Source organism: uncultured Sulfitobacter sp. (assembly GCF_964021855.1).
Lineage (GTDB): Bacteria > Pseudomonadota > Alphaproteobacteria > Rhodobacterales > Rhodobacteraceae > Sulfitobacter.
Window position 1 is genome coordinate 1 of the sequence record NZ_CAXHZD010000011.1, and the last position, 47,308, is coordinate 47,308.

The 47,308-nt window shown below is 57.8% G+C and carries 46 protein-coding genes; 31 read left to right on the forward strand and 15 right to left on the reverse strand.

From position 1 onward, the window contains the following. Nucleotides 1-25 precede the first annotated feature (25 nt). A complete protein-coding gene (locus AADJ11_RS19345; protein ID WP_341236049.1) occupies nucleotides 26-2,104 on the reverse strand; it encodes a hypothetical protein in 2,079 nt (692 codons plus the stop codon). Between the two features lie 178 nt (nucleotides 2,105-2,282). On the opposite strand from AADJ11_RS19345, the gene AADJ11_RS19350 reads away from it, so the two are divergent. Further along, on the forward strand, nucleotides 2,283-3,707 hold the full coding sequence (locus AADJ11_RS19350; RefSeq protein WP_341236050.1) for an O-antigen ligase family protein: 1,425 nt from the start codon (nucleotides 2,283-2,285) through the stop codon (nucleotides 3,705-3,707). Between the two features lie 105 nt (nucleotides 3,708-3,812). After that, complete coding sequence (locus AADJ11_RS19355; protein ID WP_341236051.1) at nucleotides 3,813-5,555, forward strand: type I secretion system permease/ATPase; 1,743 nt, start codon at nucleotides 3,813-3,815, stop codon at nucleotides 5,553-5,555. 42 nt (nucleotides 5,556-5,597) lie between these two features. Here the strand turns inward: AADJ11_RS19355 and AADJ11_RS19360 are convergent, their stop codons facing one another. The 3 genes from AADJ11_RS19360 to AADJ11_RS19370 form a co-directional block, all read right to left on the reverse strand. Beyond that, the gene (locus AADJ11_RS19360) at nucleotides 5,598-6,443 is read right to left on the reverse strand and encodes a fumarylacetoacetate hydrolase family protein (protein WP_341236052.1); all 846 of its coding nucleotides are present in this window, start codon (nucleotides 6,441-6,443) and stop codon (nucleotides 5,598-5,600) included. A gap of 161 nt (nucleotides 6,444-6,604) precedes the next feature. Continuing rightward, nucleotides 6,605-7,459, reverse strand: coding sequence for a universal stress protein (locus AADJ11_RS19365; protein ID WP_341236053.1), 855 nt, complete (start codon nucleotides 7,457-7,459; stop codon nucleotides 6,605-6,607). A 27-nt stretch (nucleotides 7,460-7,486) separates the two neighbouring features. Further along, nucleotides 7,487-7,831, reverse strand: coding sequence for a phasin family protein (locus AADJ11_RS19370; RefSeq protein WP_341236054.1), 345 nt, complete (start codon nucleotides 7,829-7,831; stop codon nucleotides 7,487-7,489). A gap of 292 nt (nucleotides 7,832-8,123) precedes the next feature. Here AADJ11_RS19370 and arcD point away from each other — a divergent pair, with 292 nt between their 5' ends. From arcD to AADJ11_RS19435, 13 genes are read left to right on the forward strand one after another with little or no spacing between them, the layout of a single operon-like run. Next, nucleotides 8,124-9,593, forward strand: a complete 1,470-nt coding sequence (gene arcD, locus AADJ11_RS19375; RefSeq protein ID WP_341236055.1) for an arginine-ornithine antiporter — start codon at nucleotides 8,124-8,126, stop codon at nucleotides 9,591-9,593. Nucleotides 9,594-9,619: 26 nt separating this feature from the next. Further along, the gene (locus AADJ11_RS19380) at nucleotides 9,620-10,852 is read left to right on the forward strand and encodes an arginine deiminase (RefSeq protein WP_341236056.1); all 1,233 of its coding nucleotides are present in this window, start codon (nucleotides 9,620-9,622) and stop codon (nucleotides 10,850-10,852) included. Between the two features lie 15 nt (nucleotides 10,853-10,867). Further along, nucleotides 10,868-11,869 carry an ornithine carbamoyltransferase gene (argF, locus tag AADJ11_RS19385; protein WP_341236057.1) on the forward strand — a complete coding sequence of 334 codons (1,002 nt, stop codon included), beginning with the start codon at nucleotides 10,868-10,870 and terminating at the stop codon, nucleotides 11,867-11,869. 1 nt (nucleotide 11,870) lies between these two features. Next, entirely contained in the window at nucleotides 11,871-12,794 is a 924-nt protein-coding gene (locus tag AADJ11_RS19390) for a carbamate kinase (RefSeq protein ID WP_341236058.1), read from the forward strand. After that, nucleotides 12,791-14,185 carry a F0F1 ATP synthase subunit beta gene (gene atpD / locus AADJ11_RS19395; RefSeq protein ID WP_341236059.1) on the forward strand — a complete coding sequence of 465 codons (1,395 nt, stop codon included), beginning with the start codon at nucleotides 12,791-12,793 and terminating at the stop codon, nucleotides 14,183-14,185. Before AADJ11_RS19390 ends, atpD begins: the two co-directional genes overlap by 4 nt. Next, nucleotides 14,182-14,592, forward strand: a complete 411-nt coding sequence (locus tag AADJ11_RS19400; protein ID WP_341236060.1) for an ATPase — start codon at nucleotides 14,182-14,184, stop codon at nucleotides 14,590-14,592. Before atpD ends, AADJ11_RS19400 begins: the two co-directional genes overlap by 4 nt. After that, nucleotides 14,589-14,876 carry an AtpZ/AtpI family protein gene (locus tag AADJ11_RS19405; RefSeq protein WP_341236061.1) on the forward strand — a complete coding sequence of 96 codons (288 nt, stop codon included), beginning with the start codon at nucleotides 14,589-14,591 and terminating at the stop codon, nucleotides 14,874-14,876. Before AADJ11_RS19400 ends, AADJ11_RS19405 begins: the two co-directional genes overlap by 4 nt. Next, entirely contained in the window at nucleotides 14,873-15,172 is a 300-nt protein-coding gene (locus tag AADJ11_RS19410; RefSeq protein WP_341236062.1) for an ATP synthase subunit AtpR, read from the forward strand. Before AADJ11_RS19405 ends, AADJ11_RS19410 begins: the two co-directional genes overlap by 4 nt. Then, nucleotides 15,169-15,858: a F0F1 ATP synthase subunit A gene (locus AADJ11_RS19415; RefSeq protein ID WP_341236063.1), complete on the forward strand. Its 690-nt coding sequence runs from the start codon at nucleotides 15,169-15,171 to the stop codon at nucleotides 15,856-15,858. Before AADJ11_RS19410 ends, AADJ11_RS19415 begins: the two co-directional genes overlap by 4 nt. Beyond that, entirely contained in the window at nucleotides 15,855-16,142 is a 288-nt protein-coding gene (locus AADJ11_RS19420) for a F0F1 ATP synthase subunit C (protein ID WP_341236064.1), read from the forward strand. The genes AADJ11_RS19415 and AADJ11_RS19420 overlap by 4 nt, the downstream gene beginning before the upstream one ends. Before the next feature lie 3 nt (nucleotides 16,143-16,145). Then, complete coding sequence (locus AADJ11_RS19425; protein ID WP_341236065.1) at nucleotides 16,146-16,916, forward strand: F0F1 ATP synthase subunit B; 771 nt, start codon at nucleotides 16,146-16,148, stop codon at nucleotides 16,914-16,916. Beyond that, on the forward strand, nucleotides 16,906-18,444 hold the full coding sequence (locus AADJ11_RS19430; protein ID WP_341236066.1) for a F0F1 ATP synthase subunit alpha: 1,539 nt from the start codon (nucleotides 16,906-16,908) through the stop codon (nucleotides 18,442-18,444). Before AADJ11_RS19425 ends, AADJ11_RS19430 begins: the two co-directional genes overlap by 11 nt. Beyond that, on the forward strand, nucleotides 18,428-19,333 hold the full coding sequence (locus tag AADJ11_RS19435) for a FoF1 ATP synthase subunit gamma (protein ID WP_341236067.1): 906 nt from the start codon (nucleotides 18,428-18,430) through the stop codon (nucleotides 19,331-19,333). The genes AADJ11_RS19430 and AADJ11_RS19435 overlap by 17 nt, the downstream gene beginning before the upstream one ends. Nucleotides 19,334-19,374: 41 nt before the next feature. Here the strand turns inward: AADJ11_RS19435 and AADJ11_RS19440 are convergent, their stop codons facing one another. Continuing rightward, entirely contained in the window at nucleotides 19,375-19,809 is a 435-nt protein-coding gene (locus tag AADJ11_RS19440; protein ID WP_341236068.1) for a hypothetical protein, read from the reverse strand. A 294-nt stretch (nucleotides 19,810-20,103) separates the two neighbouring features. Here AADJ11_RS19440 and AADJ11_RS19445 point away from each other — a divergent pair, with 294 nt between their 5' ends. Together AADJ11_RS19445 and AADJ11_RS19450 are read left to right on the forward strand one after the other, a co-directional pair. Continuing rightward, complete coding sequence (locus AADJ11_RS19445) at nucleotides 20,104-20,544, forward strand: hypothetical protein (RefSeq protein ID WP_341236069.1); 441 nt, start codon at nucleotides 20,104-20,106, stop codon at nucleotides 20,542-20,544. Between the two features lie 112 nt (nucleotides 20,545-20,656). Further along, complete coding sequence (locus tag AADJ11_RS19450) at nucleotides 20,657-21,130, forward strand: DNA starvation/stationary phase protection protein (RefSeq protein WP_093917422.1); 474 nt, start codon at nucleotides 20,657-20,659, stop codon at nucleotides 21,128-21,130. Nucleotides 21,131-21,160: 30 nt separating this feature from the next. Here the strand turns inward: AADJ11_RS19450 and AADJ11_RS19455 are convergent, their stop codons facing one another. After that, a complete protein-coding gene (locus AADJ11_RS19455; protein WP_341236070.1) occupies nucleotides 21,161-21,406 on the reverse strand; it encodes a DUF1289 domain-containing protein in 246 nt (81 codons plus the stop codon). Between the two features lie 152 nt (nucleotides 21,407-21,558). Further along, nucleotides 21,559-21,750: a hypothetical protein gene (locus AADJ11_RS19460; protein ID WP_341236071.1), complete on the reverse strand. Its 192-nt coding sequence runs from the start codon at nucleotides 21,748-21,750 to the stop codon at nucleotides 21,559-21,561. Nucleotides 21,751-22,082: 332 nt separating this feature from the next. Here AADJ11_RS19460 and AADJ11_RS19465 point away from each other — a divergent pair, with 332 nt between their 5' ends. Next, the gene (locus tag AADJ11_RS19465; protein WP_341236072.1) at nucleotides 22,083-22,952 is read left to right on the forward strand and encodes an MBL fold metallo-hydrolase; all 870 of its coding nucleotides are present in this window, start codon (nucleotides 22,083-22,085) and stop codon (nucleotides 22,950-22,952) included. Nucleotides 22,953-23,074: 122 nt separating this feature from the next. Here AADJ11_RS19465 and AADJ11_RS19470 read toward each other — a convergent pair whose 3' ends face one another. Continuing rightward, nucleotides 23,075-24,199, reverse strand: coding sequence for a Hint domain-containing protein (locus tag AADJ11_RS19470; protein WP_341236073.1), 1,125 nt, complete (start codon nucleotides 24,197-24,199; stop codon nucleotides 23,075-23,077). A 121-nt stretch (nucleotides 24,200-24,320) separates the two neighbouring features. Then, entirely contained in the window at nucleotides 24,321-25,571 is a 1,251-nt protein-coding gene (locus tag AADJ11_RS19475) for an ATP-binding protein (protein ID WP_341236074.1), read from the reverse strand. Between the two features lie 340 nt (nucleotides 25,572-25,911). Here AADJ11_RS19475 and AADJ11_RS19480 point away from each other — a divergent pair, with 340 nt between their 5' ends. Then, nucleotides 25,912-26,340 (forward strand): BLUF domain-containing protein, encoded by a 429-nt coding sequence (locus tag AADJ11_RS19480; RefSeq protein WP_341236075.1) that lies wholly within the window; start codon nucleotides 25,912-25,914, stop codon nucleotides 26,338-26,340. A 6-nt stretch (nucleotides 26,341-26,346) separates the two neighbouring features. Here AADJ11_RS19480 and AADJ11_RS19485 read toward each other — a convergent pair whose 3' ends face one another. After that, nucleotides 26,347-26,889, reverse strand: a complete 543-nt coding sequence (locus AADJ11_RS19485; protein ID WP_341236076.1) for a DnaA N-terminal domain-containing protein — start codon at nucleotides 26,887-26,889, stop codon at nucleotides 26,347-26,349. A 546-nt stretch (nucleotides 26,890-27,435) separates the two neighbouring features. On the opposite strand from AADJ11_RS19485, the gene AADJ11_RS19490 reads away from it, so the two are divergent. The 4 genes from AADJ11_RS19490 (at nucleotide 27,436) to AADJ11_RS19505 (ending at nucleotide 32,110) form a co-directional block, all read left to right on the forward strand. Further along, nucleotides 27,436-28,746 (forward strand): AAA family ATPase, encoded by a 1,311-nt coding sequence (locus AADJ11_RS19490; RefSeq protein WP_341236077.1) that lies wholly within the window; start codon nucleotides 27,436-27,438, stop codon nucleotides 28,744-28,746. Further along, nucleotides 28,743-29,807, forward strand: coding sequence for a ParB N-terminal domain-containing protein (locus tag AADJ11_RS19495; RefSeq protein WP_341236078.1), 1,065 nt, complete (start codon nucleotides 28,743-28,745; stop codon nucleotides 29,805-29,807). The genes AADJ11_RS19490 and AADJ11_RS19495 overlap by 4 nt, the downstream gene beginning before the upstream one ends. Before the next feature lie 278 nt (nucleotides 29,808-30,085). After that, nucleotides 30,086-30,877: an HAD-IIB family hydrolase gene (locus tag AADJ11_RS19500; RefSeq protein WP_341236079.1), complete on the forward strand. Its 792-nt coding sequence runs from the start codon at nucleotides 30,086-30,088 to the stop codon at nucleotides 30,875-30,877. 12 nt (nucleotides 30,878-30,889) lie between these two features. Further along, nucleotides 30,890-32,110, forward strand: a complete 1,221-nt coding sequence (locus AADJ11_RS19505) for a glycosyl transferase (RefSeq protein ID WP_341236080.1) — start codon at nucleotides 30,890-30,892, stop codon at nucleotides 32,108-32,110. Here the strand turns inward: AADJ11_RS19505 and AADJ11_RS19510 are convergent. From AADJ11_RS19510 to AADJ11_RS19520, 3 genes are all read right to left on the reverse strand, one after another. Then, on the reverse strand, nucleotides 32,103-33,854 hold the full coding sequence (locus AADJ11_RS19510) for an alpha-amylase family glycosyl hydrolase (protein ID WP_341236081.1): 1,752 nt from the start codon (nucleotides 33,852-33,854) through the stop codon (nucleotides 32,103-32,105). The genes AADJ11_RS19505 and AADJ11_RS19510 overlap by 8 nt on opposite strands. Before the next feature lie 146 nt (nucleotides 33,855-34,000). Next, complete coding sequence (locus AADJ11_RS19515; RefSeq protein ID WP_341236082.1) at nucleotides 34,001-34,804, reverse strand: CpsD/CapB family tyrosine-protein kinase; 804 nt, start codon at nucleotides 34,802-34,804, stop codon at nucleotides 34,001-34,003. Nucleotides 34,805-34,813: 9 nt separating this feature from the next. Beyond that, the gene (locus AADJ11_RS19520; RefSeq protein ID WP_341236083.1) at nucleotides 34,814-36,205 is read right to left on the reverse strand and encodes a lipopolysaccharide biosynthesis protein; all 1,392 of its coding nucleotides are present in this window, start codon (nucleotides 36,203-36,205) and stop codon (nucleotides 34,814-34,816) included. 329 nt (nucleotides 36,206-36,534) lie between these two features. Between AADJ11_RS19520 and AADJ11_RS19525 the strand changes: the two genes are divergently transcribed. Beyond that, entirely contained in the window at nucleotides 36,535-37,236 is a 702-nt protein-coding gene (locus AADJ11_RS19525; RefSeq protein WP_341236084.1) for a sugar transferase, read from the forward strand. Beyond that, complete coding sequence (locus AADJ11_RS19530) at nucleotides 37,226-38,164, forward strand: glycosyltransferase family 2 protein (RefSeq protein ID WP_341236085.1); 939 nt, start codon at nucleotides 37,226-37,228, stop codon at nucleotides 38,162-38,164. Before AADJ11_RS19525 ends, AADJ11_RS19530 begins: the two co-directional genes overlap by 11 nt. On the opposite strand, the gene AADJ11_RS19535 is transcribed toward AADJ11_RS19530, so the two are convergent. Continuing rightward, on the reverse strand, nucleotides 38,155-39,120 hold the full coding sequence (locus tag AADJ11_RS19535; RefSeq protein WP_341236086.1) for a NodZ family protein: 966 nt from the start codon (nucleotides 39,118-39,120) through the stop codon (nucleotides 38,155-38,157). The two genes, AADJ11_RS19530 and AADJ11_RS19535, sit on opposite strands and share 10 nt — an antisense overlap. Nucleotides 39,121-39,247: 127 nt before the next feature. On the opposite strand from AADJ11_RS19535, the gene AADJ11_RS19540 reads away from it, so the two are divergent. Continuing rightward, nucleotides 39,248-39,868, forward strand: coding sequence for a polysaccharide biosynthesis/export family protein (locus AADJ11_RS19540; protein WP_341236087.1), 621 nt, complete (start codon nucleotides 39,248-39,250; stop codon nucleotides 39,866-39,868). Next, entirely contained in the window at nucleotides 39,861-41,129 is a 1,269-nt protein-coding gene (locus tag AADJ11_RS19545; RefSeq protein ID WP_341236088.1) for a hypothetical protein, read from the forward strand. The genes AADJ11_RS19540 and AADJ11_RS19545 overlap by 8 nt, the downstream gene beginning before the upstream one ends. Here AADJ11_RS19545 and AADJ11_RS19550 read toward each other — a convergent pair. Next, a complete protein-coding gene (locus AADJ11_RS19550) occupies nucleotides 41,126-42,328 on the reverse strand; it encodes a glycosyltransferase family 4 protein (RefSeq protein ID WP_341236089.1) in 1,203 nt (400 codons plus the stop codon). The genes AADJ11_RS19545 and AADJ11_RS19550 overlap by 4 nt on opposite strands. Before the next feature lie 191 nt (nucleotides 42,329-42,519). Here AADJ11_RS19550 and AADJ11_RS19555 point away from each other — a divergent pair, with 191 nt between their 5' ends. Genes AADJ11_RS19555 through AADJ11_RS19570 form a run of 4 tightly spaced genes read left to right on the forward strand, consistent with a single transcriptional unit; the run spans nucleotide 42,520 to nucleotide 47,295 of the window. Further along, nucleotides 42,520-43,839: an HlyD family type I secretion periplasmic adaptor subunit gene (locus tag AADJ11_RS19555; protein ID WP_341236090.1), complete on the forward strand. Its 1,320-nt coding sequence runs from the start codon at nucleotides 42,520-42,522 to the stop codon at nucleotides 43,837-43,839. 58 nt (nucleotides 43,840-43,897) lie between these two features. Then, nucleotides 43,898-44,821, forward strand: a complete 924-nt coding sequence (locus AADJ11_RS19560) for a glycosyltransferase (protein WP_341236091.1) — start codon at nucleotides 43,898-43,900, stop codon at nucleotides 44,819-44,821. A gap of 6 nt (nucleotides 44,822-44,827) precedes the next feature. Continuing rightward, a complete protein-coding gene (locus AADJ11_RS19565; protein ID WP_341236092.1) occupies nucleotides 44,828-46,225 on the forward strand; it encodes an oligosaccharide flippase family protein in 1,398 nt (465 codons plus the stop codon). A 2-nt stretch (nucleotides 46,226-46,227) separates the two neighbouring features. Further along, on the forward strand, nucleotides 46,228-47,295 hold the full coding sequence (locus tag AADJ11_RS19570) for an acyltransferase (protein WP_341236093.1): 1,068 nt from the start codon (nucleotides 46,228-46,230) through the stop codon (nucleotides 47,293-47,295). Nucleotides 47,296-47,308 lie beyond the last annotated feature (13 nt).

A 47,308-nucleotide genomic window follows, 5' to 3' on the forward strand; every position in this document is an offset into this window, starting at 1 on the left:
GCGCGGGCCGTTAAGGTGCTGCGGCTTAAACGGGTGTGGTGATGGCCCCGATGCAAGATTGCCCCGCAATGATGACATTCCCGACCAAATCGACGGGATAGGCGGTGCGGCCAACTGGAATGACGGGCAGGGCCGATGCCGACGTCGGAGTATAGTCGCCGCCGCCTGTATCGGATCCGAGATGTGATCTGTCATCGACAAAGGCGGGCGCGGTGCCTGTCGTCTCACCCGCCGATGGGGTCTCGCCCAACCATGAAACGGGGCCATACCCTGCGCCGTTGTTCGACCCGCTGGCAATTGCGTTATGCGACCAGCCGACCTTGTAACGGACGGGCCAGTTGCCGGTATTTCCGCCCTCGCTCGCAAAAACATCGCTTTTGATATTCAGCCGCTCAAACAGGTTAAAGCGGACATGAGCAGATTTCGCGACATTCACGGCACCATCAAGATACATCAGATTAATACGCTCTCCGACGATGCTGTTGTGCTGGAACACCACGTTTTCGGCGGGGCTGGCATCACCATCGGCATTCAGGCGCAGGGCCGCATTGCTGCTGCTGCCCCAGCTTTCAACAATATTCCCGACAAAAGCCAAGCCGCGCGGGCCGATGGGGGCGTTGATATTGATGATCGGGTTCGAGGTCGTGCCGTTGGTAAAGACATTCCATCCCAGAAAAAGACCGTTCATCGCGGGCCGCGCAGTGGTGGGGGCGCGCCAGTTGAATTCAGGCAGGTTTGAACAGCCCGCTGCCTGATAGGTGATGGAGCCCGCACAGCGGTCACATCCGATCGCAGTGACCATCGTGGCTTCGGTCGAGAAAAAGTTGCCCTGCCGCGGGTCACCGCCTGCGCCAATCGCGCAATTGCGTTGAAAGAACCGACCGACACGGTACACCCACGCACCGTAATAGCTGGTGTTATTGGCATCCCAAATACAGTTTTCAGTGACGAACAGATGGTTGGCTGATGCGGCACCACTGTCCAAAAACACCACACTGCCCCCGGTCTTGCGCAGGGTCAGATCGCGGATTTTCAGCTGGGCCGGGATGGCGTTGAACTTGCTGCTGCCCCCGTCCGTCAGGATCGTGGTGCCGCGCTTGGCGGGATCAGCAGCCTCAACGACAAGCGGCACGTCGATGCTGGTGCCTTGGCTTTTGAAAGGGGTGAAATCATGCACTCCTTCGACCAGCCTGATGATACCGCCACCCGCATCATTCGGGCGCCCATAGGTGTTTGCGTTGAACGTCGCAATGGCCGCCGCGGCCGCTGCGATTGTGGCAAAGGGTGTACCCGCTGGCGCTGCATCGCTTGCCACAGCGCCGGTGCTGTCATCACCCGATGCGCTGTCGACATAGGCCAAAGCAGCGCCGTATGCGCCTGTGCGGTCGTTGAGCAAACGCAAGGTTGTCAAGTTGGGGGATGGGTAGGGGTCCGCATCGGTCGAGATGGTAAACGTGTCGCCGACCCACGGATAAATCACCGCATCAATTGTCAGTAACGCGCCTTGGGTCAGGGGCGTCAAATCCATGTCAGTCGCGAAATGCGGGACATGGAGACCGGAAGCCTCGAACTGAGTCGAGGTCATGGACGACACCGTTTGCGCCACGCTGGTCACCCCGTCGCTGGCGATGAATTTCACAGCGGCCACGGGACGGCCCAGCCTTGCAAACCCATGCGCGACGGCAAGGCGCAACCTGTGAACCGGCCCGTTCGCATGTTCGCGATCATGGTTCAGCCACATCGCGATGGGCTTGGGATAGGCAAGGGTGCTGGTGTTGGGGACACAGCTGATGGTGTCACCCGCATAGATGAAATCAGACAAGGCGACGTCGGTTCCGGTTAGGGTGTCTTGATCCGGATAGGGTTCGCGGGTGCGGGTTGTGATCGCGACACTGTCGCTATACGTGGTCGAATTGCCCGATCCATCGAACCCCTGTCTGGTGACGATAATGGGGGGCGACGTGGGGGTGACATCGGCAGCTTGCGGATGAAATGCCCGCCAACCGTCGCTTAGGATATGGGAAATGCCGGCGGGGGGGGCCGCCGCCTGGTCGCCCGTTGGTGTTTGTCCCAGATGCGTGCCGATCCCGATTGTCATTTGCATGGCAGACCTTCCCGTTACCAATTCTTCAAGGTTGCCCGGTATATCAGCGGGCTCTTTGGCGTTGCGCGGGCAGGGGTTTGGTCGGCGGTGCCGTTAATCTTCACCGTATTTTAAGCTTGGCAGGGTTCAATCGTTGTTGGGCGTTTTGAGTGTTAGTGCCACAGGCAGGGTCTATTGGATGAGCATCGCGGACAGTGTATTTTCGCGTAATTTTGGCGGGTTGGATGCCCCGGACACGCGGCGGCGTCGTTTTGTTGGTGTCGTGATTGGCGTCTTCCTTGCGCTGGTTATCTTGCCGATAGGGGTTAATATTGGGCCGCTTTATCTAAGTGGGGCGCGTCTTTTGCTGATCCTGCTGATCATTCCGCTTGCGGTGAATTTGGCGCGGGGGTGTTACGGGCCGTTGATCGCGACCGATGCGCTATTTACGCTTCATTTCATCTGGATGGCCTTGGCCTTGTGGGTGAATAACCCCGATCAAGCACTGCAAAACGCTGGCGCGACGGGGGCGGATTTTCTGGGGGCCTATTTGCTGGGTCGTGCCTGTATCCGCGACCGCGACGATTTTCTGACGCTGATCCATGCGATTGTTGCGATGATCATTCTGTGCCTGCCTTTTGCAGTGATCGAAGCGATCACCGGCACGTCGCCGCTGATTGAAATGGCAGGGCATATTCCGTTTTTGACTGCTCCCCCTGATTTGTCGATCGACAGACGGCTGGGGCTGGAACGGGTGCAGATGGGATTTGAACATCCGATCCATTGGGGTGTGTTTTGCTCCCTTGGCATAGCGATCTGCCTGGTGGGGCTGCAAACGACGTTAACCCTGTTCACCCGCTTGGTGCTGACGGCTTTAATATGCCTGGCTGGCCTATTGGCGCTTTCCAGTGGGGCAATTTTATCGGTCGCTGTGCAGATTGGACTGATCATGTGGGCTGCGGTATTCCGCGCGCAGGCCAATCGATGGGTGATCCTGCTGGTGGGTCTGGTCCTGTGCTATTGCATTGTCGATCTGCTGTCGAACCGCACACCGATGCGCGTTTTCATGAGCTATGCAACCTTTTCAGCTGATAGCGCCTATTGGCGCGCCACCATTTTCGACTGGGGTATGGTTAATGTCTGGGCCCATCCGATCTGGGGCTTGGGCCTGAACGATTGGGTTCGCCCGGTCTGGATGCACACGCCCAGCATTGATAATTTTTGGCTGCTATCCGCTATGCGGTACGGCATCCCCGGATTTACCTTTTTGGCCGCCGGTTACGGCTATGCAATTTGGCGGATCGGCCTGCGGCCCTTGCGCGAAGACGACCCGATATGGCCCTTGCGGCGGGCATGGGTGTTTTGCTTTGTCGGGCTGACGTTGGCGCTGGCGACAGTGCATATTTGGGGTACACTATATGCGCTGGTTTTCTTTCTGTTCGGGGCTGGCATGTGGCTGTTCCCGGAAAAGCCCGCAGCGTTGCGCAGTCCGAAAATCTGGTACGTTCCCGAACGCCCGCTGCCGAAGTTTAGGAACGCACAGCCGGTTCAATATACACAGTCCCTAACGCCGAATTATGTGGGTGCGGCGGGGCGCGATATGCACGCCCGCCCCGACACCTAGCCGAGTTACCTAAATTTTTCTGCGCATAGATCAGGCGTGCTTTCCAAAGCGAAAGGTTTTGCCCCTAGCATCGGATCGATCCAAAGTTTCCCAGGAGCAGCTGCAATGGTGGCGGCCGACGCGTCAAATAAATATGCTGCGGCCTTGCGCAGGCAAAAAACGGGGTTTGCATTCGTCCTGATCATCAGCGGGGTTATCAGCGTTCTGATGCTCACCGGGTCGATCTATATGCTGCAGGTTTATGATCGCGTTCTGTCCAGCGGATCGGTCGTTACATTGATGGGGCTTTTTGCCATCGTTGTCGTTTTATATCTGTTTTTCGGGCTGTTTGATCTGTTGCGCCAGCGCATGCTATCGCGCATCGGCACACGGCTGGAATGTGATCTTGGCCGCAGCGGGTTCTTTGCCCAACTTCAGGCAAAACAAGGCGTCAATGCCGACGCTTCTGACCCGCTTCGACATCTGTCGGGGATCGGTCAGTTTTTGTCGGGGCCCACAGCGGGCAACTTGTTTGATCTTCCCTTTGTGCCTGTGTTCCTGGCCGTATTGTTTTTAGTGCATCCGGTACTTGGCTTTTTTGTCGTGGGCGGCGCGGTTGTTGCGGGGGCCGCCGCGTGGCTTGCAGGGTTCATCGCGCGCAGGTGGCAAGAGCAACGCAATCACGGTGCCGCACGCCAATCCGAATTCGCGACCGAAGCGCTGCGCAATAGCGAGGCCGTGGTCGCCATGGGCATGCAAAATAACCTTGCGATGCATTGGCAAGCGATGCAGCTGGAAAGCCTGAAAACCCATCAACACGCGGCGCAGGGCAGCGAAATTCTGGCGTCCTTTAGCAAGACGTTTCGCATTTTGCTCCAATCCTCGATCCTCACGGTTGGCGCTGTTTTGGTGCTGAGGGAACAGATTTCGCCGGGTATGATTATCGCGTCTTCGGTGTTGTCGGGTCGTGTCCTTGCCCCGATTGACCAAGCCATCGGACAGTGGCGCGCCATTGCGCAGACGCTTTTCGCCCATCGCGCCCTAATGGGTTTTTTTGAAGGTTGGAAAGGTCAGGATGGTAATATCGATCTGCCCAAACCTTCTGGCCGCCTGACCGTCACATCGCTGACGAAATTTGCCGCTGGTGCCAGCGCCACACGGCAAGAACTGCTGCTGCAAAGCGTTAGCTTTAGACTTGAGCCCGGCGATGGCTTGGGGGTGATCGGAAAATCTGCGGCGGGAAAATCAATACTCGCGCGTCTTTTGGTGGGCGCGTGGCAACCCGACCGGGGGGAGGTGCGCCTTGACGGGGCCGGTTTTGACAAATGGCCCGTCGGGGCGATTGGTCGCCATATCGGGTATCTACCGCAATCGGTGACGCTTTTGCCGGGCACAATCGGTCAGAACATCGCCCGGTTTGACCCGCATGCGACCGATGGCGATATCGTTGCGGCGGCGCAGCTTGCCAATGTGCATGACCTGATTTTGCGGCTTCCCAACGGCTATGCAACCAAGGTCGGCGGTGCGTCTGGGTCGCCTTTGTCCGGCGGGCAGATCCAGCGTATTGCCCTTGCCCGCGCGGTTATTTTCAAACCGGCGCTGATCGTGCTGGATGAACCGAACGCGCATCTTGACGGGGCAGGGGATACCGCGCTGGAAGATGCAATTACGCAGCTACGCGCGGCTGGCAGCACCGTCATCGTGATGGCCCACCGGCCAAGCGCAATTGCGGCCGTGAATAAGATCTTGATCCTTGATCAGGGCCGTATGACCAAATTCGGGGACAAGGATAAGATCCTAGGGCCGCCGCCCCAAGCGCAAAAGCCCCCGGTTCGGCAGCAGCTTTCTAATCATGCACGGCAGGGGTGATCCTGAATTGATCTGGCCGAAACGTCCCTGGATCAACAGATGTCAGACGTCTTGATCAACCTTTTGACGCTGCTTTCCAAGGCCTTGAATGGTTAATTCCATCACGTCGCCCTTTTTCAGGTAGACGGGGTTTGGTTTCATCCCCATGCCCACACCGGGCGGGGTACCGGTTGTGATCACGTCGCCGGGGTGCAGGGTCATCAATCCGCTCAGATGTTCGATAATCTCGGCCACGGAAAAAATCATGGTGCTGGTATTGCCGGTCTGCATCCGCTTGCCGTTGACGTCCAGCGACATGTCCAGCGCCTGCGGGTCGGGAATTTCATCACGGGTGACAAGCCACGGGCCCGTGGGGCCAAAGGTGTCGCAGCTTTTGCCTTTGGTCCATTGCCCTGTCAGCTGGGTCTGAAAATGGCGCTCGCTTACGTCATTGATCACGCAATACCCGGCAACATGTTCCAGCGCGTTCTCTTTCGAGACGTATTTCGCCTTCTTGCCAATCACCACACCCAGCTCGACCTCCCAATCTGTATGGGTGGACCCGCGCGGCATGACCACGTCGTCATTTGGACCGACAATGGCGGAGTTCGCCTTGAAGAATAAAATCGGGTGTTCGGGGATCGCCGCACCGGTTTCTGCCGCGTGATCAGAGTAATTCAGCCCGATGCACAGGAATTTACCAATATTGCCGACGCAGGGGCCCAGACGCGGGTTGCCTTTTACTTCGGCCAAGGATGCCGGATCGATCCCGCGCAGTGTTTCAAGCGTTGCATCATTCAGCATATCGCCAGTGATGTCTGCCACGTGGTTTGATAAATCACGCAGTGTCTCGCCGTCCATCAGACCCGGTTTTTCTGCACCGACCTCACCATAACGTACCAGTTTCATAGCATTTCCCCTTATCTTAACCCTGCCGACTGGCGGGCATTTTCGCACAATGTCTCTGAAATCAAGAGGGGCGTCCAGCGTCATCGTGGGAAGTATGATGTGCCATGGCAATGCGCCCAATCGCGGGGGTACGATTGGGCGCTAGATGCAGCCACCATTGGTTAATGGGCCAGAAACACCGGCTGGTCGGTTTGTTCGACCAACGTGCGGGTCGTGCCGCCAAAGATGGCTTCGCGGGCTTTGGAATGCTCATAGGCACCCATTACGATCAGGTCCGCACCGGTTTCCTTGGCGCGCTCCATGATGCAATGGCTCAGGGTTTGGCCGCCACTTGGATACTGCTGAACGGTGACGTTGCAGCCATGGTGGGTCAGCCATTGTGCGACATCGACACCGGGGTCCTCACCTTCGCCAAACTCGGTCATAACCGGGTCAAAGGTTCCGATAATCACTTCGTCGGCGGCACGTAGCAGCGGCAGTGCTTGTTGAACGGCGCGGGCGGCTTGCAACTGCGTGTTCCACGCGACAAACACCCGTTTGGGATCCGGCAGAACGTTCCCGTTCGGTGTGTTCAACAGAACGCCAACGGGGGATTGGAACAAAACACCGTAAAGCGCCTGTTTGAATAGCATCTTGGAGGGGCGCAGGCTTTCGTCAATCCACGCCATGTCGCACAGCATGGCGCGGCGGGCCACGTGATCTGCGATGGTGCCCGGTTCAGCGGCGACCGTGGTCACATCGCCAGACAGCTCGTGTTGCTGAAGCAAGGTTTCGACCTCGGTCTCTTTTGCATGCAGTGCCGCTTTGGTCGCGGTGACCTGCTGTTGCCACTCTGGAGAAATATCGGGGGTGCCAAAGGGTTCGACGCCGACGGCATAGTAGGAAAACACCGGCATCTCGGCCACAATAACGATGGCAGCATGAGCAGGAATGGCGCGGATCGTTTCGAGCTTTTGCGCCAAGGTGGTGAGCGGCGTAGCAGTGCCGATCACCAATAAGATTGTGCTATTTTTCATGTTGGGTTCCTAAGCGAGCGATGCAGTTCAAACCGGCACGGTATGTGCTTGAGGTCTCTCAATCACGGTTTTGCCGATTTCCAGCAGTTTGGCGTATTCGGCGGCATAATCGTCCATCGCTTTTTTAAAGAATGCGGTTTGTATTTTCTGGACGTCGGTCACCTCTTTCGCCTTCATCAGTTTTTGCTGGGTTTCCACGTCTTCTTTTATACGGGCGGCGGTAAAGCTCAGCATTTCATTGCCCATTTCGACCATCGCTTCCATCCAATCTATCCCAGAGAGTGAGGGCGCATGAAGGCCGGTTTCCTGCATGGACTTCATCAATTTGACCATTGAAGGGGCGAGATCCGTCGTCTTTGTCGTCGTGCTCATTGCGTGTCCTTTCCGGTTCACTTGAAGTTCGCCCAATTCTAGCGGTTTACGCGCGTGCCGGATTGACCTGCATCAATCATCGGTACGCCAGTGCGAAATGGTGGCAAAAATACGCCCAGAAACCCGCGCCGGAATTTCTGCGTCGATTGACCAAGATCAATCCGCCGCGCTGCCAATTCTGACAGTTCTGTTCCAGCTAACCGCGCTGAGTCGTCCAACAAACGGCACCGGGTTCAGCATTTTGGGAAATTCGATGCGACGGACCGAGCCGTTTGCGAAAAGGAGAGAACCGATGCCAGCAGATATAGGTGCAACCGACGCAAAACAGGGCGCACCTGCGTCGGGTAAGTTGGGGCTTTTGCCGCTGACCGCTTTGGTTGTGGGGTCGATGATCGGCGGCGGCGTGTTCAGCCTGCCGCAAAACATGGCGCGCGGGGCCTCGGCCGGCGCGATTACCATCGGTTGGTTGATCACCGGGATCGGGATGCTGGCCTTGGCCTTTGTTTACAAGAACTTGTCGACCCGCAAACCGGCGCTGGATGCGGGACCGTATTCATATGCACGCGCAGGGTTTGGCGATTTCGTCGGCTTCAACAGCGCCTGGGGGTATTGGCTTAGCGCGTGGCTCGGCAACGTGTCTTATGCGGTGCTGATCTTTGGCGCGCTTAGCTATTTCTATGCGCCCTTTGGCGAAGAGGGAAACACATGGCAGGCCATTGTCGGCGCTTCGATTGCGCTGTGGCTGGTCCATGCGCTTGTGTTGATGGGGGTCCGGCAAGCGGCAATCGTTAATACAATTACCACCATCGCCAAGCTGGGGCCGATATTCCTGTTTATCGTGCTGGTTTTCGTGGCGTTCAACATGCCCACCTTTGAATTGGATTTCTGGGGCACGGAAGCGCTGTCACTGGGCAGCATCACAACACAAGTGCAAAGCACGATGCTGGTCACGCTTTGGGTTTTCATTGGCATCGAGGGGGCCAGCGTCGGGTCAGCCCGCGCGGCCAAACGCAGTGATATTGGCAAGGCGACCATCCTCGGGTTTGTCAGCGTTTTGCTGGTTTATATGCTTGTGTCCTTGCTTTCTCTTGGGGTGATGTCGCAGCCCGAGCTGGCGCAACTGCCCGCGGCGGCGTCCATGGCGAATGTGCTGGAATCCGTCGTCGGGCCTTGGGGGTCTGTGCTGGTGCGCATCGGGCTGGTGATTTCGGTGGCAGGTGCCTTCCTCAGCTGGACATTGCTTGCCGCAGAAATCCCTTTCCGAGCCGCGCAAGAGGGGATGCTGCCCGCGTTCTTTGCGATTGAGAATAAGAACGGGTCGCCCTCTGGCGCGCTTTGGATCACCAACGTTTGCGTGCAGGTCGTTCTGATCGTGACGCTTTATGCCAACTCGACCTACCTTGCGCTGTTCTACATCGCCTCGACCGCCATTCTGGTGCCTTACGTCTTTTCCGGGGCCTACGCGCTTAAACTTGCACTGATTGGCGAAAGCTATGGGTCGGGCGAGCGGCGCGGCATCGATATGGCGATTGGCGGGCTGGCGACATTCTATGGCGCGTGGCTCGTCTATGCGGCCGGGCCTACATACCTGCTGATGTGTGCGATCCTCTATGCGGTGGGCATCCCGTTTTATATCTGGGCACGCCGCTCACATCGCGAAAACGCATTCACCGGGGTCGAGCTGCTGACCGCGCTGGTGCTGGTCGGTGCGGCAATTGTGGCCGCCTACATGATGTGGACCGGCGTCATTAGCGCCCTCTGACTTATCCAAGAAAAAGGACCGTTCTCATGGAAAATTTTGGCAAGCTCGGTGTTTATTCGGAAACAGGTAAACTGCATCAGGTGATCGTCTGCCGGCCCGGTCTGGCGCATCGCCGGTTAACGCCAGCCAACTGTCAGGAATTGCTGTTTGATGATGTGTTCTGGGTCAAGCAGGCGCAGAAGGATCACGATGTTTTTGTCCACACGATGCGCGGCGAGGGGGTCGAAGTGTTGGACGTCAACGACCTGCTGGCCGAGACGTTGGACATTCCCAAAGCCCGCGATTGGGTGCTGGATCATCGGCTGACGCCAGAGCAGATCGGCGTTGGCATGATGTCGGAGCTGCGCGCGTGGATGGGCGAGTTGACCGGTGCCCAGTTGGCCGAATACCTGCTTGGCGGGCTTGCGACCGATGATTTGCCGTTCAAACCATCGGGCCTATTCGGCAGCTATCTTGGGTCGCACGGGTTTATCCTGCCCCCGTTGCCAAACGCGTTGTTCACCCGTGATAACTCTGCCTGGATCTATGGCGGGGTGTCCGTCAATCCGATGCATTGGGCCGCGCGGCGCCCCGAAACATTGCTGAACACGGCGATCTATAAATTCCACCCCAAGTTTGCCGGTAAGACCACGATCCACTGGGGTGATCCCACCGCCGATCACGGCCTCGCCACGGTCGAGGGGGGCGATATCATGCCCGTCGGTGACGGTGTGGTGCTTGTCGGCATGGGCGAACGGTCTTCGCCGCAGGGTGTTGGGCTTCTGGCCGAAGCGTTGTTTGACACAGGCGCCGCGCGGCGGGTTCTGGCCTTTGCCATCCCGAAATCACGCGCTGCTATGCATCTTGATACGATTTTCACCCTATGCGGCGGCGATGTGGTGACCACCTTTAAAGAGGTGGCCGATGAACTGGTCTGCTACGATATTCGCCCCGGCGATGGTCCCTTACCTTTGCAGTTTCGCCATGATCCGCGCCCGATCTTCGATATCGTGGCAGAGGTGCTTGGCTACAAAAAGCTGCAAATCGTGCCCACAGGCGGCGACACTGCCGAGGAACGCGCCCGCGAACAGTGGAACGACGGCAACAACGTGCTGGCGCTGCGCCCTGGCGTGGTCATCGGATACGACCGCAACGACGATACGAATGCCGCGCTCAAGGCGGCGGGGATCGAGGTGCTGGCCATTCCCGGTGCCGAACTGGGGCGCGGTCGCGGCGGCGGCCACTGCATGAGCTGCCCCACCATGCGCGACCCTGTGTAGCGAAAAGGACACCCAATGGCTTACAATCTGAAGAACCGGCATTTTCTGACGCTGCGCGATTATTCCCCGCGCGAGATTTCGTTCCTGCTCAAGCTCGCCGCCGATCTGAAGGTCGCGAAATACACCGGCACCGAGGTACCCAAGCTGCAAGGCAAGGACATCGCGCTGATCTTTGAAAAAGACAGCACGCGCACCCGTGTCGGTTTCGAAGTCGCAGCCTATGACCAAGGCGCGCGGGTGACATATCTTGGACCAACCGGATCGCATATCGGGCACAAGGAATCCGTCAAAGACACGGCGCGGGTTCTGGGCCGGATTTACGACGCGATCGAATATCGCGGCTTTGGTCAAGACATCGTCGAACAGTTGGCAAAGTATTCCGGTGTGCCTGTCTATAACGGGCTGACCAACGAATTTCACCCGACGCAAATCCTTGCTGATTTCCTGACCATGCAAGAGCATGTGGAAAAGCCGCTGCACCGCGTGGCCTATGCCTTCTTGGGGGATGCGGGCAACAATATGGGTGACAGCCTGCTGATTGGCGGGGCCAAGATGGGCATGGATGTCCGGCTTTGCGCGCCCAAGGCCTGCTGGCCGAAACAAGCGATCATCGACGAAGCCGAGGCGATCGCCAAGGAGACCGGTGCCCGCGTCATGGTTACCGAAGATGTGGATACCGCCGTCAAGGATGTCGATTTTGTTTATACGGATGTCTGGGTGTCCATGGGCGAGCCCAAGGAAAAATGGGCCGAGCGTATCAAGTTGCTAAAACCCTATCAGGTGACGGCAGAGGTGATGGCCAAAACCGGCAACCCGCGCGCCTGTTTCATGCATTGCCTGCCCGCGTTTCATAACACCGAAACCACCGTCGGAGCCGAGATTAAGGACACGTTCGGGCTGGACTGCATGGAAGTGACCGAAGAGGTTTTTGAAAGCGCCGCCTCTATCGTTTTTGATCAGGCGGAAAACCGGCTGCACACCATCAAGGCGGTTCTTGTCGCCACCTTGGGGGCCTGAAATGCTGGTTGTCGCAGCCATCGGGGGCAATGCCCTTTTGCAACGGGGACAACCCTTAACCGCCGCAGCACAGCGCGCCAATGTTGTCGTCGCAGCCAAGGCATTGGCTGAGATTGTGCGCGCCGGCCACCAGCTGATTGTGACCCATGGGAACGGGCCGCAAGTCGGTCTGCTGGCCCTGCAAGCGTCCGCGTATAAACCCGACGAAGCCTATCCGCTGGATGTTTTGGGCGCCGAAACCGAGGGCATGATCGGATATCTGATCGAACAAGAGCTGGAAAATGCCCTTGGCCATGATCACGCTGTGGCGACCCTGCTGACCCAAGTGATTGTCGATGGCACCGACCCTGCGTTTCACACGCCAACCAAATTTGTGGGCCCGACGTATTCCAAGCAAGAGGCCGAAGCACGTGCAAAAGTCGCGGGCTGGACCATTGCGCAAGACGGTGAATATTGGCGCCGCGTCGTACCGTCGCCCAAGCCCATCGAAATCCCCGATCTGCGCGTGGTGCGGTTGCTGTTGGATCAAGGGGTGATCGTGATTTGCGCAGGCGGGGGCGGCATCCCTGTTTTGCGACGCCCCGATGACAGCCTGATCGGCGTTGAGGCGGTGATAGACAAAGACGCGGCCAGCGCGCTTTTGGCCGGGGATATTGGTGCCGATGCATTGCTGCTGCTGACCGATGTTGATGCGGTTTACCACGGTTTCGGCACTGACGCCGCCACCCGCATCGGGTCTTTGACCCCGGATCAAGGCCGCGCACTTGATATGCCCAAAGGGTCGATGGGGCCGAAATTGGACGCCGCTTGCGGTTTTGCCGATCGGGGCGGGATCGCGGGTATCGGGCGTCTGGCCGATGCATTGTCGATCCTGAACCGCACCTCTGGCACGCTTGTGACCCAACCCGCGGGGGCAAAACGATGACCACCAATACCGCTATTGAGGTTGCCACGACAACGGACGGCCGCATCGTCGCCATTCGGGGCGGCGTTGTTGATGTGGTCTTTGACGGGGCAGTGCCGCGCATCCACGATCTGCTCTATGCAGGCGATATTGCATTGGAAGTCGCGGGCCTGATTGGCCATGGCAAAGTGCGCGCCATGGCGATGGCCCCTGTGCGCGGGCTGGGCCTTGGTATGACAGTCACGGCCACAGGCGGCCCGATCAAAGTGCCGGTCGGCGATGCCGTTTTGGGGCGCATGCTGGATGTGTTCGGCGCACCGATTGACGGGCGTCCCGCCCCCGTCGCGACGGAGCATCGCTCCATTCATCAGCCGCCACCATTGCTCAGCGATCGGGCACCCCAATCAAAAATTCTGGAAACCGGGATCAAGGCCATTGATCTGCTCTCACCCATTGAACGGGGCGGCAAGACCGGCCTGTTCGGCGGCGCGGGTGTCGGCAAAACCGTGCTGATTACCGAGCTGATCAACAACACCTTGCAGCACCACAAAGGCGTCAGCCTGTTCTGCGGTATTGGCGAGCGGTCGCGCGAGGCAGAGGAACTGTACCGCGAGATGGGCGAAGCGGGCGTGCGCGATAAAACCGTGATGCTGTTTGGCCAGATGAACGAGGCACCCGGTGTGCGCTTTCTGGTGGGTCACTCTGCTCTGACGATGGCCGAGTATTTCCGCGACGACAAAGGCCAAGACGTGTTGCTCCTGATCGACAATATCTTTCGCTTTGTCCAAGCAGGATCAGAAGTGTCGGGCCTGCTGGGGCGGATGCCGTCGCGCGTGGGGTATCAGCCGACATTGGCCACAGAACTGGCCGGGCTTGAGGAACGGATCACCTCAACCAAGCGCGGTGCGATCACATCCATTCAAGCGGTTTATGTGCCAGCCGACGATTTCACCGACCCCGCCGCCGCGCATATCTTCTCGCATCTATCCGCCTCGGTTGTTCTGTCGCGGAAACGGGCAAGCGAGGGGCTTTATCCGGCAGTTGACCCTTTGGCCTCGGCTTCGGTGATGTTGACGCCCTCTGTCGTCGGGCAACGCCACTATGACATCGCGCGCGAGGTGCGCCGGACCCTCGCTGAATACGAGGAACTGCGCGACATTATCGCGATGCTCGGGCTTGAGGAGCTTTCATCGGCCGACCGCGCCACCGTGGGCCGCGCCCGCCGGTTGGAACGTTTCCTGACGCAGCCGTTTTTCACGACAGGATCGTTTAGCGGGGTCGAGGGCAAGCTTGTCCCTATCGAAGACACCCTGACGGGCTGCGAAACGATCCTAAGCCAAACCGAGTTCGAATTTCCGGAAAGCGCCTATTACATGATCGGCGGGCTGGATGATCTGGGGGCCGCATCATGAGCATCGCCTCCGACATGACCGTGACACTGCGCTTGCCAACCAGCACATTGTTCGAAGGGCAGGCGGTTCAACTGACAGGGACTGCCCCGAACGGGTCGTTCGGAATTTTGCCGAACCACATGGATTTTGTCACGGCGATTGTGCCATCGGTCATGACTTTGCGCCTTGCCGACGGGTCCGAAGAAATCTTTGGCCTGGATGAGGGATTGCTGGTCAAAAAGGGCCACAAAATCACCGTCTGCGCCCTGCGCGGCGTGCATGGTGACGATCTGAGCAGCTTGCAAAGCACGGTCGAGACGAGCTTTATCCAGATGGACGAGGACGAGCGCCAAGCGCGGGCAGCATTGTCACGGCTTGAGGCAGATATGGTGCGCAGATTTGCCGAACTGCAAAGGCCGCAGCTATGACGCCAAAGCCAGATAAATCCAGCGGCGACATTATACGTCAGGCCAAGCGGATGAAGTCGCACCGCGACAATCCCGGCCCCAGCCCGCTGCGCGGCATCGGCACCTTTGGCATGATCGGATGGTCCATTGTCGTGCCGACCGTTGGGGGCGCGTTTCTGGGTCTCTGGCTGGACCGCGTCGCGCCGCAAGGGTTTTCGTGGACGCTGGCGTTGATTTTGGGCGGCGTGGTGATCGGCGCAATCATTGCTGCTTCTTGGATCAACAAAGAAAGGGATGACAAATGACTGCTATCGATTGGAACGCGGTGCTGATGGGGGCGGCCATCGGGCTGGCCATGAGTACGTTTTTCTTTGCCGGATTGGCTTTCGGGATGCGGCAAGCACTACGCCGTGAAAACCCAGTTGTGGTGCTCGCACTCAGCGGCGTGATCAGGGTCGCGGCCTTGCTTGGGGTTGGCTGGCTGGTGTTGGGGCAGGTCGGGCCATGGGCCGCACTTGGCTATGCCGTTGCGTTTCTTGTAACGCGCCTCGTTGCCACGACCTTTGCCCGTATTGGTCTGCCCGCACGAGGCACATCATGAACCTGTCCCCCGATCAAACCATCATGTTCGAGGTCTGGGGCCTGCCGATCAACGCGACGATTTTTTACACGTGGATCGTGATGGCATTGCTGACCGTCGTGTCGATGCTGATCACGCGTAACCTGCGCCCCGACGTGCCGCCAAACCGCTGGCGCACCACGCTCGAGGTGATCGTGCAAGGCATCCAAAGCCAGATCAACGAAGTCGCGCGCGGCTCCTCTCGCTATCTGCTTTATTATGCCGGCACGCTGTTCTTGTTTGTCGCGATGTCGAACCTCTTGCTCGTTATTCCCGGGTTTGAACCGCCGACGTCGTCGCTTTCTACGACCACCGGGCTGGCCATATCGGTCCTGATTGCGGTGCCGCTTTTTGGCATCACCAGTCGCGGCATTGGCGGATACCTCAAAACCTATCTGCAGCCATCGTTCATCATGCTGCCCTTCAATATCATCTCGGAATTTTCGCGCGGCATATCGCTGGCCATCCGTCTGTACGGTAACATCATGAGCGGTGCGGTGATCGCGGCGATCCTGCTGTCGGTCGCGCCGTTTTTCTTTCCCGTGGTGATGGATGTTCTGGGTCTGCTGACCGGCATGATCCAGGCCTATATCTTTGCGATTTTGGCAACCGTCTACATCTCCAGCGCCACCGCACCCTCCCCCAAGCCTCAAAAGGATACCCCATGACCGAACTTGCCATTATCGCCGCCATTTCGATTTTTACCGCAGGGCTAACCGTTGCATTCGGGGCAATTGGCCCCGCCTTGGGCGAAGGCCGTGCAGCGTCGACTGCGCTTAGTGCGATTGCACAGCAGCCCGATGCCGCACCGACCATTTCACGCACGCTGTTTGTTAGCCTCGCGATGATCGAATCCACCGCGATCTATTGCTTTGTCGTCGCGATGATTTTGCTTTTTGCGAACCCGTTTTGGATTGCCGCACTGGCCGCCGCGCAAGCCACAGGGGGGTAAGGCATGTCCATTGATTGGATCACTGTCTTGGCCCAGATCGCCAATTTTCTGGTGCTCGTCTGGCTCTTAAAACGGTTTTTATACCGTCCCATTCTAGACGGCATCGACGCCCGCGAGGCCGAGATTTCCAACAGAATGAACGACGCGGTCGAGGCCAAGGAAAAGGCCGCAGCAGTCGAAGCCGACTATCACGAGAAACTGCGCGCCTTGAACATCTCGCAAGCCGAGATATCCGAAACGATCCGCAAATCCGCAGAAGACCAACGCGACGCGCTGCTGGCCGAAGCCGCGCAGCAGATGCAAAGCGAACGCGAGAGTTGGCAGGCGCATCTTGGCGAAGAGGCCCAGAAATTTACCGCGCATCTGCACCGTGTGGGGGCGGAAACGCTGTTGTCTCTGACGCGCAAGGCGTTGACTGATCTGTCAGACGAAACGCTTGAGGAACGCATGGCGCGTCATCTTGTTCAGCAGCTTAAACCGATGGCCGATGATTTGAAAAAGGCCACTGGTGACGCAACCGCCGCTACAATCGTAAGCCATAATGCGTTGCCAACGACCGTTCAGGACAGCCTGAAAGCCGAGATATTGACGCTGTTCCCCACGGCCAATGTTACCTTCAAAACCGACGTCGCCCAAGCGCCGGGTCTCGTGCTTCGTCTGGGCGGCGCGCAGGTCGATTGGACGCTCGATTCCTACATCGAGGGGCTTGAAACCCTGATCGAAGACCGCCTGAACACGACCGCCGGGCCAAAGGTGGCTGCCAATGCGCTTTGACGCCCATAAGATCGATACAAACCCCGACGCGCTGGTACAGTCCCTGCTGGAATGCCCCGCACCCCGGCCCCGCCTAAGCGAAATCGGGCAAGTGGCCGAAATCACCGACGGCATCGCGATTGTTACGGGGTTAGAGCGGGCCTTGTCCGACGAATTATTACGGTTTGAGAACGGCGTGCAGGGCATCGTGTTGGATCTTGAACCCGGACGGCTGGGGGTCGTGCTGCTGGGCCCCTCGGAAGATATCGGCGTGGGGCAGAATGTATTCCGAACGCATACCGTGGTCAGTACGAAAGTGGGTCGCGCCTTGTTGGGCCGGGCGGTTGATGCGCTTGGAAACCCAGCTGATGCAAAGGGGCCGATCAATACCGAAACCACCAAACCGGTCGAAGCTGAAGCCCCCGAAATCCTGAGCCGCAAGGCGATCACACGTCCGCTGGCAACAGGGATCAAGGTGGTCGATGCTGCGGTGCCCATCGGACTTGGCCAACGTCAATTGGTTATCGGGGACCGGCAGACCGGCAAAACCTCATTGGCCGTTGATGCGATCCTGAACCAAAAAAACACCGATGTGATCTGCATCTATTGCGCGGTTGGTCAGCGCGGCGATGCGGTGGCCAAGGTAATAGGGGCCATCACCGAAGGTGGCATGCTGGACCGCACGATTGTCTTAGCCGCAGGCGATGCCGACGCCGCCGGCTTGGCCTATATCGCGCCCTATGCCGCAATGACGATGGCCGAATTTTTTGCGGCGCAGGGCCGTGATGTGCTCGTGGTTCTGGACGACCTAACCCACCATGCGCGGTCCTATCGGGAATTATCGCTGTTGCTGCGCCGCCCCCCGGGCCGCGAGGCCTTTCCCGGCGATATCTTTTATATCCACGCCCGCTTGCTGGAACGCGCAGGGCAGTTCGCCGACACCATTGGCGGCGGGTCCATCACAGTGCTGCCCGTGGTTGAGACGCAGGCCGAAAACCTGTCGGCCTATATCCCGACCAACCTCATCTCGATCACTGACGGGCAGATTTACTTGTCGCCGCGCCTTGTGCGCAAGAACCAGTTCCCCGCCGTAGACCTTGGGGTATCGGTCAGCCGGGTGGGGGGCAAAGCACAAAGCCGCGCCTTCCGTTCCGTTGCGGGCAACCTGCGCGTCACCCTGTCCCAGTTCGAGGAGCTGGAGGATTTCGCCCGCTTTGGCACACGGCTGGATGACGCCACCCGTGCCCGGCTGGCCCGAGGGGCGGCAGTGCGCGCATCGCTGCGCCAGGCCGAAGGCGACCCGATACCCGCCGTCGAACAACTGGCCGTTTTGGTCGCCGCGATGGAGGGGCAGTTTGATGGTCTGAACGAGGCTGACATCTTTGCCGTGATGGGGGCGATCAGAACCGCCGCCGCACGTGACTTGGGCGATATTGCCAAACAGATTGCCCAGAACGAGCCGTTCGAAGACGCCGCGCGCACCCGCATGATCGCCCTTGGAAAACAGGCGCGCGCTACATTGGAAAGCCCCGATGGCCCAATCGCTTGAGACCCTATCCCGCCGTATCACCAGCATGCAGGGCATTCGCGGCGTCGTGCACACGATGAAATCCCTGTCGGTGATCAACGCGGCCCCCTATGAACAAGCCGCCCGCGCGATCGAGGCTTATCATGAAACGGTTCTGACGGGGCTGCATGCCTTTCTTTCCCAGTCCGGACCGGTCACGGAGGAGGGGCCGGGCAACGCCACGCGTATTGTCGTGGTATTCGGGTCCGATCACGGGCTGTGCGGCAATTATAACGAGGCGTTGGCCGAACATGTCGGCGCTCATATTAATGCGGATACCGATGCGGAAAACACGGTTCTGTGCATCGGCGCGCAGATGGAAAGCGCGCTGTCTGACCTTGGTCTTGCGGTGGAGGAAACGTTTTTCCCGCCCGCGTCTGTTGACGGCATCGGACGGCTTGCCAATCTGCTGACGCAGAAACTGGATGATCTGCGCCGCGCCCGTCGCCCCCACGATATATCTGTCACCCTTGCCTATTTCGCGCGCTCTGAACAAGGCGGACAGACCCCCAAGATTGACGCGCTGTTGCCGCTAAACCCCGATCTCGTGCGTGATTTGCAATCTAAACCTTGGGTCTCGCGCAGCTTGCCCCGGTTTTCGATGCAGCCGGGGGATCTGTTCCTATCACTGATCCGCGGTCATCTGTTCGCATCGCTTTTCCGGGCGGCCGCCGAAGCACTGGTCACCGAAAACGCCGCGCGCCTTGCGCTGATGCAACAAGCCGAACAATCGGTTGATGATAAACTGGATGCGCTAAAGTCCGACACACGCGCCCTGCGCCAAAGCGAGATTACGACCGAGCTTTTGGACGTAATCATCGGCTTTGAAGCGCTAAAGAACGACAGGCGATCTGGGCGGGACACCAAATGACCATAATGAGTGTTATGTAATATTTAGGGGGTTCGAGCCCCTTACCCCAACACTTCAATCTCAGTCCGGCTTGATGGGCTGAACCCTGTTGTGCAGCTTTGTTCGGCCAGCCCGTCCCCTTCGCAGGTATTCGCACCGTTGAACAAAACGCGGCCCAGTTGATCGCAGGTGACCTGAGGCACGGCGAACTGGCGCACGCGTGGGCGTCCGGAAGGTAGTGCGCCAAAATCGAACAGTGTCAGACGGTTAACCTGACCCGAGGTATCGAACAGCACTGTTTCATAAACGACCTTGTCCAGATCGGCACCCAGATCATTGGTAATGACAAAGGTCAGCGTGCAGGATGCATTGGCGGTTTGAACGGCATTCAGCTCGACCGAAATTTTCCCCGCTACGTCTGCTTCCTGCGCCGTTACAGGCACTGCAAAAACCGTCATCGCCAGCGGGAACAGGTATCTTAAGCCAAGCCGTTTCATGCACGCATCCATCTTGTAAAATATGAAGGCGGCCTGGCTGTGTCCTGTCCTCGGTCGACATCTGGCTGGGGGCCGTTTGCCAAGTTTCTGCCCATTTTACCGAGCGGTTTCAAGCGTCTTGGCGAATATCGGCAATGAAACGGTTTCCTGCCCCGTCATTTACAGAACACCCATCGGCAAAAACCGCTCAGAAAAATTTCCCCGCTTGAAATTATACTAATACCTTATAAGTATAGTCGGGAATAAGAGCGGGCGATTCATCCCGCAGCTTTGAACCAACGGATACCCCTATCTATGGCGCAACTTTCTACTCTGCCGATGATGGAACACGGCGCGTTTGAACGCCCTGCCCCCACATTCCAGATGACACTGGCGCAACGGGCCGTTCTTAATCATTTGCGTTTGGCTGCAATGGCCTGCCGGGCCGCCGCGCGCACTGACCTTTACGAGGCATGCGCGCTTTTGACCCTTGATGGCGAAGACGCAAAACGGACCTTTGTCGAAACGTTTATCAAATGCCTGCCCGGTGCCACCCGGAAACCAATCACCTGGTTTGCCCCCGGCGCGGCAGAGCTGTCGTTCGACGAATCATGGGTAATGCGCTGCTTGTTCTGCATTTGGGACGACGAAACCAGCAACCTCAGCTTTTTGTTAAAGTCGCGGATCACCCCCGCAGACCGTAGATATATAGGTTTTTTGCTGGGCCGCATTTCCGATCAATTCTCTCAGATTTAGAATAATTCTAAAAAGACTTGGCAAACCGATTTTGGCGTCTATGTTAATGGTCAGGCAAGCAAGCTGCCCGCCAGCCAGCCACATATTTTAACACCAAAATTGGGGTGAGCAGATGACTCAGACCGCAGCCGCGTTGACCACCGACGCCAAGACAGCAATCGCCGACGCATTGAACCAGTCCGTTGCAGAAACTGCCGTGACCACGATGCTTGCGCAAAATTTCCACTGGAATGTAAAAGGCATGGGTTTCGGCCCGCTGCATGATCTTTTCCAGAAGATTTACGAAGACCACTTTATCGGTCAGGACGATCTGGCCGAACGTGTCCGCGCGTTGGACGTACATGCAGAAGGCACGCTTGCCGGTATGCTGAAACGTTCCAAAGTCAGCGAACATGACGGCCACGCAACAGACAAAGAGATGATCCGCATCATGATGGAAGCGCAGCAAACGCTGGCCTCTACACTTGCGGGTGCCGGCGAATTGGCCGCTGAACATGGCGACACACTGACCGAAGATCTGTGTATCTCGCGCGGTACGACACATGAAAAATTCGCTTGGTTCCTGCGCGCGCATCTCGCGGGCTGATAGAGACCACGTTACAAGACCAAATCGCGGCTAGAGAACCTTCTCGGCCGCGATTTTGCGTTTCGCCAGCTTCTTGCGATACGCCGCATCCCAATGCGTATACTTGCCCAACCGCTCTTGCTGCGCTGTTAACATCTGGATGAAACCCGTGCGGTGCCCGTCTTTTTTCAGCGACTTGAACAGCGATTTTTGCGCCTTTGTCATCGAACAGCCGATGCAATGCCCTTCGCGTTTGAATTTGCAAACGTCAATGCAGGGACTTGGGGTTTTAGCCATGAGACACCTTGCTGATCCGTAATCAAGCTGGGGGGAAAAGGTACAAGCGGAAGATTCTGCGGAGTTCTAGGCGGACAGGCACCGCTTGCCAAGGCACGAGAGGGTAAATTGACCCCTGCCCCGCGTCACTTTACCTCGACCACATGTTTGCATCATTGTTTGCGCTCATCCAGCCAGTCAAACAGCGCTTCTAAACAGGCCGTATCACACACGCCTTCGCACAGCGCGTCATACATCACTTCGCGCCTGCAACATGTTGGTCTGGTCTCCAGATCCGCCGGATTAAACATCCGCTCACCCTCGGAACGGGTGCGGGGCGTCTGGGTTTGGGCGATCTCTGCCATATGTGCCTCCGGGTTACTGAATGCCGGGCGAGCCCGTTCAGGGCATAGCAGGCGGGGTAAATGAGTGTGGCCCATTTCGGGACAGCACCCATCATTACCATACGAGAACTCACAGCCTCGCGCTATTCTTACTTAAACACTCAGATACTATCTGGCGCGATGGGTCAAGACGTCTTGCGGGTTTCGGCGGAAATTGACTTAGGTCAGATGACCACGCTGCCGCAGGGGCTACGGTTAAATTCTGTTATCACTGGAAATATATATTCAATATATTATATATGTTTTTAGACAGTATTTATAGGCCACACAAGCCGAGCATAAGGACGGTAAATATGACCAATCCAGTCGTAAAAAGTTTCTGGGACGAACCAACCGGAAGTTGGCAATATGTCTTTCACGACCCCGACACCATGAAGGGGGCGGTCGTCGATCCTGTACTTGATTTCGATCCACTGGCCGGTGCCACGTTTACCAAAAACGCCGAACAGATTTTACGCTATGTGCGTGAAACCGGGATTGATCTGGAATGGATTCTCGACACGCATCCCCATGCCGATCATTTCTCTGCCGGGCCATGGTTGAAAGCTGAAACAGGTGCCAAAACGGCAATCGGCGAAAAGGTAACCGGCGTGCAGAACCTGTGGCAGGGCATCTATAACCTGCCCGATGATTTCCCCACAGATGGCAGCCAATGGGATCATCTGTTCGCGGATGGCGATACATTCATGGTCGGCAACGTGCCTGTGACGGTGATGTTTTCGCCCGGTCATACGATGGCGTCGATCACCTATGTCGCGGGCGATGCGGCCTTTGTTCACGACACGCTCATGATGCCGGACAGCGGCAGTTCGCGCGCTGATTTTCCGGGCGGCGATTCAGGGCAGCTGTACAACAGTATCTCTGCCATTCTGGCCCTGCCCCAAGACACGCGCATCTTTGTCGGCCACGACTATGCACCTGATCGCCCCGCCGCCTGCGAAGCAACCGTGGCAGAGCATCGTGCCAAAAATATCCACTGGAAGGACAACCCGACCAAAGCTGAATACCGCGCCGTGCGGGACGCCCGCGATGCAACATTGGCTTTGCCGAAACTGATGTTGGCCGCGCTTCAGATCAACATTCGCGGTGGGCGTCTTCCCCCGACAGAGGACAACGGGCGGTCCTATTTGAAACTGCCGCTCAACTACTTCGAAAGCCGCTAAATCTTGCGGCACGTGCCCATTGCCCTGACGCGTTATGCGATTGGGCAATGGGCCTGACCCGCCATCTGGGAGGATGGGCGGATTCTAGTTCCACGACATGCGCAGCCCCAGCCCTCGCGCCTTTATTGCACAAGGGGCCGTTGCCCCGTCACGCCGCCACTCCTGTACATGTTGCGGAGTCCTGCGCCACGCAGCAGCGTTTCCGCCTCGCGGCGGCTGATGGTGCTGCGCGCATAGGGGCCGTATCCGCGATCAGGGTCCGTCAGGACCGCGGGTCGCACCACGCCCACAATCAGTTTTTGCATGGTGGTCAGCACCTCCATCCCCATACGACCGGGATAAAAGCTTTCGACCAAGGCCCCATTCGCCGTGATGATCTCGTGATTGGGCAGCAGCAATGTATGATAGGTGACCGACCGCGCCCCGCGCATTTTCCGCACCCCTGCCGCTGCGACGAAGCCAAGCGCGGGGGCCAACACCTCGTCACGGCCACTGTGCATCAACATGCGGTGCTGCGGTGACACGACCAACCTGCGTGTGGGGCGACCCCTGCCAAGCGTGTCGGGCTTGAACTCAATCGGCTGCTGCGGATGATGCGCCCCGACGGCAAACCTCAGCCTGCGCGCGCCCCGCCACATCAACGGCTGCGGCCCGTTGTCCTGGGTCATGATCATGTCGCCGGGCTCCAAATCCTCGACCGCGCGCTCCCCCTCAAGCGTCGCAATCATGGTGCCCGAGGCAAAGCACACAAAATCGGTCTGAATGCGCGATATGACCGCTTCACCGACTGGTGAGTTTACCGAATCCAGCGACAAACTTTTGATCGCCTTAGCCTCCATCGCGGCGATATCGGGTCCGGCCTGATATTCCGGCGCAAGAAACAAATTCCCCTGCGTGTCCTGCATAATCACCGCCGTGATCCCTGCGGTGGTGCCGTCGGTATAGGTCAGCGTCGCATTATAGATCGATGCCGCGTCAAAGATATTGGTCTGCAAACCATTCCCGTCATCGGCATCAAACCGCAGCTGGTCATAGTTAAAATTGTTATCACTATCGAGCATGTTCGCCTGCCCGCTGTTGTCGATGGCAGTGACCGTAACAACGTGATCCCAAAGCGGGTCACCGGTCGAACCATAGGTTGTCCCGACCAACACAGCCGCGTTGTCGGCTTGTTCCCCATCGTTTTCAACTTCGTCGATATCCAGGGCAGTTTTGCCAAGGTAAAGCGCGTCCCAGGTTAACGGCATACTAGGTTCCTTCAGGCGGTCGGCCCGAGGATATAGGCACCGGTCCCTAACAACCTGTGAAACGTAAAATTGGCGACAATAGCGGCAGGGCTACGCGTGAAAACCGGCCCGCGTTAAACGGTCACAGCGCGATCTCGCTCCACAGCGCGCTGACTGGCAGGGCATAATTCCCGTCGCCAAAGGACAGCTTTTCGCGCCCCAAATAGAACACCACCCCGGTGCAGGTTTTGGCCCTGCCTGGCCCGTCTTTGGCAAACCACTTTAGATGCTTGAAATCATCCATGCTGACGGTGGCAGAGGATTTTACCTCAACATTAACCAGATGATTGCCCCCGTCGATCAGGATATCAATCTCGCGCTGGTCAGCACTGCGCCAATGGTACATCCGGTAATCAGCGTCCTGCAGGGGCAAGGCGCGCTGTAACTCTCCGACGACAAAGCTTTCCAGCAAACCACCCAAAGCCTGCGGCGTATTATCAATGTTAAAACTCGTGTTGGTAAAGCGTCGCAAGGCACAAGCGACCCCGGAATCCACAAAATGATATTTCGGCTGCTTAATCTCACGTTTGCCTTCGCCCGACGTCCACGCCCCCAGCTTGGTCAACATCGAAAGGCGCATCAGAACGTCCAGATATTGATCAACGGTCACCCGCTGCAACTTGGTCAGCTTGGCCAGCTCAGATGTATTGATCTCTTGCGCAGATCGCGCCGCCATTTGATCAATAAGAATGCGCAAGGCATCCGGTTTACGCACCGGCGTGATGTCGGCCACATCCCGTTCAACCACCGCGTCGATATAGTCGCGATACCCGCGCTGCCGCGCCCGCAGGGGCAGTGTTCTGGTTTCTGGAAACCCGCCCGCTAGAATAAGGTCGATATAATCGCCCCGCCCAAGGGGCTCAGGCTCGGATATCTGGCCAAGCTGCGGCTGCTTTTGCATCGCCCAATCCACCAGACGGCTGACCGGCGCGCTTTTAATCTCGGCCACGGACAGGGGCCAAAGCTTGAGCGTCCGCATTCTGCCTGCAAGCGAATCTGCCACATCGGTCGTCGTGAACACGTTCGACGATCCGGTCAGAACAAATTGCCCCTTGCGGCGGTCCGCATCAACAACACGCTTGATCGCCAACGCCAGCTTCTTTGACCGCTGCGCCTCATCAATAATCAGCGGGGCTTGCCCCAAATCCTGCATCAAGCTGGCAAGCTGCCCTTCCGGGTCCGCCTCGATCGCGGACAGGATCGCGGCATCGTCCAGCGTGATAAAACGGCCATGCCCGAACAGATCCCTGACAAGGGTCGTCTTGCCCACCTGCCGCGGCCCGATCAGGTTCACCACCCGCGCCGAGGCCACCGCCTCTTCCAGCTCGGTCACAAGGTGCCGGGGTAAATATGCCTCTGCCTGTGTTATCGCCCTGCCCTCCGCTATGGCTCTTGATAGCAGCGCCTGTCAGGCTGCCACCATTTGTGTACTAAATCCCCCACCATTTGTCTATTAGAAGCATCACCATTTGCTCATTAGGGTGTCCGATATTTGCCCACTAGCCGGAAAATCGCACCAGCCGATGCCCGTACTGCGCGGCGATCCAAAAATAAATCGCCCAATGGGAAATATTTTTGGAACGTATTGAAACCTGCTGCGTTGATTGTTGAATTCTTATTTCATCAAAACCCATTCGCACATCAGCATCCCATCCAGAAGGATATCGCACCCAGTGGTTTATCAAATGATCTATTTCAGCACGACACCAAACCAACTGGATGCCGCGCAGATAAGTGATCTTTTGAAACAATCCAAAGCGAACAATGCCCGCGACGGTATCACCGGCCTTCTTGTCTATTATGACAAGATGTTTTTCCAAATTCTGGAAGGCGGCCGCGACAAGGTCGAAGCATGCTATCACCGCATTGAAAAGGACCAACGGCACCGGAAACTCTTCTTGATGTGGGAAGGCGACGCTGAAAAGCGCGCCTTTGATGACTGGAAGATGGCCTATGAAAGCAAAGATATGTGCGAAGAAACGCGCAAATCCAGCCTAAGCATCCATAAGCTGAAACAGGACCCCGGCCAAATGATGGGTGGCGACCCCTATATCGCCTGCGCCATCCAAAACGTGTTGTCCGATTTCAGAGAGCTGCGTTAATCCCCTCTAACTCTCGAACTCCAGCCGGGTGACCGGCCCCAACTCTGCCTCGACCGCCCTCAGCAGCGGCCGGGTCAAATGCGTCTCGATATAACGCTGTGCGAATTTGCTCGGGGTGCGCAGGGTCAAAACGCCCCCCGTAAACCCAATAAACTGCAGCTGTGAAAACCACGCCTTGAACTGATCGGCGTTATCTTGCGCCAGCCGCGTCATCGCACGTTGCCAGGTGCCGGGGCTGCTATCAGGCATCTCCTCCCCGACCGGTTTCGAATAATCGCTCAGCTGCACCACTTTAACGGGGGCTTCCTCACGATAGCGGCCTTTCATGCGTTCGTCGAAATCTGGACCAACCAACTGCCAGCAATGCTCGGACAGTTTCGCAATCTGGGCATAGTTCAACCGATAGGCAGCCACCCTGCCCCGCACGCCGCGTCGTTTACAAATCAGAATCTCCGTATCTGTCAGTCGCTTGATCTCGCGCTTGACCGTGCGTTCATTGACCGACCACATACGCGCCAGATCCCGCTGGCCGACGGTCAGTTCATCCATACGCCAATTGTATCTTGCCGTGACCGCAGCGATCAATCGCATCAATGACATCTGTAAGGTCGGTGTCCCGTTCAATCCGGCAACGCTAAGCGCCGTCAACAGATCGTATTTGATAACACTCGCTTCAGGGCCCGTAAGCCTTTGTGGGTTTATCACGCTTTTGCCCGCCCGTTTCCAACCTATAATTGCCTCAATGTCCGCCTCTGCCGGGCGATTCCATTTCTGTGTTTAGAAAGCGCTAAATCCCGTCTTCTGTCAACCCACTGGAAAATACAGGATTTCTTGTTCTCTTACCAATTAATCTAAATAGATTAAGGTTAATAGGTTAAGGGGGACAGCTTAGTGTCACCTTATTGGCTGTCGCCTGTCACCAAAACACCCCCTGCCCGCCTGTATCTGTCACCATATTCAGGTAAGCCTTTGTAATATAGGCCCTCGCGATAATGCGCCTCTGCTTGGTATTCAGGAATTCCCTAAATTAGCTTTTGCCAAATTGCGAAAATCGCGTTATCCCGAATGTGAGGCTAAAAAACGCGAGTAGAAAAAATGAGAGACCACAACGATCTTCTTAACATGAACGAGCGCAGCTTGGAACAACAGGCCGCTGTGCGTCGCGCGACCTTCTCCCCCGGAGAGGTCAAGACATTGCGGCCCTTTTCGATCTGGGAAATCAGCCAGTTCATGTTCGACGTCCCCGCCGACACCCTGCGCAAGAAACTGGCCGAGGACCCTACCCTGCCCCAAGGCCTGACCGAAGAAGACGGCCGCCAGCGTTGGTTCAGTCTCGAAGAGATTAACGAGCTGCGCCGCCGTGCCAAATTCCGGGGCCGCAAGCTGTTGCCAGATCGCCCCCGTGGCCGTGCGATGCGCGTCGCCGTGTCAAACTTCAAAGGCGGCGTTGGCAAAACCGTCGTCGCCCAGCATCTCGCCCATGCCGCCGCCCTGGATGGCTACCGCGTTTTGTGCATCGACTTCGACCCGCAGGCGACCCTGACCCACTCCATGGGTCTGACCGAGGTCAAGGAAGGCAACACCGTTTGGGGCATCATGTGCCGCGATCTGTGTCGCGAGGCGAACCGCATCATGGAAAGCTATGATGACCCCGACGATTGCCCCTACCCTTCAGCGGACGAGCTGCCCGAAGATGTGCAATCCATCGGGGCGCAGCGGTTTCAGGATTTCATCCAGAAAACCTGCTGGCCGACCATTGACATTATCCCCTCTTGCTCCAACGCTGCCTTTGTCGAATTCGCCTCGGCGCAATACCGGTCGCTGCACAAGGCGTGGAGCTTTTTTGGCTGCGTCGCGCGCTACTTGGATGAACTGCCCGACGACCAATATGACATGATCATCTTCGACTGCCCGCCCGCGATCGGATACCAGTCGCTGAATGCGGCGTTCGCGGCGGACATCCTCTATATCCCCTCCGGCCCCGGCTATTGGGAATATGACAGCACAACCAGCTATCTGGGTCAGCTCGGCGATGCGATGGCCGATATTTCTGACGGCTTTTCCGCCCTTGCCGCGGACGCTGGCATTACACTTCCTAAACAGTTCTCGGACATCCGTTTGTTGATGACCCGATTTGAAACCAACAACCCGTTGCACAGCGCCATGATGGACGCGTTCAAAAACGTCTTTGGTGCCGATGTCTGCGCGCATCCGATTGAAATGACCCGCGCGGTCGAACAATCGGGGCGGTTCCAGATGTCGGTCTATGAACAGGACTATCGGCAGATGACCCGCGAAACGTGGAAACGCGCGCGGCAAAGTTTTGACCGCGCCTATGATGAGTTTCTGGGCACCGTGCTTGAAGCTTGGAAAGCGAACGGCAAACGTAAGGAGGCCGCGGAATGAGTGGTAAAAACAAATTCGGATTTGCGCCTGTTGAGCCAACCGCGCCCGTAAAGCGCCGGACCCGCGAGCCTGGCCCCATGGGCGCTGCGGTGCGTGACGTGGCCGAAAATCTGCAAGAGGCGACAGAAGCCAAGATTGAACAACGCCGCCGCAATGCGGAGGATGCCAAGACATTCCGTCAGGCGCAGGAAGAGGGCCGCGTACTGTACCAAATTCCGCTGGCCGAAATCTTTACCGATGATCTGCCGCGCGACCGTCTTGCGCTTGAGGAAGTTGCCCAATCCGATGAGATGGAAGAGCTGAAATCGTCGATCCGCGAACGTGGCCAGCGTGAGCCGGTCGAGGTTTATGTCGGGCCGAACGGGCGCTACCAGTTGAAAAAAGGCTGGCGCCGCTTCACCGCACTGTCCCAGCTTTTTGCCGAAACCCGGGACGAGCAGTTCAGCGCCATTACCGCGCGGATTGAATCCGGAAACGAAGACCGCATTTCGCGCTATGTCGACATGGTCGAAGAAAACGTTGTGCGCGAAGATTTGTCCTTTGCCGAGATGGCGCAGGTCGCAATCACCGCGGCGCAAGATGAAAGCGTAAGCGAGGTCGACGCGGCGGAGCTGGTCAGTCATCTCTATAGCGCGCTGCATAAAACCAAGCGGTCCTACATCAAAAGCTTTGTGTTCCTGCTCAGCGCGCTTGGCGATAGCTTGCAGTGGCCCAAGGCGATTTCCCGCAATCTGGGCGTGGATGCCGCGCGTGCCTTGCAGTCGCCTGAGCAAGCAGAAAGCCTGCGCGAACGTCTGGCGGGATGTGCATCAGCCGAGGCGCAAAACGATGTGCTTCGGCATTTCATCGACGGGTCACAAAAATCGGGCGGCAAGGCGCAACCGCGTTCGGAGCCAAAGCAAAAGTTCGAGTTCTTTGTGGGGGAGACAAAGGTGACTGCGCGCCATGGCGAAGTGCGTTTGGTCAGCGAAGTCGACTTTGCAACCTTGCCAAAGAAGCAGCTTGAAGAAGCGGTGCGCGCCTTTGAGGAAGCCTTGAAGGGTGGTCCGCGTATTCGGTAACCCAGCGGTTACCCATGGGTAACCCGCCCCGATGGTTACCCATGGGTAACCGGGGTAGGGTGCCCGAATAACTTGGTAATATAGGCTCTATCCTGCGGATTAGAGACTGAATACAGTCCTGTGTGCGCATGGGCTGGAAAACCTTCATATCGCTCCAACATATTGATTATAAACGATAATATGGATCAATGCTCAAATATTGAGCGGCTTCCGTGCATTTGCCTGAAATTGTTGCTTTGGCTGTTGTGCCGCCGGCGTCTACGCGGCAACTATTACTAATGGTAGCAACACCCCCGATCCCGATCTTAGTGTTTTCCGATCTCGACGGGACGTTGATTGATCACGCCAGCTATGACGCTTCGGCGGCGGGGCCAGCGCTGGATGCTTTGCGCGCCTGCGGCGGCGGGTTGATCATGGCAAGCAGCAAAACCGGCCCCGAAATTGCCCGAATCCGCGACACACTTGGTTGGGCCGATTTCCCGGCCATTGTGGAAAACGGCGCAGGCCTGTTGCCTGCGGGCGAGGCGGGGCAGGGGGATGCGGCCCAGTATGAAGCGCTGCGCGGCGTGTTGTATAAGGCACCGCAAAGCCTTCGGGAGAACTTTCGCGGTTTTGGCGATATGAGCGTCGCCGAGGTATCCGACGTTACCGGACTTGCAAAGGATGACGCAGCCCTGGCAAAACAGCGCGCGTTTTCAGAGCCGGGGCTATGGACCGGTGACGATCCGCAGCTTGAACAGTTTTTAGACTATCTGGCGGGGCAGGGGGTGACGGCGCGCGAAGGCGGCAGATTCCTGACCCTGTCTTTCGGCCAAACCAAGGCCGACCGGATGGCGGATTTGATCGCCCAGTTTAACCCCGTGCATACGGTCGCCTTGGGCGATGCACCGAACGACGTCGAGATGCTGCAAGCCGCAGATACCGGCGTGATCGTCGCGAACCCGCACCGGGCCGCGCTGCCCCGTTTGCCGGGCGAAGAAACCAGCCGCATCATGCGTACAACATTACCCGGACCGCAGGGGTGGAACGCTGCACTCCTTGAACTACTCTTAGAGTTGAAGCTTAGATAGGAGCGACCAAGCATGTCAGATTTTCATCAAAACGGTAATATCGCGACGCTGCATAATCTGCGCACCCGTTCGTTGCGGGAACTGACCCATGAGCTGGAGACCTTCGCACAGAGCCGCAAGATGACGCTGATTTTGCCCTGTCTGTATTCCGAGCTTGAAACCGATGCGATGCCCAAAATTCTGGCAGAGCTTTCCAAGGTCACCTATCTGCACCGCATCATCATTGGCCTTGATCGCGCGGACGAGGCGCAGTTTCGCCACGCCAAGAAATTCTTTGAAGGGTTGAACCAGAACCATATCGTGATCTGGAACGACAGCCCGCGGATGCTGGAATTGGGCGCGCGGCTTGATGCCTTGGGGTTGGCACCCTCTGAGCCGGGCAAGGGTAAAAACGTCTGGACCGCCTTGGGCTATCTGATGTCTTGCCAGGACAGTTCCGTGATGGCGCTGCATGATTGTGACATCGTAACCTATACCAACGAACTGTTGGCCCGGCTGATTTACCCCGTGGCAAACCCGCATTTCCCCTATCAGGTGGCTAAGGGGTTTTACGCGCGGGTCGGTAATAACAGCATGAACGGGCGCGTGACACGATTGCTGGTCAGCCCGCTGTTGATTGCGCTGAAAAAGGTGATCGGGGATCGTGATTATATCGATTATCTGCGGTCGTTCCGCTATCCGCTGTCGGGCGAATTTGCGATGCGCACGGGCATTTTACCCGATCTTCGCATCCCGTCCGACTGGGGGCTCGAGATCGGGGTGCTATCCGAGGCATGGCGCAATCTGGCGCCGCATTCCGTCTGTCAGGTCGAGATCTGCGATAACTATGATCACAAGCACCAAGACCTGTCTGCCGAGGATGCCTCGGCCGGGCTAAGCCGCATGTCGACCGATATTTGCAAGGCGATTTTCCGCAAACTGGCTGCGGATGGCACCGTGTTTTCCAACAATATCTTCCGCACGCTAAAGGCCACATATTACCGTACCGCGCTGGACCTGCTTGAGGCCTATCACACGGACGCCGTGATGAACGGGCTGCACCTTGACCGTCACAAAGAAGAGCAAGCGATCGAGCTTTTTGCCGAAAACATCATGCGTGCGGGCAGCCATTTTCTGGAGAACCTGAGCGAGACGCCGTTTATCCCTGCTTGGAACCGGGTGCATTCTGCCGATCCGGAGTTTTTGGCCGATTTACACGCAGCCGCAGCGGCGGATGAGGCCGACTTTAACTAGGGTGGTTGGTGATCCAGCGGCACTGATAGGGGGCCAGCGATATGGTCTCGATCTCGGGATGCAGGGTTTCACCTGACAGCAGATCAACCCATGTTTCGTCTTCGATCATGTTCAGCGCCGCACCTTGGATCGTGACGGTTTCATCGCTGACATTGTGCAGGGCAAAGATAGATTGCCGCCGGTCCAGACTTTGCCGCCAAAGGGCAAAAATCCGGGCGTCTTCAAGGTTAACGGTGAATTGCGTGGCATTGGGGTGAAAGGCAGTTTGCCGCGCGCGCAGTTTTAGCCGGTCGGTCAGCGCGGCCATCACGGCGGCTTGCGGGCTGGTCGGATCGGCAAGCAAGCCCTGAAGCGTGGGATAATCCCAGCGGTGGCGGTTGATGGCGCGGTTCATGCCGCGATGTTCTACGCCCGCATGATCGTTCGGCGTGGCGAGCAGCGAATGGATGTAAAACGCCGGAATCCCTTCGAGGGACATCACGATGGTTTGCGAACAGATGAACCGGTCGAAATGATAGGCATCGGTACCTTTGAAGGTGCGGCTCATCGCGTCGTAAAAGGTGGTGTTCAGCTCGTAGGGGGATTGCCCGCCATCCGGAAGCGCGCGCATGGACACCAGCCCGCCCAGGTTGCGCACGGTTTCAATGACCTTTTCTTTCTCGTCCTCGGGCAGCAACCCTTCGGCGGGGCGCATTCCGATGCCGTCATGGCTGGCGGTAAAGTTAAGGTACGCACAGCCCAGCGGGGCAGGGGGCATGGCGCGCTGCCATTTGCGCAGATACTGGGCCGATCCGGACATCATCGCGTGCAAAATCAGCGGGGGCAGGGGGAAGTTATAAATCGCATGTGCTTCGTCCCGATTGCCGAAATAGCTTAGGTTTTCGCCCTTGGGGACGTTGGTTTCGGTCAGCAGAATGATCTTTTCGGGGGTGTAATCACACAGCAGGCGCATCAATTTGATGATGGCGTGGGTCTGGGGCAGGTGCACGGACGGGCTGCCCACGACCTTCCAGACAAAGGCGACGGCATCAAGGCGGATGATCTGCACGCCGTTGTCCACGTGCAGCCGGATGATCCGCAAAAATTCGAGCAATACCTCGGGGTTGCGGAAATCCAGATCGACCTGATCATGGCTGAAGGTACACCAGACGTGGCGCGGGCCGTTGGTGGTCTCGATCTCTTGCAACAGCGGGGTCGTGCGGGGGCGCACCACCATGCTGAGATCGTCGGCTGGATCAGCCTCGAAAAAGAACCGGTCATAGGGGGGCTGACCCTGACGGTAGGCGTTGAACCAGTTGCTTTGGCTTGAGACATGATTCAGCACCAAATCCGACATCAGCGAGAAATCTTTGGCGATACGGTTAATGTCAGGCCAATCGCCCAGTTGCGGGTGCACCGATCTGAAATCGGACACGGCAAAACCATCGTCAGAGGTATAGGGGAAAAACGGCAGGATATGAACGCTGTTTACTGCGCCTTTAAGGTAGCGGAGTAAGAAATCATGCAACAAATCCAATGGCTTGTATGCGCCATCAATGATCGAATTACCGTAGGTGATGATCAGCGCGTCTTTTTCCGACCACAGATTGTTGCCCGGGGCGCGGCCCCGTTTGCGGCGCGGGGCTTGGGCCGGCCAAAAGGCGTCAACAACCAGACTGGCAAGAACATTGGCGTCTTGATCGGGATAGATATCCTGAACGATCCGCGCGATTTTGACGCTAAGGGGCGGTGTCTTGTCTGCCATGAAGGGTTTGCCTGATTAATGAAATGTGCCGCGATTTTAACCAGCCTGTGCAAAAAGCAAAAGGTTTCAAAGGGATCGCGCGGGAATCAGCGCGTTGATGCGGGGCGGATGGCCTAACGATTGGGCAGTTTGATCACGGGCATTGGTTAATCATACCCGCCATAGCCGATACCGGCCCCCTGATGGCGGCATTTGTTCAAGACCACGCCCAGCATTTGCGCCTGACCTGACAGTTCCCGTTCGCATTGGGCGATCTGTTCTGTTGTTGTCACATCGGCGGCGGCGACGATCAGGACGCAATCGACGTGGCTGGCAATGGCCATCATGTCGTGGCTTTGCAGCATGGGCGGGGTATCAAGGATCATCATTTCGGGGGCGTAAGTCTTCTGGATATCGTCGAGGGCGAGGGGCAGATAGCGGCTGGCCAAGACCTGTGCCGCATCGGGGGCAGGGGCGCTGTTGGTTGCGATGGCCAGGTTGCTGCCAATGCGCATTGCGGCATGGCCGAAAGCACGATCCCCGCGCAGAAAATGCGCGAGATCAACGGGCGGTGCGATGCCCATCATATCGGCCAGAGAGGGGCGGCGCATGTCCATTTCGAGCAGAATACTATGGCTGTCGCGCAGGCGTTGCAGGCTTAGCGCGAGGTTCAGCGCAAGGGTGCTTTTACCGCATTCTGCCGTGGGCGAGGTGATCGCGACGCGCCGCCAGCCGTTATCGCGCATGTGCCGGATCAGGCGGCTGCGCAGCATGTCGTAAGGCATGGCATCAAGGCTGGACCCATGGGCAAAAATGCGGTGTGAGGACAGGTGATCGGGATCAAGGGTGCAGGGCGTCAGCGCATCCCAAGCGGCATGAAACGCACGGGTTTCCTGCACCGACGGAATGGGCTTGAGCCGCGGGTTCAGGGGCAGCCGTGGCGGAATATCTATGGGGCGCGGGGCGGTCACCTTGGGCGGTTATCCTTGTGGCTGGGGTGTGACGGCATGGGCGCGGGTGCGCTGATAGGGCAGGGTGGCAAAAGGCGTGATGCCCAATGCGGCCGTAATATCTGCGGGGCGGCGAATGCGTTTGCTAAAATGATCCCTGAGGGCGACGAAAACCAACCCGGTAAAGAGGCCAAGCGTAAGGCCGGCGACCAAGGCGACAAAGCGGCTGGGCCCTTGGGGGTGCGATGGGGGCACGGCGGCCTCGAACAGGGAAATATGCTGCCCTTGGCGCAGGGTTTCGATCATCTTGCCAGTTTGCGCACGGACCTTGTTGGCAACCGCTTGATCATGTTGCAGGCGCGTATTGGCCTGCGCGCGTTCAAGGTTGCCAAGGGTGATGGCGTTGGAAGGCGTTGCCTGGATCGAGGTCGCAAGCGCGGCCATCGAGGCATGTATGCGGGTTTTGCGGGCGGTCAATTCGGCAAGATCGGCTTCAATCTCGGCGCGTTCAACCTCGTAACTGGTTAACGGATCAGTGGCGGTGTCGTCGGGCGACGTGATCCGCTGGCGAAGCCCCTTTACCTGAGACAGCAACATTTTAACCCTCGGATTATCGGGCGACAGCAGGGCAGATTGGGTCGCGAGGTCTTCTTCAAGCTGGGCGAGTTGCTGGGCCTCGGTTGATGGGGAAACCGCGGCCGTTTTTGCGGCAAGGGTGTTCTGACGCTGCTGCACCTTGGCCTTGCGTCCTTGCAAGTCGCCGATTTGCCGTTCGACCTGTAGCAGACGTTCCTGACCGGTGGTTTGCTGGCTGCGACGAAACGCGAGGCTGTCTGGCAAGGCGTCAGCATTTTGCTGCCGAAACGCCAGAATCTCAGCATCTTGCACGGCCAGTTCCGCCTCGAGCCGGGCAACGTCTTGGGTGAAAAACGCCAATGTTTTGCGTGCGGTTTGCGTGCGCGTGGCGATGTCTGCTTGCAAGATCATCTGGGCAATATCATTCGCGACATCTGCAGCGAGCTGGGCAGATGGCCCCTGAAAACTGATGCTGACAAGGGGGGCAGCATTGCGGCCGGGGGCGTGGGTCATTTCGATTCTGGTGCGAAGATCGCGGATCAGATCATCGGGTGACAAAGCGGCGGTTTGATTGATGCCCCGACGCGCGGCCAGCTGCAAGAGAGTGTCGCGGGCAAGAATGCGTTGCAGGGCAAGTTCCAACTGCGCGAGCGCTTGCAGACGGACGGTTGAGGGGGCGAGATCGCCGGGGATTTGTTCCGATTCCACCAAGATGCGCGCGGTCGCCACATAGGTCGGGGCGCGCAGTTCCATGATTGCGGCGGCACCCGCCAACCCCAACAGACCGAACATCAAAACCCAATGCAGCTGCCGCACCAGCCGGGCCATGTGAAACCGGATCTCCACGGCCTAACCCTGAACCCGCGCGGGTCGGTGGGCGATGGGCAAGGGCCGGTTGTTGGTCATGGGCGCGGGTGCTTTCGGTTCGGTGAAATGTGAACAAGAGGTGTACCAATCGCCCTTTAGTTGGGCCGCATAGTGTTAAATCGTAGTTAACGGCGCTGCGGCTTTTCGGTGTATTTTGGCTGACCCGCGCGGCGCCGGATTTACTTCGTTAATTTAACCTTCTGGTAACCGTCCTGCGCCTAGCAATCTGACAGCGATTAACCACAACAGGGTCCCGATTGACCGGATCCAAGCGGGTCGCACAGACCTAAAAAGGAGGGCGCTGCGATATGATTTTTCACAGTTTTGACAATGCATCCAGCGCGTTCAGCATCGCCCGTGCGCAGCCGTTGCAGCCTTACAAGGTTGGTGATGATGGCCCACGCGGTTTGTACCGGAATGGCGGGAAACGCCTGTTTGATATGCTGGTTTGTCTGACCATCGCACCGCTGGTGATTCCGCTTGTGGGGCTATGTGCCGGGCTGATTTGGTTAACCGGCCATCGTCCGTTTTATGCGCAGTTCAGGGTCGGGCTGAATGGCCAGATTTTCAAGATGTGGAAGCTGCGTTCTATGATTAACAACGGCGATAAAATCCTCGCCCGACATCTGGCCCGCGATCCTGTGGCAAAGCTGGAATGGCACTGCCTTCAAAAACTGAAACGCGACCCTCGGGTGACCCGTTTGGGGGCCTTTTTGCGGCGCACGTCCTTGGATGAATTGCCGCAAATCTGGAACGTTATTAAGGGCGAGATGAGCCTTGTCGGCCCGCGCCCGATGATGATTTGCCAAGAGCCGCTTTATCACGGGCGGGACTATTACGATCTGGTGCCGGGGATCAGTGGGAACTGGCAGGTATCGGCGCGCAATCAGGTGGGTTTTGCCGATCGTGCGGCATTCGACAGCGCCTATTCCGCGACGCTGTCGTGGCGGGGCGATCTGGGGATTTTAGCGAAAACCGTTCGCGTAGTCCTAAGGGCCAATGGCCACTGAAATGCGCGCCGAGGTGACGGTGATTATCGTCAGCTACAACACGGCACAGTTGACGATAAAAGCGATCGACACCCTATATGCCAACACGCGTGAGACGAGATTCGATTGCGTGGTGTTCGACAACGCCTCGCAGGATAATTCAGCCGCGTTGATCCGCGCGGCATTCCCCCACGTGCGCGTCATGGCATCGGATCAGAACATTGGATTTGCGGCGGCGAATAACCATGTGGCTGGGGCCAGCGAGACGCCATATTTTCTGCTGCTGAACCCGGACACGGAAACCCACCCCGGTGCCGTGGATGCGCTGGTGAAGTTTGCCAAATCACGGCCAAAGGCGGGTATCTGGGGCGGGCGGACCGTCTTTGCTGACGGATTGCTGAACATCGCGTCCTGCTGGGCGATACCGTCGCTTCGCAGTCTTTTTTTCCGGGCCTTTGGCATCAGCGCTCTGTTTAGGCGATCCGCATTCGCAAACCCGGAGGCCTATGGCGGCTGGCAACGCGATTCGATCCGCGAGGTCGATATTGTCGTGGGGTGTTTTTTGCTGATTGGCCGCCCGCTGTGGCAGGAACTGGGGGGCTTTCAACGCAAATATTACATGTACGGAGAGGATGCGGACCTGTGTTTGCGGGCGCGTGGTCTGGGCTATCGGTCTTGCATGACGCCGGATGCGCAGATCACCCACCATGTCGGGGCCTCCACCCGGCAGAGCGAGGAGAAAACGATACTGGTGATGAAGGCGCGTGCGTCGATCATTCGTGATCATTGGCCGCATTGGAAGGTCGGGCCCGGCATTGCATTGATGTGGCTGTGGGCCGCTCTGCGGTATGTGGCCTCGCGCCCGTTCACTAGGTGCCGGCGCGCATCGGCGGATCATTGGCGTGCGGTTTGGGCGCGGCGGGCGGAATGGTTGCGAGGTTATGCGTAGGCCTGAATCCACCGTTTCGCGATGACGGTCGGGGACCAGCGATCAACGTCATGCAGCTGCGCGCGGTTCATATGTCCCAGATAGGAGGAGGTCACCGAAAAGGTCGAATGCCGCGAATAAATCAGGTGATCACAACGGGACAAAAGCCACATGTCCGTCAGGGCATTTTCGGCCTCTCGCAGTTTTTCGATATCGGATGTCGGCCAATGCAACCTGCTGCCATCGGGGGGCAGGTATTTGTCGATGTGCTGCACATTACTGAATTCCGACGCGATCTGTGTCTGAACCTCTGCATTATCTGTAGCCAGAAAAATCGAGGCATCTGGCATGTGAATCAATTTTTGTCTCAGCGCTTTTTTGATGGGGCGCAGCGGGATTTTCCGATCCGTATACCGGATATGTACGCCGATATTGGGCGAGGTTAGCGTGGCGGCGGCGCTGTCTATCTGTTGCAAAATCTGACGGTTTGGCGTGAAGAACTGCGCAAGATAACCCGCGATGATGTCTTTTTCGGACCTTGTGGCGAAATTGCGGTCGCGTTGCAGGTGCCCGGCGATCCGTTTGAATTTCGGCAGATAAGACCAGAACACAGCGACATCTTCGGGCGTGTCAGGCTGGGCGAGGTCTATGCAAAACCTGCGATAGGCGACGGGGTTTGAATGGCTGCGCGGCGCGAATCTTTCTATCATCTGTTGCGGGGTAAGGCCCAGATTTCTGGCCCAAATGGCGGGGGTGACCGAGGTCGATGCGGCGTCATAGGTTTCGCATTTCTGGGTGATGGGCGTTTGAAAAAGAAGCGGATAGGCGTTGGTGCCAATGGGGGCATAGCTGCCATCGCGCCAATCGATGATCGGGGTGCGGCCGGTTAGATCGGCGACCGCAAGGCCGCAGACGGCCGACAGCATGCGGTTGCCCAAGCCGCCTTTCCCCTTGATCAACAATATTGGTTTGACCATTGCCCGCCCAGTCTTTTTCCCCTGCGCAAGCCGCGCTTGGGGTCAGGATCATGGTTAACCATTTACATTTCTTTAACCGCTAAAGGGCCAAGCTAAGGCAATCACAGTCAGGTTTGGGGGAGAGAAAATGCGCCGCTTCAGTGCTTGGAAAACAGACAATCTGTGGCGGATCGCCTTGCTGTGGCTTGCGATGGCTTTGGGGATTAAAGGTGCCATGGCGCAGCCCTATCACATCAGGGCGGGTGATGTTCTGCGGATCGAAGTTCTGGAAGACCCTGAGTTGAACCGGTCGGTTTTGGTGACGCCGGATGGGCGCATATCGGTGCCAATGGCCGGCACCATGCGCGCGTCGGGGCAACCGATTGAAGCAGTTCAACGTGGCTTGGCCGGACGTCTGGCTGCCGCCTTTACCAACCCGCCCAATGTTTTCGTATCGGTCGAGCGGTTGGCCGATCCGCGTCTGGATGTGGGGCGCGCAGGCGCGCCGGAGTTGATTTCTGTCTATGTCATGGGAGAGGCGAACAGCCCGGGCCTTTTGAAAATTCCACCGGGTACCAGCGTCTTGCAGGCCTTTGCCGCGATGGGCGGTTTCACCAAATTTGCGGCGATCAAACGCATTCAACTGCGGCGGGCGGCGCAGATCGTGCCGCTGAACTATCGGCAGATCGAAGCGGGGTCGCAAGCGGCGCATATGAAACTGCGCGAGGGCGATGTGATTGTCGTGCCCCAAAGACGGTTGTTTGAATAAGGCCAGTGCCGTGATCGGCTGCGTCTTGCGGCGTTGGGGGGCGGCTTGCTTATTCGGATTGCCCGCGTTGGCGCAAGGGGCAGGCTCGGGTGGTATTGCGCTGGACATGGCGGTTGAAACCTTTGCCGAGGGGCGGTCAAACCCACAATTGGACGGGGCAAATCCGCAGCCTTTGAATCAAATCGGCAGCGCGTTCAGTTTTGGCGTGCTGACCCAAACCCGCAGCCAGGAATTATCGTTAACGGGGGGGATATCCCTGCGGGCGACGGATGGGCCGGGCGGAGAGACCGTGGCAAATGGTGTCGTCGACCCATTTCTAACCTTGCGCTATTCGCGACAGGCGCGGGGTGCGTCGTTGTCCTTTGATCTGCGGTTTCAAGAGACGGATCTGGTGCAGACTGCGCCCGGTGCATTCGGGGCCAGCATCCAAACCGGCACGGCAAAACAGCGGGAACTTGGTGCGGAAATTGGCCTGAAATGGAGAGAGACTGCGCCCCTTGGGTTCGGTGTTTTGGCCAGCCTTCAAAAGACCGCGTTCATCGATGGAACCGCCTTTGGGCAGGGGGGGCAGGTGTTGCGCGGGACCACGCGGCACCGGTTTGAAGCGCAGGCGCGGTTTGATCTGGATGCGGCACATCATGTGATCGCGACCGTAGGATATCGTACCTTTCGGCAAGAAGCCACGACGGGTCGCCGCGAGAGTTTTCACCTTGATAACATGTATCAGATCGACAGGCCGCGGGGGCCATTCGCGGTCAATTTGAGGTATAGCAAAACAGAAGCCGGGCATCGGTTCAGCGGGATGCTGCGCCGTGAGTTAACCCTGCCCGATGGCATTGCGCGCGCGGGTATTGGTGCCGCACGCGGGGCGACGGGGGGCCGATATGTGACCGGCAATCTGGAATATAAGACAGCGCTGGTTCGAGGCAGTTTCGAGGCGCGCCTGCGCAGAGATCTGACGAGTAGCGATCAGGATGACAGCGAACAAATCAACACCTCAATAGGGGTGCGGTATAAATTTGACGCGACGCCGTTGGATGGGATCACCGTTGATATTGACTGGGCAGAGGCCAAAAACACCCAATCGGGGTTAACCACGATGAACCGGGTTTTTGCGATTTCCTATGCCCGAGAGCTGAGCCGCACGGCGCGTTTCAACATCGGGCTGCGCAGGCGAGTGCTGCGCGACAGTGTTACCGGTGTGGGGCAGTCGAATGAAGTATTCATGTCGTTCCGCCGCAAATTCAGCGCGCGGTTCTAGGGCGATTTTTCAAACAGTCGCGCGTAGGCGGCCAAAAGATGTGGTGCTGAATGCGCCCAAGACAGCTGATCAAGCACCCGTTTACGGCCCGCCCATCCCATATCCCAACGCAGCGACGTATCATCGATCAGCGTTTCGATTTTATGCGCAAAATCAATGGGGTCGTTTGGCTGCGCATAGAGCGCCGCAGGTCCGGCGGATACGCGCCCCTCGGTCAGGTCAAACTGCACGACGGGTTTTTCCAGCGTCATATATTCCATCACTTTGTTCATGGTAGAAATATCATTCATGGTGTTTTTGGGGTCAGGGGCGACGCCGATATCAATGGCGTTCAGGGCGTCCAAAAGGGCGTGGTCATACAGCGGACCGGCAAACGTAAAGTGGTCCTGGAGCCTGCGCTGCGCCACGTCTTGGATCATGTCGTGGTGGGCGGGGCCGAAGCCGATAATCAGAAAATGAACATTTGCATCGGTTTTATTAACCAAGTGGTCGGCGGCGCGAACAAGCAGATCCATGCCCTCTTGCTGGCCGATGACGCCAACATAGCCGATCAGGATCGCGGCCCCTTTGCGATAGGTCTGATCCCCTGCGGCGGGTAAAAATTCGTCGGTCTTTGGCGCGGAGCGGACAGTGAAAACATCATCCGCGTGCATCCCGCCACGGGTGATCGCGATGGTGCGAAAGCTGTCGTTAGTGGCGATCGAAATGTCTGCGGTCTTGAACGTCATGCGTTCCAGCAGGCGCATCAAGTGGTAAACGGGGCCGCGTTTGGCAAACTTGGCTTCGAACAGTTCGGGGCTGACATCGTGGTGATCAAAGACATAGCGCACGCCGCGCCGACGGTACCAACGGGCAAGCAGAAATACCAAATCAGGGGGATTACAGCCTTGGATCGCGTCGAAGGGGCGGCGTTTCCAGATGGTTTTGGCCAGCCTGAACCAGTGCCGAAGGGCGTGACCGTATTCGCGCGCATAGGCGAGCGTGCCGGAATGCGCCTCGGCCGGTTGGGGGTAGCGATAGATATGGACGCCATCGATTTGCTGATACTCTTGATCCCATCCGCGCCCCATGGGGCAGATGACGGAAACCTCGTAACCCGCCTGTTGCAGGGTTGTCGCCTCGAGCCAGACACGGCGGTCTAGGGGGACAGGCAGATTTTCCACGACGATTAGGATGTGTCGATCTGGATGGTCCGTCATATGTCCAACGTGGCTGGGGCAGGGTGCGCCTATTGGGGCCTGAACCTATAAATTTTCGGTAAACCTGTGGCGACTTATTCTTAAACTGTCTGAATAGGGCCTGTGTTTGACCGCTGTTTGCCGCGAAGTTGACACATCTTTGCGGTGCTTAGGCAGGGCGCGGGACGACCGCCCAGCCCAAGAGAAAACCCATGCAACCTGACGAACCGATCACCCCGAAAACCAGTCTGGCCACGCTAAGCGTTGTCGGGGCCATCGCCATTTTTCTGCTAGTTGGCGTGCTTGGCGGGTGGGCCGCAACGACGAAAATCAACGGTGCTGTGATTGCAAAGGGCCAGATCGAAGTCGCAGGTAAGCCGAAGATCGTGCAAACGCTGGATGGCGGTATCCTTGCCGAGATTTTGGTGCGCGACGGGGATCATGTTGCAAAGGGGCAGGTGCTGGCGCGGCTGGACCCGACGCTGCTGCAGATCAATCTGGACATGGCGCGCACACGCCTGGCAGCGGCACTTAGCCTGCGGGCGCGGTTGGAGGCGGAGCGTATGGGGGCCGCGGAGTTGGTGTTTGATTACGCCGATTTCCCAATGTCGCCGCAACATCTGGGGGCGGTTCTGCGTAGGGCCGAAGATCGCCAGCGCGATATATTCGAGGCCCGGCAGAATATGCGCCAAGGCGCTGAGACGCAGATGCGCGGGCGGTTGGCGGATTTGGACACACAGGCGCAGGGGATTTCGGGGCAGATGATCGCGCTGGAACGGCAGCTTTCCTTTGTTGAGGGTGATTTGGCGCATATCAACGCGCTGATGGCCAAGGGGCTGTCGCGGCGGGACAAACTGACCGAGATCCTGCGCAGGCAAGCTGCGTTGCAGGGTGATCTGGCCGAGCGGCAGGCCGAACTGGCAAGTGTGAAAAATCGACGGCGCGAGATTGCAGTTAATGCCGATCAAGAAGAGCGTGCGCTGCAGGAGAAAACCACAACAGACCTGCGCGAGCTGTTCGTCGAAATAGAAGAGCTGACGCTGGTAATTGTCACGCGGCAGGCGCAGTTGAAACGGGTGGAAATACGCGCGCCGACAAGTGGTATTGTGCATGAATTGCAGATGACGACTTTGGGCGGCGTGATCCCCGCGGGTGGCACGCTGTTGCAGGTGATCCCGCAGGATGCAGGGTTGGCATTCGAAGTGCGGGTGCCGCCGCGCGACATTAACAAAGTGCGCCGCCAACAGCCGGCGCAGATTGTGATGACGGCCCTTGATCCCCAGAAAACGCCGAAACTTGTCGGGCGGGTCGGGGCCGTGTCGCCCGAGACAGTTAAGGATCCGGTAACCGGTCAACCGTTCTATCGCGTGGCTGTACATATCGCGGAGGAGGAACTGGGCCGGTTGCCAAAGGCAGAAAGGTTGATCGCCGGAATGCCCCTAGAGGTGTTTTTGCAGACCCGCGAAAAAACCGTACTGAGCTATCTTACGGAACCGTTGATGGCGCAGCTGAGCCACGGGTTTCGCGAATAAATGCGGGGGGATGTCACGCGTTAAAGAATAATTAACCTCGACGATGCCCTAAAAGGGGATGCAGTACACACATTTGCCCTCTGTTATCACCGTCGTGATCCCGCATCTTAACCAACGTCTTGCGTTGTTTCGATGTCTGACCGCCCTCGAAGCGGGCCACCGCCGCGCGGATGAGATTATTGTTGTCGATAACGGATCATCGCGCCCGCCCACGGAAATCTGCAACCAGTTTGATAATGTTCGCTTGCTGCATCAGCCTGCTGCGGGTCCGGGACATGCGCGCAATCTGGGTGTGGAACACGCATCGGGGAATATCATTGCGTTTATTGATGCTGATTGCATCCCAAGCCCTGAATGGCTGGCCGCCGCACAGCACGTCATGCAGTCTGAGCAAGCGCCGATTGCCGGCGGGGACGTGCGGATTGCCTGCGATGATCCAAAATCATTAACGATGGTTCAGGCCTACGAGAGCATTTTTGCCTATCGCATGGATCGGTATATTTCGCGTCAGGGGTTCGCCGGAACCGGGAATTTGGTCGTGAGGAGTGAAACCTTTGATCGCGTCGGGCCATTTGCCGGGCTGAACACTGCCGAAGACCGCGAATGGGGGCAGCGGGCGACGCGCATGGGCGAACCTATCCATTTTGCCCCAGATATGCGGGTTTTTCACCCTGCGCGCCCCAGCTTTGCCGCATTGCAGGCCAAGTGGGATCGGCAGATATCACACGACATGCGGCAGGGCACGGGCTGGCAGGGGAATGTCAGATGGGTGGCAAAGGCATTGGCGTTGGCGGCATCCCCCGTGTCCGAGATACCGCGCATTGTGACGAGCAAACGGATCGAAGGGCTGGGCAACCGTGCCAAGGCGTATATTTGCCTTGCCGGTATCCGCATCCACCGTTCTGTGCGGATGCTACAAATGATGAAAGACGGGAACGCGGGCTATTACGTTAGCCGCTGGAACCGATCAGATGCCGGCTGAGGCCGGATGCTGCGTTCTGCCGGTTTAATCCTGTCAGGCAACGTCGCAAGTGCTGCCCTGATGATGGCACGCACCTTGTTGGTGTCGCGGTTGATCAGTCTTGAGGATTTCGGCACGGCGTCGGTATTTTGGCTGGCCGTGTCCTTGGTTGAGATGGCGTCGGCCCTAGGGTTTCAACAGCAAATGGCACAATCGGCGAATGGTGACGCGCCAGAGTTTCAATCGGCCTTGCAGGGGTTCTCTGTTCTGCGCGGTCTGGTTAACGCGGGGTTGCTGCTGGTCCTTGCCGCCCCGCTTGCGGCGTTTTTCGCACTACCAGATGCGCTGTGGGCCTTTTACCTGATCGCAATTTTGCCGCTGATGTCTGGGTGTGCCCATTTCGACGCCTTCCGCTTTGGCCGCCAGATGGCGTATCGGGCATCGGTTTGGTTGACCGTGCTGCCACCGGTCGCGTCGCTGATCTCGGTGGCCCCGCTGTATCATCACTTCGGCGACTATCGCGTGCTGCTTTATGCGATCCTGGTGCAGGCCGCGCTGTCGCTGGTGATCTCTCATGCGGTGGCGACGCGGCGGTATCGGTTGTGCTTTGACGGCGCATTGATCCGACAATCGTTCAGTTTTGGATGGCCGTTAATGATCAGCGGTGCCTTGATGTTTTTGGTGTTTTACGGGGAAAGGGGCATTATCGCGCGTCATTTCGGGTTGGAAATGATGGCGATCTTTTCAATGGCCTTGTCCCTGACCCTGACGCCCGCGCTGGTTTTGACACGCAGCACGATGAGCTTGTTCTTACCGCAGCTATCGGCGGCGCGGGGGACGAGCGGTTATTCCAATCTCGCAGTGATCATTTTGCAGGTCCATCTGTTTTTGGGCTGCGTGATGGTGGTTTGCGTGGCGCTGTTTGGCGCGCCATTCCTAATGCTGGTTTTGGGGGAAAAATATGCGGCGGCGCTTCCGTTGCTGGTGTGGCTGGCCAGTTTGATGGCGTTTCGTGTGTTTGCGGGTGGATGCGCGATTGTGGCCCTTGCGGCGGCACATACGAAAAACGAAGTGATGGCGAATGTGGTGCGGGTGGCGCTGCTGCCCGTCGCGTGGGGGACCGTGCAGGCGGGTGCAGACGTCATGACATTGGTCTGGATCGGCATCGCCGGAGAGGCGGCAGGCTATGCGATCGGTTTGACCATGGCCCTTGCTAAACAACACCTGCCGCTGCGCCCGCTGGTGTTGCCAATCCTGTCTGCCATGGCGCTGCTGACCTGTGCATGTACGCTAGATGTTCGGGGGGATTGGTGGGCAAGTGGCGGTATTTTGGCTGCGCTATTGGCCTTGGTACTCCTGAGCATGCCGCAATTGGTGACCTATCTGCGCAAGAATACCGCGACGGGTTTCGCGGTGGGATCATGAGGATGGATGCCAATTGGGCCGCGGGCATCTGCCTGCAAGATGTTGCGCAGGGGCGTGACAATAATTTCAATCTGATCCGGTTTTGTGCGGCCACGGCGGTATTGGTCTCGCATGCTTGGCCCGTCGCACTGGGCCCCGCGCAGATCGAACCGCTAAAAGCTGCGCTTGGGCATTCTTTGGGGCAGCTGGCACTGTATGTGTTTTTTGCGCTCTCGGGGTTTTTTATCACGGCGAGCTTCGAGCGGTCGAACTCAGCCGCCGTTTTCATCACAGCGCGTGCGGCGCGGCTGTTCCCCTGCCTTGCCGTATCGCTAGTGTTTGTGGTTTGCGTGATGGGGCCGCTGGTTACGGGCGTGCCTGTGTCAGACTATTGGTCTGATCCCGAAACAGGCATGTTTTTCTTTCGCAACATAGGATTGGTCTGGCCGCAATATACCCTGCCGGGGGTGTTCGTGGACAACCCCTATCCGAAGGTCGAAGGGTCAATCTGGACGCTGTCGCATGAGGTTGCGTGCTATTTCATCGTGCTGGTTCTGGGGGTGACGGGCCTGCTGGCGTCGCGTGTTTTGCTGATGTGCGTGTTGATCTTGTACATCGCTTTTTATGCTGCACCCGTCGATTTTCACCACCGTGTTGTGCAGTTCCAATGGTTGTCGCTACCGTTCGTTATGGGTGTCATGTTTTGGAAATTGCGGGACTGGATAAATTTGTCCCTGCCGGTTTTGGCAGGGCTGAGCGTGCTTGCATATCTTGGGCACAACACCGCTTTTTCCTATCCGCTGCTGATTTTGGCGCTCAGCTATGGGGTGTTTTGGCTGGGCTACGCGCCGTCGGGACGTGTCAGGCAGTTCAACCGGCTGGGCGATTATTCCTATGGCATCTACATCTATGCCTTCCCGCTGCAAGGGTTGGCGGTTTGGCTGTGGGGGGCCGGATCACCCGCCGGTAATATTCTGTTGTCCTTTCCCATGGTTTTGATCTGCGCGGTGATTTCGTGGCACTGGGTGGAACGGCCCACGCTCGGGCTTGCGCGGGCCGTTAAGGTGCTGCGGCTTAAACGGGTGTGGTGATGGCCCCGATGCA

Excerpts from the sequence above, each read along its gene's own strand:
- AADJ11_RS19345 (WP_341236049.1), bottom strand. The coding sequence starts at position 2,104 with ATGCAAATGACAATCGGGATCGGCACGCATCTGGGACAAACACCAACG.
- AADJ11_RS19350 (WP_341236050.1), top strand. The coding sequence starts at position 2,283 with ATGAGCATCGCGGACAGTGTATTTTCGCGTAATTTTGGCGGGTTGGAT.
- AADJ11_RS19355 (WP_341236051.1), top strand. The coding sequence starts at position 3,813 with ATGGTGGCGGCCGACGCGTCAAATAAATATGCTGCGGCCTTGCGCAGG.
- AADJ11_RS19360 (WP_341236052.1), bottom strand. The coding sequence starts at position 6,443 with ATGAAACTGGTACGTTATGGTGAGGTCGGTGCAGAAAAACCGGGTCTG.
- AADJ11_RS19365 (WP_341236053.1), bottom strand. The coding sequence starts at position 7,459 with ATGAAAAATAGCACAATCTTATTGGTGATCGGCACTGCTACGCCGCTC.
- AADJ11_RS19370 (WP_341236054.1), bottom strand. The coding sequence starts at position 7,831 with ATGAGCACGACGACAAAGACGACGGATCTCGCCCCTTCAATGGTCAAA.
- arcD (WP_341236055.1), top strand. The coding sequence starts at position 8,124 with ATGCCAGCAGATATAGGTGCAACCGACGCAAAACAGGGCGCACCTGCG.
- AADJ11_RS19380 (WP_341236056.1), top strand. The coding sequence starts at position 9,620 with ATGGAAAATTTTGGCAAGCTCGGTGTTTATTCGGAAACAGGTAAACTG.
- argF (WP_341236057.1), top strand. The coding sequence starts at position 10,868 with ATGGCTTACAATCTGAAGAACCGGCATTTTCTGACGCTGCGCGATTAT.
- AADJ11_RS19390 (WP_341236058.1), top strand. The coding sequence starts at position 11,871 with ATGCTGGTTGTCGCAGCCATCGGGGGCAATGCCCTTTTGCAACGGGGA.
- atpD (WP_341236059.1), top strand. The coding sequence starts at position 12,791 with ATGACCACCAATACCGCTATTGAGGTTGCCACGACAACGGACGGCCGC.
- AADJ11_RS19400 (WP_341236060.1), top strand. The coding sequence starts at position 14,182 with ATGAGCATCGCCTCCGACATGACCGTGACACTGCGCTTGCCAACCAGC.
- AADJ11_RS19405 (WP_341236061.1), top strand. The coding sequence starts at position 14,589 with ATGACGCCAAAGCCAGATAAATCCAGCGGCGACATTATACGTCAGGCC.
- AADJ11_RS19410 (WP_341236062.1), top strand. The coding sequence starts at position 14,873 with ATGACTGCTATCGATTGGAACGCGGTGCTGATGGGGGCGGCCATCGGG.
- AADJ11_RS19415 (WP_341236063.1), top strand. The coding sequence starts at position 15,169 with ATGAACCTGTCCCCCGATCAAACCATCATGTTCGAGGTCTGGGGCCTG.
- AADJ11_RS19420 (WP_341236064.1), top strand. The coding sequence starts at position 15,855 with ATGACCGAACTTGCCATTATCGCCGCCATTTCGATTTTTACCGCAGGG.
- AADJ11_RS19425 (WP_341236065.1), top strand. The coding sequence starts at position 16,146 with ATGTCCATTGATTGGATCACTGTCTTGGCCCAGATCGCCAATTTTCTG.
- AADJ11_RS19430 (WP_341236066.1), top strand. The coding sequence starts at position 16,906 with ATGCGCTTTGACGCCCATAAGATCGATACAAACCCCGACGCGCTGGTA.
- AADJ11_RS19435 (WP_341236067.1), top strand. The coding sequence starts at position 18,428 with ATGGCCCAATCGCTTGAGACCCTATCCCGCCGTATCACCAGCATGCAG.
- AADJ11_RS19440 (WP_341236068.1), bottom strand. The coding sequence starts at position 19,809 with ATGAAACGGCTTGGCTTAAGATACCTGTTCCCGCTGGCGATGACGGTT.
- AADJ11_RS19445 (WP_341236069.1), top strand. The coding sequence starts at position 20,104 with ATGGCGCAACTTTCTACTCTGCCGATGATGGAACACGGCGCGTTTGAA.
- AADJ11_RS19450 (WP_093917422.1), top strand. The coding sequence starts at position 20,657 with ATGACTCAGACCGCAGCCGCGTTGACCACCGACGCCAAGACAGCAATC.
- AADJ11_RS19455 (WP_341236070.1), bottom strand. The coding sequence starts at position 21,406 with ATGGCTAAAACCCCAAGTCCCTGCATTGACGTTTGCAAATTCAAACGC.
- AADJ11_RS19460 (WP_341236071.1), bottom strand. The coding sequence starts at position 21,750 with ATGGCAGAGATCGCCCAAACCCAGACGCCCCGCACCCGTTCCGAGGGT.
- AADJ11_RS19465 (WP_341236072.1), top strand. The coding sequence starts at position 22,083 with ATGACCAATCCAGTCGTAAAAAGTTTCTGGGACGAACCAACCGGAAGT.
- AADJ11_RS19470 (WP_341236073.1), bottom strand. The coding sequence starts at position 24,199 with ATGCCGTTAACCTGGGACGCGCTTTACCTTGGCAAAACTGCCCTGGAT.
- AADJ11_RS19485 (WP_341236076.1), bottom strand. The coding sequence starts at position 26,889 with ATGGATGAACTGACCGTCGGCCAGCGGGATCTGGCGCGTATGTGGTCG.
- AADJ11_RS19490 (WP_341236077.1), top strand. The coding sequence starts at position 27,436 with ATGAGAGACCACAACGATCTTCTTAACATGAACGAGCGCAGCTTGGAA.
- AADJ11_RS19495 (WP_341236078.1), top strand. The coding sequence starts at position 28,743 with ATGAGTGGTAAAAACAAATTCGGATTTGCGCCTGTTGAGCCAACCGCG.
- AADJ11_RS19500 (WP_341236079.1), top strand. The coding sequence starts at position 30,086 with ATGGTAGCAACACCCCCGATCCCGATCTTAGTGTTTTCCGATCTCGAC.
- AADJ11_RS19505 (WP_341236080.1), top strand. The coding sequence starts at position 30,890 with ATGTCAGATTTTCATCAAAACGGTAATATCGCGACGCTGCATAATCTG.
- AADJ11_RS19510 (WP_341236081.1), bottom strand. The coding sequence starts at position 33,854 with ATGGCAGACAAGACACCGCCCCTTAGCGTCAAAATCGCGCGGATCGTT.
- AADJ11_RS19525 (WP_341236084.1), top strand. The coding sequence starts at position 36,535 with ATGATTTTTCACAGTTTTGACAATGCATCCAGCGCGTTCAGCATCGCC.
- AADJ11_RS19530 (WP_341236085.1), top strand. The coding sequence starts at position 37,226 with ATGGCCACTGAAATGCGCGCCGAGGTGACGGTGATTATCGTCAGCTAC.
- AADJ11_RS19535 (WP_341236086.1), bottom strand. The coding sequence starts at position 39,120 with ATGGTCAAACCAATATTGTTGATCAAGGGGAAAGGCGGCTTGGGCAAC.
- AADJ11_RS19540 (WP_341236087.1), top strand. The coding sequence starts at position 39,248 with ATGCGCCGCTTCAGTGCTTGGAAAACAGACAATCTGTGGCGGATCGCC.
- AADJ11_RS19550 (WP_341236089.1), bottom strand. The coding sequence starts at position 42,328 with ATGACGGACCATCCAGATCGACACATCCTAATCGTCGTGGAAAATCTG.
- AADJ11_RS19555 (WP_341236090.1), top strand. The coding sequence starts at position 42,520 with ATGCAACCTGACGAACCGATCACCCCGAAAACCAGTCTGGCCACGCTA.
- AADJ11_RS19560 (WP_341236091.1), top strand. The coding sequence starts at position 43,898 with ATGCAGTACACACATTTGCCCTCTGTTATCACCGTCGTGATCCCGCAT.
- AADJ11_RS19565 (WP_341236092.1), top strand. The coding sequence starts at position 44,828 with ATGCTGCGTTCTGCCGGTTTAATCCTGTCAGGCAACGTCGCAAGTGCT.
- AADJ11_RS19570 (WP_341236093.1), top strand. The coding sequence starts at position 46,228 with ATGGATGCCAATTGGGCCGCGGGCATCTGCCTGCAAGATGTTGCGCAG.